Raw genomic sequence first — 51,949 nt, 5'->3', positions numbered from 1 at the left:
AAGTATGACGAGTATTTTTTGAGGAAAAAAAAATTAACCGCCATGAGCGACGATAACTCTTCGAGTAGCGATAACCCTGGTCCTAAGAAAGGGTTCTTTGCACTGTTAAATCACCTATTCCATGGTGAACCTAAAAATCGTGATGATTTGGTCGAATTAATCCGCGACTCTGAACAGAACGATTTGATCGATCCTGACACCCGCGAAATGCTTGAAGGGGTAATGGATATTGCGGATCAGCGTGTGCGCGACATTATGATCCCGCGTTCCCAAATTGTTACCTTAAAACGTAACCAAACGCTTGATGAGTGCCTTGATGTCATTATTGACTCGGCTCACTCACGCTTCCCTGTTATTAGTGAAGATAAAGACCATATCGAAGGGTTATTAATGGCAAAAGATTTACTGCCATTTATGCGTACTGACGCTGAGCCTTTTAGTATCGATAAGGTATTACGCCAAGCGGTTGTTGTCCCTGAAAGTAAGCGAGTAGACAGACTACTCAAAGAATTCCGCTCTCAACGCTACCATATGGCTATCGTTATCGATGAGTTTGGTGGTGTTTCTGGTCTAGTGACTATTGAAGATATTTTAGAGCTCATCGTGGGCGAAATTGAAGACGAATACGACGACCAAGACGATGTTGATATTCGTCAACTTAGCCGCCATTCTTATTCTGTGCGCGCCCTTACGCAGATTGAAGATTTCAATGAAGCCTTTGGGACTCATTTTAGTGACGAAGAGGTTGATACGGTCGGTGGCCTCGTTATGCAAGCCTTCGGTCATCTACCTTCTCGTGGTGAAACCATCACAATTGACAACTATCAATTTAAAGTTGCGATGGCAGATAGTCGCCGGATCCTTCTGCTTCACGTGAAAATTCCAGACGACGCGCCAGTTCCAACTTTGGAAGAAGAACAGACTTAATGAACTCAACGTCTATTTATCAAAGTCAGCGGTTGCGGTTACTGCTGGCTTTAATTTTCGGAGCCAGTGGAACGCTGGCTTTTTCGCCTTTTGACATCTGGCCTGCCGCACTTCTTTCTATCCTTTTTCTCCAATTACTGACCTTGCAGCGCACAGCCAAGCAATCTTTTGCTATCGGTTTCGCTTGGGGATTTGGCTTATTCGGTAGTGGCGTTAACTGGGTTTACGTCAGTATCGCGGATTTTGGGGGGATGCCAGGGCCTGTTAACGTCTTTATTGTCATTCTTTTGGCAGCATACCTTTCCCTTTATACAGGGCTTTTTGGGGCATTGATGGCTAAATTTGCCCCACATGCCAATATTTGGCGTTTAGTATTTCTTGCTCCTGCCCTGTGGCAAGTCACTGAGTTTTTACGTGGTTGGGTTCTCACTGGTTTCCCATGGCTGCAATTTGGCTACAGCCAAATTGATGGCCCCATGAAATCGCTCGCTCCAATATTCGGCGTCGAAATGATCACATTGCTATTATTTAGCATTAGTGGTTTGTTAGCGCTCGCTATCCTACGTCGTAGCTTTATTGCATTAGCCACAGCGGTAGTTTTACTGTTTGCCCCATTAGTTGCCAAAAATATTCAGTGGTTTACCCCGCTTGAAGACAACAAAATGCAGGTGGCATTAGTTCAAGGTAATATCCCGCAATCAATGAAATGGGAAGCCAGTTTTTTACAGAAAACCAAAGATACCTATATGGAGTTATCTCGTCCTTATATTGGTAAAGCATCGCTAATTATCTGGCCTGAATCTGCCGTACCTTCTGTTGAACTGGATAACCAAGCATGGCTAAAATCCCTCGACCGGCTGTTAGCGGCTTCGAACACTCAATTAATCACAGGGATCGTTGATGCAAGGCCAATGGATGGGGAATATGAGTTCTTTAATACGATTATTGTATTAGGGGATAAAAACCCGTATCTCTACCCATCAAAAAACCGTTATAACAAACATCATTTAGTGCCATTTGGGGAGTTTGTTCCATTAGAAGATATCCTGCGCCCTATTGCACCGTTTTTTAACTTACCGATGTCTGGATTCAGCCGTGGTGATTACCAACAAGCCCAACTCGCTGTAGGGAATATTCACCTCACTGCCGCTATTTGTTATGAAATTATCTTAGGTACACAGGTCAGAGATAATTTTAAACCTGATAGCGACTACTTACTTACTGTTTCAAATGATGCGTGGTTTGGCCAATCTATCGGCCCATGGCAGCATTTCCAAATGGCACGTATGCGTTCGTTAGAATTGGGACGCCCATTATTACGTTCCACTAATAACGGGATAACTGCGGTGATCCGTGCGGATGGTTCAATACAAGATATGCTACCACAATTTAAAACAGCGACTCTTGCCACTGAAGTCACACCGACAACAGGGCTAACCCCTTACGCACGTTGGAGTAATCATCCAATGTGGGGAATCGCCATTATGTTTGGTATTCTTGGTTTTGCTATGAATAGACGTCAAAAGTAACGATGTTGACCCCACCTCGGTACCTGTAAATGAGGTGGGGAATTAGCTAAGCAACCAATAACCCCTGTGTGTCCGCAATCTTCACCGTCACAATACAGCCTGAATTAAATTGTAAGAAATCATCTTCAATGCCATCAGAAAAAATAACGCCGTTATCGGGCATTAATGACTCAACAGCTAACGGGCGACTCGGCTCAATCGTGCCAAATACCCATCTGATTCCTGTTGTTTTACTTAAAAATGGCTCCCTAACACTAAACTGTAATTTACTTTCCCCCCAACCAAATCCTTTTGCCAACGGGTGAGTACTTACTCCCATAATGGCCTGTGCTCCCGCTAAAATAGATTGAAACCACCCCGTTGACCCAAGTCCTGTGGATATAATTATTCCAGAAGATGATTGAAACTCTTGTTCCCCATTCCAGTTCAATAAATAGCGTGCCGAAGTGTGGCTTTTCGGGCCAATGAATAAATCGTTTACCGCTAATAGTGATTGCCCATCATTGGTTGTAGCTTGTGCAAAAGTCACTATTTTTTGCTCTATTTTTCCTTTTAAGGTATTTATCACGACTTCCTGCAATTGGCCTATTTCAAAAGGAAGTAGTTGGCCATCCCACCTTTCAGGATCAGGGTTAATAGCAATAACGGGTTGTCCATTTAAGTATTTCAAGGTATTCGCCACTAAACCATCTTGGCCAATGACAACAACAATATCCTGTTTAGAAAATTGGTAACTAGGCAATAATTTTCGTTCCAATAATTGAAATCTACCCAATGATTTCAATACCGATTCGGCTTGCACTAATTGGCGGTGATATAAATCATGCTCATTTAAATAATCGCTCACTTCAACATGGTTGTGCTCCAAGTAAAATTTGGCTTGAGGCCAGGTGTTAAAGCGTTCAATCAATTCCTGTAAACGCGTTTTACGCATGACTAATACAAATCGCACGTCATTATTCCTTTGCATTATTTACCTCCTTTTTTCATTAACTGGCTAAATAAATCAGGCGATATATTGAGCTCACCAATTTTTCCAGCATTTTGTGCCAATGATTCGAATGCCATTGCCATCAGCTGCTCAGGTCCCATTTTAGCCAACGCTAACGCTTTTAAGTTTTCAACGGGTAATTGACTGTAAGCTTTCATTTTAGATTCAATGGAATAAGCATCTGCATCAGACTGTATACGCTGGTTTTCAACACTAAGCGCAACCAGCTCATTGCGTTTTGCCTCTGCACTTACTTGTGCAATTAACTCTTCTTGCTCTATTTCGGCTCGCTCTCGCAATATTTTTCGCTCATTATCAAGACGAGCCTCTTCAATTTGTTGTTCTTTGGCCTGAACAGATAAATCTGTTTCTAATTCAGCTTCTTTAATTGTTCGTTCTTGTTCTACAGAAAACTTACGTCTTGCATAAATGGCATCATCAGCCTCTTTCAGTATAGATTCTCTCGCTTGTGCTTCTAACGCTTTGAGCGTTTCAGGTAATGGTGCGATGGCAGAAATAGAAACATCCAAAATTTCAATTCCCAGTGACTCAATAACCGCCTGCTCTGCTAATTGCTGGTTCACCAAAATCACTAATGATTGGCTAATCAATAATGCATCTCGCAATGAAGTAGTTTGTATTTTGGCTTGAATCACTGTTTGAGCTGCTCGCACAACTCGGTCACTTAATTTAAGGGGATCTTCAGAAGAATAGCTTTTCCCATCCTTAGATAAATTAAAATTTAAGACGTCCGCGGTTTTTTCCGGCTGCTTTACCTGAAAAGAAATTTGCCCCTGGATACGTAAACTTTGGAAATCAGACGTTTGTAAATTAAAAATAAATGGGGCTTCTTGGGCATTTAATGGAAGTGCCGCAATGGATGTTTTATCGGAGTTATACCAAAAACTGAGCCCCTTACCTTGCTTACGCACTTTCCCATTCACCGATTGAATAACAAAAGTTGATGAGTCTGCTTTGAAATATTTAAAGTTAATCATAGTGGATTCCTCGTTATTGTCTTTATGACCTTAATTAATTATTGTCTTATAGACATAAACAAGTCAAGTATTAAATGTCTTAATGACAATAACTATTTTTACCTGTATGATTTAACCCTAAACTTCATCTTTAGCGTTGATTGGTAACAATATGAATGAAAAAGAGTTTCTTGCTAGTTATGACAGAAAAGATTATTTATCGCCTTTACTCACTGTCGACGCCGTTTTATTTACTTACCATGAAAACACGTTGAAAGTATTACTGGTTGAGCGAGCAAGTTTCCCTGAAAAAGGGAAATGGGGCTTACCGGGAGGATTTATTGATGAGCAAAATGATCAAACCTTAGAAGAGACTGTTTTACGTAAACTAAAAGAAAAAACAGGAGTTATTCCTCCTTATGTTGAGCAACTTTGTACGGAAGGAAACCACCAACGAGACCCTCGCGGCTGGTCTGTCACTGTTTGCTACACAGCTCTAATTGCTTACCAAGCCTGCGAAGCCCATATTGATACCGTGGATTCTGTAAAATGGGTTTCTATTGATGAAATTGAACAACTGACTCTTGCATTCGACCACCTCAAACTTTATCAACAAGCGAGAGAGCGCCTAAAGCAAAAATCACTCTATTCGATAGTTCCAGGTTTTGCATTACCTGACGTTTTTACCTTAGCAGAGCTACAACATGTCCATGAAGTTTTGATTGGTAAGCCTTTACAAAATAAATCGTTTAGGCGCCGACTCGAACAAGCTGATTTGTTAATTGATACCGGAGAAAAACGCCACGAGCGTGGCCGACCCGCTAATTTGTATCGTTTAAAACCACAATCAGCGGACTACCGTTTTATTCGTAATTTAGAATTCTAATCATTGATATGCCTGATAAACAAATATTATCAGGCATTCCAATGAATGCTATTGGCAAATTGCAGGGGTAACAATATAGGTAAAAATGAGTTTGTTAGACTTATGATAATTATGCGTAATGCCTTCGGGAAACATTTCATGCAAAATATCCATACCTGCATTTTTACCGCAATAGTTGCGATTTAAAATCTCACGCATATTTTGCTGCCAGCTATCACCTTCCAATATATTGTCAGGGATCCCTTTGATAGTGTATTGGTAAAATAACATGCCATTTTTAGCAGTCACTTCCGTCAATAGTGTTACGTCATCAATCAGCATAGGCAATGATTCCGCCATGTCAGATAGAAAAATGCCCCGTAACATCGTTGGGTCATCATCTCCTTTTGCATTAAACGCATTGATTTTATCTTCTGTTGAATTAGCTTTTATTTCATCATAACGCTGTTCTATTTTTGAATTTTCTATTGTTCCTGATGGTTCTTTAGTTGTCGTTTTTTCTTCCACATCAGGGGAGCATCCCGTGATTAATACCGCGCCTAAAAATAATCCAACCACTTTTTTAAACATAGCCATCCCATTCACCTATTTTATTATTTATATAGCCGAATGAGTTTACCATAATGATAAATTAAACTTATAGGCAGAAAAGTCCCCTTTTTTAGGTCAAAGGGGATGGTGGAAAGTTAAAAGGATGCCAACCACATACGCATTTTTAGACCATAAGAGCTAGTCCAACCCGATGTAAAGCTAACTAATTCACCGTTATCAATTACCATAAATGTGGGAGTTGCGCTGACCCCAACCGCATTGGAAAGCTGACCGCTGGTATCGTTAATCACAGGAAACGTTAATTCCTTGTTTTCCATTCCCTTGATTAAGCGAGATGTTTCACCTGAACGTATCGCGATCGAAATAATTGGCATACCTGATTGGCTTAACTCTGATACCGTTGGCGAAGTCAAATTACATACCCCACACCAAGTTGCCCAAAAATACACTAGAATCGGTTTTTCTTTACTTAACTCAGCTAATGAAACGCTCTCACCATTCACTAGAGTGTGCTGCTCCAATAATACGGGCGCAAGGGTTTGTGGTTTGCGCCATAAATCCATCACCGTAAAGGCAATAAATAAAATAATTGCCAAAACAATAATTTCTTTAGACCACTTTTTTATTTTATTCATATAGTTACTTACCTATTTGTTATCAAATAGTACAAATCAAAGATGTAAGAAACCAAAACATCCACTTAAAATGAATGCTTTAGCATTTAATTAAATATTTGTTTTCCTATCCTCTAATTCTAGAGTTTGGATTGTTTAATCTTTATCCTCTCATTCTAGAGTTTGGATTATTTAATCTTTATCCTCTAAATAATTCGCGTTGTGGCTAGGCGGCAAACGAGACTATCGTGGGGTGCATACACAAGTATGTGACCCACGTAGTCGAGAGCAGCCAACAACGCTGCAGCGCGAAGTATGACGAGGCACAATCTATCCTCTAAATAATTCGTGTTGAGGCTAGGCGGCGAGTGAAACTAAGCCCTAGGAGCATACATAAGTATGTGACTAGGGTTAGTAAGCGAAGCCAACAACGCCACAGCACGAAGTATGACGAGGATTATTTGAGCTTAGCGAGCTGCTCCTTCACTACCGCCTCAAACTGCTGTGCATCAATAGCACCTGGGATCATTTCATCACCCACCAATGTTGCTGGGGTACCATTCACACCCAATTTTTCTGCCAATATCATATTGGTACGAATACCATCGCGGCTCTTATCACTCGCTTTTAGCTTATCGTTGCCAGTGGCTTTGAGAGCATCTTTGATATTTGCATCTGATAGCATGCCCTGTTTTTGCATAAATTTATGGTGTAAAGCTTCAAATGCTTTCGGGTCTTCTTGCCACAGTGTCATGGTTAACTGAGCTGAATCCATTGAAGTCTGGCCTTTAAATGGTAAGTATTTAATTACCACAGCCACATCATCAGGGTATTTTTTCACAAGATCCATCAGTTGTGGGTCGAAACGCTTACAGAATGGGCAGTTAAAATCAGTAAAGTTAACCAAAACTAACTTGGCATCTTTTTTACCGATACGCGGGCTGGTTGGGTCATTGAATAAAGCATCGTGCTCCGCTTTTAACGTTTCTTTCATTTGGGCTTGTTGTTTTTCCCCTTGTTTGGCTTGCAGGGCAACGATAGCTTCTTCGAGAATTTCTGGGTTTTCAACCAAAGTATCACGCACTAATTTACGCACTTGTGCTTCTTGGTCTGCACTCAAAGGTGCCGCCTGTGCTACTGATCCAATCATTAGTGACGAAAATAAAACAGCTAAAATTGTTTTTTTCATTTTGTGGCTCCTTTGGCCTGATTCATAACGGATATTAGCGATTCACGATCAAGTATCGTTGAAAGTACTTCGCCTTCGGCCAAGTTAGGGCCATAGATTTGATTAAATGGAACAGCGACCTGCCCACGTTTTTGTAAAAATGCCGTAATTTCAGGTGAAGGCTTCGTCCAATCACCACGTAAAGCAACAACATCAGGTTCACTAAGCAGCTGTTGAATATCATCTCTTAGCAATACATTGTATTTATTTGCCTTACAGGTTACGCACCATTCCGCGGTAACATCAATAAATACGCGTTTATTATCCGCTAGCGCATCAGCAATTGCCTGTTCAGTTAGCGGTTGCCAATTCACCGTATCTTTAACGAGAGAGCGGCTACCAGAGTGCTGTTCTTGCGTCATCCAAACAAATCCACCAGCAAAAACAGCGAATAATATAAATGGCAAGATAGCTGCTCTTACACCACGTTTTATCGCGATAAAGACCACTAATAACACTAAGAAAATGACAGCAATCGAGGTCGAAGTAGAGACACCAAAATGCGGAATTAATAAACTAATTAGCCATAAGCTGGAAACTAGCATCATGACTCCAAGTATTGCACGCAATTTGAGCATCCACATACCCGGTTTTGGTAACAACCTCGCAATAACAGGAAAAGCGGCAATTAATAGCCAAGGCAAACTCATTCCGACACCTAATGCCGTGAAGATCAACCACAACTCTTCCATTGGCGCTGCCAGTGCAAAGGCCACGGCTGTGCCCAAAAATGGTGCAGAACAAGGCGTTGCCAACAATGTCGCGAATACCCCTTGCCAGAAATGACTACTATTGCCATGACCACCTGCGGTCGCCAAGCGTGTATTAGCCTTACTGCCAAGGTTGATTTCGAATAAACCAAATAAATTTGCAGTAAATAACGCCGTTACCACCACCATAAAGCCGATAAACCACGGGTTTTGGAACTGAATACCCCAGCCAACGGCTTGCTGACCGACCCGCAGTAAGGTCATCAGTAAGGCGAGTAACCAGAAGGAAACCAAAATCCCTGAAGAAGACAGTAAAAATTGACGACGAATGGTTTTCTGCTCACCTTGCGGAACCATTAAGACTGAGCCCAGTTTCATGGCGAGTACAGGAAGAACGCATGGCATTAGATTAAGGATCAAGCCACCTAAAAGTGCAAATAACACTACTTGCCATAAAGAAGCACCGCTCACTTTTGACGCTATTGTGCCAGTAAATGTGCTAACTTGATGGCTAATTTGCTGGGAAATGTCACCATCAGAAACCACAAAAGAAATGGTTTTTCCGGTTAAATCAGGAGACTCGCCCCCCCAATCATCACCAACATCTATTGTTGCTGTTAAATGTTCTCCTGATGTTTCTATTACAGGTACGCCTAACGCCGCCCCTTCAACCACATCAGTGAAGATGTTCGGTTGTTCCCACGAGTTCCCTGTGTTTTTTTGTAATTCAATGATTAGCTTATCATTAGCAAAACCAACTTTGGTTTGCTCAACTAAACCACTTGATGGTGGAACCGCACCTTTGGCTTGGTTAAACGCCCAAGTAAAGTCAGCAGGAACAGGTTCTGTTAAATCGAGCTCAAATGGGTAATCGGTTAAAATACAAACATTACTACATGTTGATAATGTTAACGTTCCTGCCAGTTTGTCCAACTTCTCATTACTTGTTACTGTTATGGGGAAAACCACATCGCCCATATAACCTTGAGTTGAAACACCCGCGACATCAAAGCGCCCTGGTGTTGGCCATTGCCAATCCGTTGATTCAACAGGTGACGACCATACGATTTCAGGCGCTACTCCGCCTTCGCCTGGCGAGCGCCAATAGGTTTTCCACCCCTCATCAAGTTTCACATCAAGCAAAACCTCAATTTTGCCATTTTCCTGTGCTGAACTTAATAACCTGACCTGCGCATGCCGTGGAGTGTTGTCATTCATCCACCCCGTATTCGCAGGTTGCAACCACCCCGTATCTGCAGCGTATAAACTGCTCGAAAATAGTGCAAAAAATATAAAAAATGAATTAATTAAAAAACGCATTGTTTCCTCCAGAATAAATTACACAAACGAATCCCTATTCGTTGTGTGTTAATTCCGAAGATTACAAAATTGTAAGTGTCTTCTGACTCTTGGAGGGGCATGCTTCTCTTCATTATTTGCTCTAGATATAAATAGATTAGTACAAAATAAAGTTAGCGCAGCCAAAGTAAGGAGCATAAAGAAGAATGGTTCAAGCACAGCAGGTAACAAAGTCATTAATGACTTGGCGCTCAGTTCACAACTAGAAAGATGTGTACTACTGCCATCACCTTGTTTTACTTGTGATTGTTCGATATAGGAAAGGTTAGCTCCAGTATTAATTTGCACTTGAGCTAAGACGTCGGGCACAAAAAAATTGGCGAGCAGACGCTCTCCGACGGCGCGTTGATTCATACAAATCAATACCATCAGACAGGCGAATATCACTAATCCTTTACCTAATTTTAAATGCCTGTTCATGCGCACCTTGGTATAACTTCCTGAAATAATACTAATTATGCGACTTTGATAACCATAACGATAAAAACCAGTCTTTGATTAATACCGTTACACCGTCTATAAGTTAAATAGAGGTTACATCTTACACAGCAAAATATTCCGTACAAGTGTCATCAGCTAACTTTACAAATATTATTCTCTTCCCAATGAACAAAAATGCAGTTCCATCAAAACTAGGCACGTAAATTGCTTTATCCAATATATGACATGAAATGAAGATAGATTGCACCTTAACAGTGCGTGACTATCAGTTTAGGACAATATTAAGTGGCAAATCACCATGTTAGTGCGGTAATTCAAAAATTACCCAAATAATATGCGAGACAGCTCCCGAAATTGAAACAATTTGTTTTCATTAATTAACAAATTTAATTACTTTTTAACAACAATAAAACATATAGCGGATAATCGCGGCATTGTCTAAATCTGCGAAATATTTGCAAACACAACACTACAAAGCCACAGTAATTCAGGCGTTATCTCGTGATGACCCCTTAAAATTACAACGGGTTTACACCGATGTTCTAAAGGAGTTGTAATTATGCGTATAAGTAAACTTGTATTATCGATGATGATTTTAGGTGCAACCTGCGCAGTCCAAGCAGAAGAATTAAACGGCACTCTGAAAAAAATCAAAGACAACGGTGTAATAGTTGTTGGTCATCGTGAATCATCCGTACCGTTCTCTTACTATGATAATAGCCAGAAAGTGGTTGGTTACTCGCAGGATTATTCAAATGCCATTGTTGATGCAGTGAAGAAAAAATTAAACATGCCTGATCTGCAAGTCAAACTCATTCCCATTACATCACAAAACCGTATTCCACTCCTGCAAAATGGCACATTTGATTTTGAATGTGGTTCAACAACCAATAACGTAGAAAGACAAAAACAAGCGGCTTTCTCTAACACTATCTTTGTGGTCGGGACACGCTTACTCACCAAAGGTGATTCCGGTGTAAAAGACTTTGCTGACTTAGCTGGTAAAAATGTTGTCGTGACCTCAGGTACGACTTCTGAAATTCTGTTGAATCAGTTGAATGATGAAAAAAATATGAAAATGCGCATTATCAGCGCGAAAGACCATGGTGACTCATTCCGTACCTTGGAGTCAGGCCGTGCTGTCGCCTTTATGATGGATGATGCATTGTTAGCGGGTGAGCGAGCAAAAGCGAAAAAACCGGATATCTGGGAAATCGTTGGCAAACCGCAAACTGAAGAAGCTTATGGCTGTATGTTGCGTAAAGATGATCCTCAATTTAAAGCGCTTATCGACGAAACCATTGCGAATGCACAGACCTCGGGGGTCGCAGAGAAATCCTTTGACCGCTGGTTCAATCAGCCTATTCCACCAAAAAATCTGAACCTGAAATTTACTTTGTCCGATGAAATGAAAGCCTTATTTAAAGAACCAAATGACAAAGCATTAAACTAATAAAAAGACAAACAGGGTATTACTGAAGTAAGAATTGCAAGGCGGTCGTTCCCCGCCTTGCATCCTCTCTTACGACAGTATTCGGGAATTACATTGCCCACAGGAAGTCAATATCATGTCTATTAACTGGAATTGGGGGATTTTCCTTCAGGAAGCCCCATTTGGGAATACCACCTACTTAGGGTGGTTAATATCTGGCCTCGAAGTCACCGTAACACTTTCTATTTGCGCTTGGATTATTGCATTTCTAGTCGGTTCATTCTTCGGTATTTTACGTACAGTACCTAACCGTTTTTTAGCTTTTTTAGGTACCGCATACGTAGAATTATTCCGTAACGTGCCGCTTATTGTACAATTTTTTACTTGGTATTTAGTTATTCCAGAACTTCTCCCGCGTTCAATCGGGGATTGGTTTAAAATGGATTTAGCCCCTAACTATCAATTCTTTATTTCCTCAATGCTTTGCCTTGGGTTATTCACCGCAGCGCGGATGACTGAGCAAGTGCGCGCAGCCATTCAGTCACTACCTAGAGGGCAAAAAAGTGCCGCACTCGCAATGGGGCTGACTTTGCCACAAACCTATCGCTATGTTCTATTACCCAATGCCTATCGGGTTATTTTGCCACCAATGACGTCAGAAATGTTGAACTTGGTTAAAAACTCAGCCATTGCGTCAACCATTGGCTTAGTCGATATGGCAGCACAAGCCGGAAAGCTATTGGACTATTCTGCTCACGCATGGGAATCCTTTACCGCAATTACGTTAGCTTATGTCGGTATTAACGTCATTATCATGATTCTGATGACGTTATTAGAGCGCAAAGTTCGCTTACCTGGCACTCTTGGAGGGCGGTAAAATGATGTATGAATTTGACTGGAGCTCAATTGCTCCGAGTATGCCCTTTTTAATCGATGGCTTTATTGTCACAGCAAAAATCACACTAACCGCGATAGTGGTCGGAATTTTGTGGGGTACCGTCCTTGCCGTGATGCGGTTATCCACATTCAAACCAATTAGCTGGTTTGCGGCCTTGTATGTGAATACATTCCGTTCTATTCCGTTGGTTATGGTTTTACTGTGGTTTTACTTAATCGTACCTAGCTTATTACAAAATGTTCTAGGCTTATCACCAAAAAATGATATTCGTTTAATTTCTGCAATGATAGCCTTCTCTCTTTTTGAAGCGGCCTATTACTCTGAGATTATTCGTGCTGGTATTCAAAGTATTTCACGAGGACAAGCCTCTGCGGCGTTAGCTTTGGGAATGACAAATATGCAAACTATGCGGCTCGTGGTGTTACCGCAAGCCTTTAAAGCCATGGTGCCATTGTTGTTAACTCAAGGGATTGTGCTGTTCCAAGACTCATCCCTCGTGTATGTGCTCAGTTTGACAGACTTTTTCCGTACCGCCACCAATATTGGTGAGCGTGATGGGACACAAGTAGAGATGGTACTGTTTGCGGGTCTGGTGTACTTTATTGTCAGTTTTGGCGCTTCTATGTTAGTGAATTATCTTAAGAAAAGGACTGTTTCATGATAACCCTGAAAAATGTATCCAAATGGTATGGCCAATTTCAGGTGCTTACAGACTGCACAACTGAAGTTAAAAAAGGTGAGGTTGTGGTTGTGTGCGGGCCATCTGGTTCTGGTAAATCCACATTAATAAAAACAGTGAATGGTTTAGAGCCGATTCAACAGGGTGAGATTTTTGTGAATGACATTCAAGTTAATAACAAAAAAACTGACCTTGCAAAACTTCGCTCTAAAGTTGGGATGGTATTCCAACACTTCGAGCTATTTCCTCATTTGTCGATTATTGAAAATTTGACATTAGCGCAAGTTAAGGTATTAAACCGCGATAAAAAAGAAGCGGAAGCAAAAGGTTTGAAATTATTGGAACGCGTAGGTTTATCCAGCCATGCCAATAAATTTCCAGCTCAGCTTTCAGGTGGGCAACAACAGCGTGTCGCTATCGCTCGAGCACTGTGTATGGATCCTATCGCTATGCTATTTGATGAACCTACTTCAGCGTTAGACCCAGAAATGATCAACGAAGTGCTTGATGTTATGGTTGAATTAGCCAATGAAGGCATGACCATGATGGTGGTTACCCATGAAATGGGATTCGCCAAAAAAGTGGCTAATCGTGTTATTTTTATGGATGAAGGCAAGATAGTTGAAGACAGTAAAAAAGAAGATTTTTTTGCTAACCCACAATCCGACCGTGCAAAAGATTTTCTCGCAAAAATCCTCCATTAATATTCAAGAGGGAGCTCATTAGCTCCCTCGTCTTATCACTGCGCTATTAGCAAATAAATCAACAACAACAACCTGAATTCGAAATAGATCAATAAACCACTACCATTTAACAAACTTTTTAGTTAAGTTGTTTGGTTATCAGCGTAAAATATCCTGATCCGTTCCCCGAAAAGCAATATCCAGCCTCCCTCGTAGGTTCAGCTAATCAACTATTGTTGTTTTCGGTGTAGATCCGCTATGCTATGCGATCTCAATTAAGAAAGACATTCACGCTACAGATGTAGCATTTATTCACCATAGGATTATCGGTGCCATGCAAGAACAATATCGTCCAGAAGATATAGAGCCTAAAGTACAGCGTCACTGGGATGAAAAAGCAACTTTCAAAGTGACTGAAGACAACAGCAAAGAAAAATACTACTGCCTGTCCATGCTACCTTACCCTTCTGGTCGACTACACATGGGCCACGTACGTAACTACACCATGGGTGACGTTATCTCTCGTTACCAACGTTTGTTGGGGAAAAACGTTCTCCAACCAATTGGTTGGGATGCGTTTGGTCTGCCTGCTGAAGGTGCTGCGGTTAAAAATAATACTGCTCCTGCGCCTTGGACTTATGCCAATATCGATTACATGAAAAACCAGCTGAAAATGCTCGGTTTCGGTTACGATTGGGATCGCGAAGTCACGACTTGTACCCCTGAATATTACCGTTGGGAACAATGGTTCTTCACTAAATTGTATGAAAAAGGTTTAGTGTACAAAAAAACCTCTGCGGTTAACTGGTGCCCACATGACTTAACTGTTTTGGCGAATGAACAAGTGGTTGATGGCTGCTGCTGGCGTTGTGACACCCCTGTTGAGCGCAAAGAAATCCCACAGTGGTTTATTAAAATTACCGACTACGCAGAAGAGCTGCTCAACGACCTTGACAAATTAGATGACTGGCCAGAGCAAGTCAAAACCATGCAGCGCAACTGGATCGGCCGTTCCGAAGGGACTGAGATCACGTTCAATGTTGCAGACCGTGATGAGACCTTAACAGTCTATACCACTCGCCCTGATACTTTTATGGGGGCAACTTATGTGGCTGTTGCAGCAGGTCACCCTCTGGCTAAAGAAGCCGCGACAAATAACCCTGAATTAGCCCAATTTATTGATGAGTGCCGTAATACCAAAACTGCGGAAGCAGATATGGCAACCATGGATAAAAAAGGTATGGCAACCGGTTTATTCGTTATTCATCCATTAACCCAAGAAAAGTTGCCAATTTGGGTCGCTAACTTTGTCTTAATGGAATACGGTACTGGTGCTGTTATGGCCGTTCCTGCCCATGACCAACGTGACTGGGAATTCGCTCACAAATATAACTTACCCATCAAAGCAGTTATTGCCGATGCTGATGGCAATGAGCCTGATTTATCCCAAGAAGCGATGACCGAAAAAAATGCACTGATTAACTCAGGTGAATTCAGTGGATTAGACCACCAAGCTGGCTTCAATGCCATTTCAGATAAACTTGTCGCACTAGGTGCAGGTCAACGTAAAGTAAACTACCGCTTACGTGACTGGGGTGTTTCACGTCAACGTTACTGGGGGGCACCAATCCCAATGGCAACATTGGAAGATGGTACTGTCGTTCCTGTTCCTGAAGACCAGTTACCTGTCATTTTGCCAGAAGATGTCGTGATGAACGGCATTACCAGCCCAATTAAAGCTGACCCTGAGTGGGCAAAAATGACCATTAACGGTCAACCTGCATTACGTGAAACCGATACCTTCGATACCTTTATGGAATCTTCTTGGTACTATGCACGTTATACCTGCCCGCAATATGACGACGGCATGTTAGACCCCGAGGCAGCAAACTACTGGTTACCGGTTGACCAATATATTGGTGGTATCGAACATGCCATCATGCACTTAATGTATTTCCGCTTCTTCCATAAGTTGATGCGTGATGCAGGGTTAGTCAACTCAGATGAACCAGCAAAACGCTTACTGTGCCAAGGCATGGTGCTTGCTGATGCATTCTATTATACGGGCAGCGATGGTCAGCGTGTTTGGGTTTCTCCAGCAGACGCCATTGTTGAACGTGACGACAAAAACCGTATTATTAAAGCCGTAGATAATGAAGGCCATGAACTGGTGTATACCGGTATGAGCAAAATGTCTAAGTCGAAAAACAACGGTATTGACCCACAATTAATGGTCGAAAAATACGGTGCGGATACCGTTCGCCTATTTATGATGTTTGCTGCACCACCAGAGTTAACCCTTGAGTGGCAAGAATCCAGCGTTGAAGGTGCTAACCGCTTCGTTCGTCGCGTTTGGCGTTTAGTACACGAGCACTCACAAAAAGGTGCAACTTCACCTTTAGATATCAGCACATTAACACCTGAACAAAAAGACTTACGTCGTGATCTGCACAAAACAATCGCGAAAGTCTCTGATGATTTCAGCCGTCGTTATGCATTCAACACTGCTATTGCTGCTATCATGGAATTCATGAACAAATTAGTTCGTGCACCACAAGAAACGGAACAAGACCGTGCATTAGTCCAAGAGTCTCTTGAGGCTATCACGCTGATGTTATCACCAATCATTCCACACGCTTGCTTTGAAATGTGGAAAGCGCTCGGTCACCAAACAGACATCGATTTCGCACAATGGCCTGTTGCTGATGAAAAAGCCATGATTGACGATACCAAACTGGTTGTCGTTCAAGTTAATGGTAAGGTTCGTGGTCGTATCACCGTTCCGGCTGATGCAAACCAAGAATTTGTCCTAGATATGGCAAAAAATGAACCGAGCGTAGCGAAATACCTTGAAGGTGTTGGCATCCGCAAAGTAATCTATGTCCCAGGCAAATTGCTAAACCTTGTTGTAGGTTAATATTAGGTTGTTGGCTGATAAGGAGGCCAGGTGCGTTATCTGATAACTTTATTTTTGAGCCTGGCGGTGCTAGTCACCGCAGGTTGCGGTTTTCGTCTTCAAGGAACAACTCAAATTCCTGAGGAACTGAGAACTTTGCAGCTAAGTTCAAGTGATCCATATAGCTACCTTACAAGGGCGCTTAGGGAACAACTGCGGCTCAATAATGTGACCATTCTCGAAACTGGAAGAGCCGGTGTTCCCATTTTGAAAGTTCTGAGTTCTAATGAGAACACTGAAACTGTGTCCGTTTATCAAGATGGTAAAGCGGCAGAGAAACAATTAACACTGGTAATGAATGTGCAAGTGTTAATGCCTGATGGTGCTATCTATCCTTTACAAAGCCGTGTTGAACGCACTTTCTTCGACAACCCTTTAGAAGCACTGGCGAAAGATGCTGAAAAAGAAATTGTAAGGCAAGAAATGCAAGAACAAGCTGCACGCAATATCGTGCGTAAATTATTGCTTGTTCATTCAGCAGAACTTGAAAAAGCAAAAAACCAAGCGGCTGATACGAATACTCAACCATAATGACACGTATCTACCCTGAACAGCTGGCCTCTTCGTTACAAGAGTCTCTAAGAGGCCGCTATTTAATTTGGGGCAATGAGCCCCTTCTTCTTCAAGAAAGCCAAGATGCCATCCGCAAAGCGGCACAAGAGCAAGGCTTTGAAGAGCATTTTTCGTTTTCTCTAGAGCAAAATACTGATTGGGATGAGATTTTTAGCCTCTGCCAAGCTCTCAGCCTATTTGCTAGCCGTCAAACTCTCACGCTGTTGTTGCCTGAAAATGGCCCTAATGCCGCCATGGCTGAAAAGCTGAACCAACTGGCGCAATTACTGCATTCAGATCTCCTTCTTGTGTTACGTGGTCATAAGCTCACTAAAGCACAAGAAAACAGTGCTTGGTTTAAAGCAATTAGCCAAGATGCTATTTATATCAGCTGCCTAACGCCTGAATATCAGCGGTTACCACAATGGGTTTCTAAACGCGCCTACAGTATGCGGCTTTCGTTAGAAACCGAAGCTAACCAGCTACTTTGTTACTGTTATGAAGGGAATTTACTTGGTTTGGCGCAAGCACTTGAGCGGCTGTCTCTTCTTTATCCAGATGGTAAACTCACCTATCCTCGGGTTGAGAGTGCCGTTAATGACTCTGCGCATTTTACTCCCTACCATTGGGTTGATGCCCTATTGGCGGGTAAATCCCGCCGTTCATGGCATATTTTAGAGCAATTGCAGCAAGAAGATATTGAGCCTGTTATTTTATTGCGATCAATCCAACGCGATCTAATGTTGCTTATTACATTAAAACGCCAGTCTGCAACAACCGCGTTAAAGACATTATTTGATCAACACAAAGTGTGGCAAAACCGCCGAGGTGTGCTCACGGAAGCCTTACAACGTTTAACATTGCATCAATTACAATCTGCATTAATGTTATTAACGCAAGCAGAAATCAATATTAAACAAGATTTTAGCCATTCTCCATGGCCTGACCTGCAGTCACTGTCTATGCTATTATGTGGTAAAGCATTTGCAGAGAATTTTATTCATGAGTAACTCATTTTCAAAACAGCATAACTTGCTCGCATTATTCGGTGGGACGTTCGACCCCATTCACTTTGGCCATTTACGTCCAGTGCAAGCACTTGCTCAACAAGTTGGGCTCGAAAAAGTTATCTTGTTACCTAACCACGTTCCCCCCCATCGCCCACAACCAGAAGCGACGCCATCACAACGTTTAGAAATGGTGAAACTCGCAATTCAAAATGCGCCTTTATTTGCTATCGATACACGTGAATTAGAGAAAAATAGCCCTTCTTACACGATAGAAACACTGGTTGAATTACGCCAAGAAATTGGGCCAGAAAAACCTCTGGCGTTTATTATTGGTCAAGATTCCTTATTGTCGATTAATAAATGGCACGGCTGGGAGCGGATACTTGATAACTGCCATTTATTGGTTTGTTCCCGACCGGGATATGCCACACAGTTTACCGATCCTAAAATGCAAAACTGGCTGTTAGAACATCAAACAACAGACCCTATTGCCTTAAGCCAAGTGGCGAATGGGTATATTTTTATTGGAGATACTCCACTGGTAAATATCTCAGCAACAGAGATCCGCGAAAAATTAAATTCAGGCGACTCTTGTCACGATTTAATTCCAGATGCAGTTCTGCAATATATTCATCAACATCACCTTTACCAGCAATAAGGGAGCTCCCTTATTGAACAACTATTCGGATATGGCTCAAAAATGACTTGCTCTATTAAATAGTTGTCTGGGTATTGAATAAGCAATTGTTTCATCATCTCTAACGGCCTGTTTAACGGTAAATTCCCCGCTAAATAGTCGTTAATCAGCCATAATAAGCGTTTTTTCTCATCCTTCGTGGCTTTGTGTTTGAAATAACCTTGCATATGGCTCAGCGCATTAACTTCCGTGTTTCTTGCTGGCACTGTCGCCAATATTTCCATTAAACAAGCTTTATATTGATTAAAAAAACACACAAGGTCGGTACTGCTTTTAATACTCGCCACTAAACGCCCTGTATACTGATAGCCAACAGGGGAATACGCCATAATGAGATATTTGTGGCAGCTATGAAATTGAATAATGTTGTGATGTGTTAATTCGTTGTATAAGCCATCTAACCTTTGTAACGTATACAATTTCGTCAAAAAGCAGTCCCAGAACGTTGTATCTTGTAGTTTATCACTGGTTAATATTGGAATGTTAGCAGGGAATAGCCCCTGTAATTCAGGGAGTTGCTGGCCAAAGCAAATAATACCATTAACTTTGTTTTGCCTGTCCTCATGGGAAAAATCCGTCATAAATTCAACCATGGAACTCACTTGTCGATGAATATTAACAGGAAGATGATTAATCCCTTCAAATATAAAAACTTTTGGCTTAATTATTTGCATAATACCTATCTCATCCTAAAATGTTTTTCAGGAGTACAGTTTCTAGAGTTATTTTGTAAAGTTAACACAAACTTCTTGCTCAAATGTACGGATATCCCTATAAATTTCACTCCACAATGAATAAAAAATAATTTAGCCGATTTTTCTTAAAATCTAGGGTAAAATAACAAGGCTGTTAATGTGTTTGATTCGTTATCAGCCATTATTTTATCTACAAACTACAAACAGTGTTTAACGTGATATTCTGTTTATTTGAATAAAAGGTGAACCTTTTGCAAGGAACTGAACTCCAACAATTTATTATCGATCAGCTTGATGATGCTAAAGCAGAAGATATCATTACTATCGATGTTCAAGGGAAATCAAGTATTACCGATCAGATGATCATCTGTACAGGGACATCAAGCCGCCATTTGATGTCAGTCGCTGACAGATTAATCGAAGCTTGCCGAAAAAATGGTTTAATACCATTGGGTGTTGAAGGGCAAGGCATTTCTGATTGGATTGTCGTCGACCTTGGCGATGCCATTGTTCATATTATGCAAGAAGAAAGTCGTCGTATGTATGAATTAGAAAAGCTTTGGAGCTGAGTTTGAAATTACAGCTCATCGCCGTTGGAACAAAAATGCCGGACTGGGTCCAGACCGGCTTTATGGATTACCTCCACCGTTTTCCTAAAGATATGCCATTTGAATTAACGGAAATTCCAGCAGGAAAACGCGGGAAAAATGCAGATATAAAGCGCATTCTAGAAAAAGAAGGCGAATTAATGCTCGCAGCTGTAGGTAAAGGAAATCGCATCGTCACTTTGGATATTCCAGGGGATCGTTGGGATACCCCAAAACTTGCCGTACAGCTCGATAAATGGAAACAAGATGGCCGTAATGTTAGTTTATTAATCGGTGGTCCCGAGGGTCTTTCACCCGCTTGCAAAGCAGCCGCGGAGCAAAGCTGGTCGCTTTCACCACTTACGCTGCCCCATCCACTGGTTCGTGTCCTTGTTGCTGAAAGTCTTTATCGCGCATGGAGTATTACGACTAACCACCCTTATCACAGGGAATAGTCAGGTTTAAATATGTTCAAAATGGCAATGGGATGAAAACACAACGCACCCCTTTTCGCGACCATACCGCTGAATCAGTTTTGTTTATCCGCCGAGCGCTTATCGCCTTCGGTGTGATTGTCATTTTAACGTCTATTCTTGTGACGAATTTGTATCACTTACAAATTGTCCGTCATGAAGATTACCAAACGCGGTCAAACGATAACAGAATCAAATTGGTGCCTATTGCACCAAGCCGTGGGATTATTTATGACCGTCGAGGAACCCAACTCGCACTTAATAGCACGTTTTACCAGTTAGAAATCGTGCCCGAAAAAGTCAGTAATCTACAAGAAACCTTAGATAATCTTCGTAGTGTGGTCGATTTAACTGACGAAGACATCACTAATTTTGAAAAAGAGCGTAAGCGCTCACGTCGGTTTACCTCTATTGCACTAAAAACACAGCTTAACGAAGTCCAAGTCGCTCGTTTTGCTGTTAACCAGTACCGTTTTCCTGGTTTAGAGGTCAAAAGCTACCAACGTCGTTCTTACCCATACGGTTCTGCACTAACCCATGTGATTGGCTATGTGGCAAAAATTAATGACAAAGATGTTGAACGTCTTGATAAAGAAGGTTTATTACCCAATTATGCCGCTAGCCACGATATCGGTAAATTAGGTATTGAACGTTATTATGAAGACATCTTACACGGCAAAACAGGTTATGAAGAAGTTGAAGTGAATAGCCGTGGTCGTGTTATTCGCCAACTTCATGAACAACCACCGCAAGCTGGTCGGGATATCTACCTTACCATTGATCTCGAATTACAGATTTATATCGAAAAACTGTTAACCACTAGCCGTGCTGCCGTTGTGGTCACTGACCCACGTAATGGCGAAATTTTGGCTCTGGTGTCTAATCCAAGTTATGACTCTAACTTGTTTGTTAACGGTATCTCAAATAAAGATTATCAAGCGTTATTAAATAACCCTGATAGGCCGTTGATTAACCGGACAACTCAAGGGCTTTACCCCCCTGCATCAACAGTAAAACCCTTTATTTCTGTCGCCGCATTGAGTGAAAAAGTAATCACGCCAAATACGACTATTTTTGATCCTGGTTGGTGGCAATTACCGGGTTCAGAAAAACGCTACCGCGACTGGAAGCGTTGGGGACACGGTAAACTTAACGTATCGAAATCCATTATTGAATCTGCGGATACCTTCTTCTACCAAGTCGCTTATGATATGGGAATTGATCGTATTTCTGAATGGATGAGCCGTTTTGGTTTTGGCGATTATACGGGTATTGACCTGGCTGAAGAGCGCTCTGGCATCATGCCAACCCGTGAATGGAAACAAAAACGCTATAAAAAACCTTGGTATCAAGGTGATACGATCCCTGTTGGGATAGGACAAGGCTATTGGACAGCAACTCCAATTCAAATGTCAAAAGCATTGATGACATTAATAAATGATGGTCAAGTTAAGACCCCTCATTTACTCTACGGCACAAAGTTGGGTAATGCCATGGTGCCTTATGAAGACAAAGAAACCAAACAAATCGGCGATATTAACTCAGGTTTTTGGGAACTAGCTAAGCATGGAATGTACGGTGTAGCCAATGCACCAAATGGTACTGGCCGCCGCAGTTTCATTGGCACACCATATAAAGCAGCTGCGAAATCCGGTACCGCACAAGTCTTCAGCTATGAAACCTATAACGCCAGTAAGCTGGCAGAGCACTTGCGCGACCACAAGTTAATGATTGCTTATGCTCCGTATGATAAACCCACTATTGCCGTTGCGATTATTTTAGAAAATGGGGGCGTAGGCCCAGCAGTCGGTGATATTGTGCGGCAAATATTTGACCACGTTCTTCTTGGTGATAACCGAACCGAAGTCGCAGTGTCAGCAACCAATGCAGGAGAAGATCGCTGATGCGCAATTCTATGAATAACAAAGAGCTATAAAGAATATGACAGACGATAAGAAAAAAATTTCGTTATCCACACGTCTGCATATAGATGTGCCTATGCTGCTAATTATTATCGCGTTGCTTGCATACAGCGCATTTATTATGTGGAGTGCCAGCGGCCAAGATCCTGAAATGATGGAGCGTAAATTAGGGCAGATAGCGACAGGCTTCGTCGTCATGATAGTGATGGCGCAGATCCCCCCTAGAATGTATGAAAATTGGGCACCTCACCTGTTTATCTTCTGCGTTATTTTACTGGTTTTTGTTGATGTCTTTGGGCAGATAAGTAAAGGGGCTCAGCGTTGGCTAGACTTAGGGTTCATTCGGTTCCAACCCTCTGAAATTGCAAAAATTGCCGTCCCTTTAATGGTCGCTCGTTTTATGAACCGAGACCTATGCCCTCCTTCATTCAAAAATACCGTAATTGCACTAGTATTGATTTTTGTACCCACATTATTGGTGGCGGCGCAACCAGACCTTGGTACTTCAATTTTAGTTGCAGCTTCAGGCTTGTTCGTTTTGTTCCTTGCAGGAATGAGTTGGCGGCTTATTACTGTTGCAGCGATTGCGCTCGCGGCCTTCATTCCCCTGCTGTGGTTCTTTTTAATGCATGGCTACCAAAGAGCCCGTGTCATGATGTTATTAGACCCAGAAACTGACCCATTAGGGGCTGGTTACCATATTATCCAGTCAAAAATTGCAATTGGTTCTGGTGGGTTAATGGGGAAAGGTTGGCTACATGGCACGCAATCACAGCTTGAATTTTTGCCAGAAAGACATACCGACTTTATTTTTGCTGTGTTAGCAGAGGAACTTGGCTTAGTTGGGGTGCTCATTTTACTTGGCCTATACCTTTTACTGATTATTCGCGGGCTTTATATTGCTGCTAGCGCACAAAACACCTTTGGTCGAGTTATGGTTGGCGGCTTGATCTTAATCCTTTTTGTCTATGTATTTGTGAATATCGGTATGGTCAGTGGTATATTACCTGTGGTTGGTGTCCCCCTCCCTTTAGTGAGTTATGGGGGCTCCGCATTGATTGTTTTAATGGCTGGATTCGGTATTATCATGTCGATACATACACACCGAAAATTCCTTTCTAAAAGTTTATAAAATGAGGCTTAGTATGCGTTTACAATGGATAATGCTTGGCGTCACAGCCGCGCTACTCAGTGGCTGTGTGACAGATGAAGTTAAACAACCAGCCCAAGTGCCAACCAATGTACCCACTCAAGATGTATTAGGTGCAGAGCCTCATTATGAGCCGTATCATCCAACCGCAAATAATGATTACTCACGTAATGGTCAACAATACCAAATCGTACGTGACCCATCACAATTTAGCCAAGTGGGTTATGCATCCATTTATGGTGCTGAGTCTGCAGGTAATATGACTGCGATTGGGGAACGCGTTAACCCAGTGGAATTAACAGCGGCTCACCCGACTTTGCCAATCCCAAGTTATGTACGTATCACCAATATGATGAATGGCCGCATGATGGTTGTTCGTGTTAATGACCGCGGGCCTTATGTTCCAGGTAAAAGTATTGCTGTTTCAAGAGCTACCGCTGACCGCCTGAATTTAATGCCTACGACAAAAATTAAAATTGATGCCATTCAAGTTGCCCAAGATGGCTCCTTATCAGGGACAGGAACAGTAGGTTCTAACTTTGTGAAACAGAGCTATGCTTTACCGGGACGCCCACAATTAGGTTCTGGCCCAATGGGCACCCCTGTGATGGAAAACTTGCCAACTCCGGAAAATACATTGCCAGTTCAGCAGCCCAAAGAACCGATGCAGCCTACTATGCCAGACATGAACCTGCAAACACCAACACCGCCACCTGCAGCCGTTGTAGCTGAAGAACCGGTTCCAGAGCGTGGTTTTCTTGTTCAAGCTGGTGCCATTAGTAGCCAAGCCAACGCGCAAAATATGCTGAATGAGTTGAAAACACAATTTAATGTTCCAGGCCGTCTACAACCCTATAATGGTATTTACCGAGTACAGCTAGGGCCATTTAGTACAAGGCAACAAGCTGTTGAGGTTCAAGGCCGTTTACAGTCTGAAAAAAACCAATCGTCAATGGTCGTTGCACCATAGAGCTATGTAACTTTAGGTTGCTCAATCATATTTTGGGCAACCTAAATACAGGCAATATTCAACTGACAAAAAAATCATTGGTACAGCGCAAAAGTCACTTTTTTCTTATCCCGTTCTTTTGCTAAACTGCGCCTCCTTGTGTTAACCGAATTTCGGATGTAATGGTAAAACCATGAATAATGTCGCTCCATCACGCATCGTGCGTCATACTGTGCTGGGTTCCGCACTCCTTCTTATGACTGCTAACATTGCGAACGCTAATGAAACCTTCCCAAATACATCAATTCCTGCAGCGCCCGCTATTGATGCAGAAGCTTATATCTTAATTGATTATAATTCAGGCAAAGTTCTCGCTGAAAGTAATGCTGACCAACGCCGTGATCCGGCGAGTTTGACAAAAATGATGACCAGCTATGTTATCGGTCAGGCAATTAAGTCAGGCAAAATTGGTGAAAATGATATTGTCACGGTTGGAAATGATGCGTGGGCTACTGGTAACCCAGTATTTAAAGGCTCATCATTGATGTTCTTAAAACCAGGCGATCGTGTTAGCGTTTCTCAGTTAACTCGTGGCATTAACTTGCAATCAGGTAATGATGCCTGTGTTGCAATGGCCGACTATATTGCGGGTGACCAAGCCAACTTTGTTCAGCTAATGAATGGTTACGTGAACAAATTAGGGCTGAAAAATACCCATTTTCAAACTGTTCATGGGTTAGATGCTGAGGGCCAATATAGTTCAGCACGTGATATGGCTCTTATTGGGCAAGCGCTAGTACGTGATGTGCCTGAAGAATACGCAATTTATAAAGAGAAAGAGTTTACCTTTAACAACATCCGTCAAACAAACCGCAATGGGCTGTTGTGGGATAAGAGCTTAACTGTTGATGGCATCAAAACAGGCCATACTAATGCCGCGGGCTATAACCTTGTCGCATCAGCAACTGAAGGTGACATGCGCCTGATCTCCGTTGTTATGGGGGGGAAAAGTAGCAAAGGCCGTGATGCCGAAAGTAAAAAATTACTCACTTACGGTTTCCGCTTTTATGAAACCGTTAAACCATTACAAGCCAATGTGGATTTTGCCAGTGTGCCAGTCTGGTTTGGTGATGAAAATGAAGTAAAATTAGGTGTGACCGAAGATTTATACCTCACTATCCCACGAGGCCGCTTAAAAGATTTAAAAGCCAGCTATGAATTAACGACAACTGAACTAGAAGCACCATTAACCAAAGGCCAACAAGTAGGGACAATTAGCTTCCAACTTGATGGTAAAATCATCGAACAGCACCCTTTAGCAGTGTTAAAAGATGTTGAAGAAGGTGGTTTTTTCAGTCGGTTAATTGACTACATAAAATTACTCTTTCATCGCTGGTTTGGTTAAGACTTGAAACTAAAATAAGTCGTCCCCATATAGTAAATATCGAAATAGATAAGTACCGAAATGTTTGTTGGATGAATACATCTCATTGGCTGGTTTAATACCAGCCAATCTTTTTCAGCCAGCAGCCCAATTTAAAAATTAGGAGTGCCCATGAAAACGAAATTAGGTGAACTGCTTGAGTTCCCATGCCCATTAACCTACAAAGTGATGGGCTTGGCACAGCCTGAACTGGTTGATCAAGTGATTGAAGTGGTACAGCGTCATGCGCCAGGTGACTATAGCCCAGACGTAAAACCAAGTAGCAAAGGCAATTATCACTCAGTTTCTATTACTATCAATGCAACTCATATTGAACAAGTTGAAACCTTGTATACTGAGTTAGGTGCATTAGAGTTAGTGAAAGTTGTACTTTAAACAACAAGTTATCAAAGGCCGAATAGTCTACTGTTATTCGGCCTTTTTCATTTTTATGCCCTACGTTAAAATGCAATATATTCACTCCTAAATAACATTTGTTTCCAATCTAAATCACATTTTATGCAAGCATCCAGTCGTATGTTAACTTGAAGTATGGCAAACATAGGCGTTATACTGCCCGCAACGATAAAGACAACGTGGACACCTAAATTTTGTCAGATAGATGTATAACCATACGCCAACTTGGCCTTGCTCCTTATCAAACTGTTTCTGATGCTATGCACCAATTCACAGAACACCGTACGCCAGAAACCCATGATGAAATTTGGCTAGTTGAACATCCTCGCGTATTTACCCAAGGCCAAGCCGGAAAAGCGGAGCACGTTCTTGCCCCTGGTGATATCCCTGTTATCCAAAGTGATAGAGGCGGCCAAGTTACCTATCATGGGCCAGGGCAACAAGTGATGTATGTTATGCTCGATCTAAAACGCAATAAAATTGGTGTTCGTGAGCTAGTTACCGCATTAGAAAATACCGTCGTAAATACCCTTGCCCATTTTAATATTGCAGCGTATCCTCGCCCTGATGCTCCCGGTGTCTATGTTAATGGCGACAAAATTTGCTCCCTCGGATTACGCATAAGGAAAGGCTGTTCTTTTCATGGGCTCGCATTGAATATTGATATGGATCTTGAACCCTTTAATCGTATTAATCCTTGTGGTTACAGTGAATTAAAGATGACTCAAATGAGTAATCTTGCTCCCAAAGTATCAGTTTCCGATGTTCAGCCTGTGCTAATTCGCCAATTCTGTGACACACTAGGATTTCATATTGTTCAATAATAATGCTATAATTTTTTAACATTTTTAAAAAATATTTTAATGAATGGATAACAGTCTCCATTCGGTTTTATTTAGAATTATCACTTATCCATCAGCATAAAAGATAACTGGAACCGTCATATTATGAGTAAACCAATTCAGATAGAACGCGGAATTAAATATCGTGACGCCGACAAAATGGCGCTGATCCCTGTCAAAAACGTTGTGACTGAACGAGAAGAAATTCTACGTAAACCTGACTGGATGAAAATTAGGCTTCCTGCTGATTCCACTCGTATTCAAGGCATTAAAGCAGCCATGCGCAAAAATGGCTTACACTCTGTATGTGAAGAGGCATCATGCCCTAACCTTTCTGAGTGTTTTAACCATGGTACCGCGACCTTTATGATTTTGGGGGCTATTTGTACCCGCCGCTGCCCATTCTGTGATGTTGCCCATGGTCGCCCAAATGCACCAGATGCCAACGAACCCGAAAAATTAGCGCAAACTATTAAAGATATGGCACTACGCTATGTCGTCATTACGTCTGTTGACCGTGATGACCTACGTGATGGCGGAGCACAGCATTTTGCTGATTGCATTAGTGCTATTCGTGAAAAAAGCCCATCAATTAAAATTGAAACGCTGGTTCCTGACTTCCGCGGCCGTATGGATCGCGCATTAGAGATTTTAACCGCAACACCACCTGATGTGTTTAACCATAATCTTGAAAATGTGCCACGTGTTTACCGCCAAGTTCGCCCTGGCGCTAACTATGAATGGTCTTTAAAATTACTCGAAAAATTTAAAGAAGCACATCCAAATATCCCAACTAAATCGGGGTTAATGGTCGGTCTTGGTGAAACCAATGAAGAAATTATCGAGGTTATGCGCGACTTACGTCGTCATGGTGTAACGATGCTTACACTAGGCCAATACTTACAACCAAGTCGCCATCACTTACCCGTCAAACGCTATGTCAGCCCTGCTGAGTTCGATGAAATGAAAGAAGAAGCCATGGCAATGGGCTTCACTCACGCAGCCTGTGGACCATTCGTTCGCTCTTCTTATCATGCCGATTTACAAGCTAAAGGCGAAGAAGTTAAATAATCTCAACTGTTTAATTTATAGACAATTTATTGATAAAAAGGTCTGGTTTATATCAGGCCTTTTTTATTTTTATAAATAAAAAAACTCGCCCTAGATAGCTAGGGCGAGTTTTCAGCTGTTCGTTTTAATCTTAATTATAAAAATTACAGAGGAATAACGTTAGCAGCAGATGGGCCTTTAGCACCTTCAGTAATTTCAAATTCCACTTTTTGGCCTTCAGCTAAGGTTTTGAAACCATCGCCCATAATCGCAGAAAAGTGAACAAATACATCTTTGCTACCATCTTCTGGAGTGATAAAACCAAAACCTTTAGATTCGTTGAACCACTTAACGTTACCTTTAACTTTAGACATCAAATATTACCTTTAAAATAAAATAGACACACCATCTGTATCAAGCTCAGTACATCAGATTTCTCAGTTACTTGTCTACAACCTAGATCACGAAAATGGACTAAAAAGATAAAAAAATATTATTTATCGATAGAATAGGTTCTGATTTCGACAATAATTCTTATCAATAGTAATTATTACAACTAATAGTATTACCTATAACTAATTATTCAGTGTTTACTTCTCATGCAAAAGTAACCAATCTTTAATATCTAAGCCTCCTGTATACCCCACTAATTTTCCATCATGCCCAAGTACGCGATGACAAGGAACAATTAATGAGATTGGATTACGTGAGTTTGCCATACCGACCGCACGACAATAATTTACGGAGCCTAACTTTAACGCCAAATCTTTATAGCTCCATCGCTCCCCGTAAGGGATCCCACAAAGATGTTTCCACACTTTTTTCTGAAATTCTGTTCCTTGTGGATTTAATGCAACCGTAAAAACGGTTCTTTTATGATTAAAGTATTCCTTTAATTCTTTCACACAAAGCTTGGAGTGCTCATTCTTCGTTTCTTTTTCTGTTTTTTCATCCACAAAATAGAGGCTCGTTATTCCGTCATCATCAGCCGTAATATGTATCCACGGTTTAGGAAATTTATCCGGTGTTGCTAAATATTGATGGTACATAGTATCTCCTCAAAAGGACTCAATTACCTGATTGTATATACAGTTATAGAGTAAATTATTTCCACTTTGCAATGATCTTTTTTCTTAGAGAGTCTATCTGAATCATCCAATACCATACTTTTTTATTTTCAATGTTAATAACCACCTAGCTAATAATTAGAATAATTATCATTCAATATTTTCTATTCACTACATATTGTGTGGTTGATAAGTTAAAAATCTATATATAGTATTTGTATGTCACGCACCTTATTTTTACTGCTATTAAACATTCAAAAGGTAAATAACATGGCTGAGATTACCATTTATAGTAAACCTAACTGCGTTCAGTGTAATGCAACTTATCAAGCCTTAGATCGCAAATCTATTTCCTACCAAATCATTGACCTTACTGAAGACAGCCAAGCTCTTGAATTAGTCAGAAAATTAGGCTACCAGCAAGTTCCCGTTGTTATTGCGGGAGACAAACATTGGGCAGGTTTTCGACCAGACATGATTAGCTTATTAGCCGCTTAGGTGGTGTTATGAAAACGGAATCACTCATCTATTTTTCAAGTCGCTCAGGAAATTGCCATCGCTTTATTGAAAAGCTAGGTGTCCCAGCAACGCGGTTGCCTATTGGAAGCCACGAAAATAGTCTAATTGCGACAAAACCTTATGTTTTATTACTGCCGACCTACGGTGGTGGTGGTAGCAAAGGTGCTGTCCCAAAAGAGGTGATCCAATTTCTTAATATTGAAGTCAACCGCACACTTATCCGCGGTGTTATTGCTGCGGGTAATACCAATTTTGGTGATGCCTATGCGATAGCTGGAAATATCATTGCGCAAAAATGCCATGTCCCCTACCTATATCGTTTTGAACTTCTTGGTACTGATAAAGATGTTCAGTCCGTTCAACAAGGCCTAAAAACGTTTTGGCAACGTACAAACAACTAGAGTTATTCCAAATGGATAAAATGCAAAATATATCAGATGTGGATTATCATGCGCTCAATGCGATGTTGAATTTATATGATAATGAAGGCCGTATTCAATTTGATAAAGACAAAGAAGCGGCTCACCACTATTTTCGACAGCATGTGAACCAAAACACCGTATTTTTCCATGATTTAAAAGAAAAATTAGACTTTTTAGTACAAGAAAATTATTACGAAAACAGTGTATTAGAACAATATGACTTTGAATTTATCAAAGCACTATTTAAACAGGCATACGCTCATAAATTCCGTTTTCAAACGTTTCTCGGTGCCTTTAAATATTACACGAGCTATACGCTGAAAACTTTTGATGGCAAACGCTATCTCGAACGCTATGAAGATCGCGTTTGTATGGTTGCTTTAACGCTTGCGCAAGGGAGTGAATCTCTTGCTAAATTGTATGTCGATGAAATTATTACAGGTCGTTTCCAACCTGCAACTCCCACCTTCCTTAACTGCGGTAAAAAACAACGCGGTGAGCTAATCTCTTGTTTTCTTTTAAGAATCGAAGACAACATGGAATCTATTGGCCGCTCTGTGAATTCGGCTTTGCAGCTATCCAAACGAGGTGGCGGAGTCGCCTTTCTAATGACCAATTTGCGGGAACAAGGCGCCCCAATAAAACTGATTGAAAACCAGTCTTCTGGTGTTGTTCCTGTCATGAAAATGTTAGAAGATGCATTTTCTTATGCCAACCAATTAGGTGCAAGGCAAGGCGCCGGTGCCGTCTATTTGCATGCTCATCACCCTGATATTATGCGTTTTCTTGATACTAAGCGTGAAAATGCAGATGAAAAAATACGGATTAAAACACTTTCTTTAGGGGTCGTTATCCCCGATATTACTTTCCAGCTAGCGAAAGATAACCAGGACATGTATTTGTTCTCTCCTTATGATATTGAGCGCATCTATGGGGTTCCTATGTCTGAAATTAGCGTTACAGACAAATACCATGAGATGGTCAATAACAAAGCGATAAAAAAATACAAAATTAATGCTCGGGAATTTTTCCAAACTTTAGCTGAGATCCAGTTTGAATCTGGATATCCGTATATTTTATTTGAAGATACTGCCAACCGAGCTAACCCTATCGCAGGGCGCATAAATATGAGCAATCTTTGCTCAGAAATACTGCAAGTTAATCGCCCTAGCGTTTATGAAGACGATTTGAGCTATCAACAAATTGGTAAAGATATTAGCTGTAATTTAGGCTCCATGAATATTGCTAAAACAATGGATTCACCGGATTTCGCCCAATCAATAGCTGCAGCTGTTAGAGCATTGAGCGCAGTTTCCGATATGAGCGATATTCGCTCTGTCCCTTCCATTGCTGAAGGTAACCGACAATCGCATGCGATTGGGTTAGGTCAAATGAATTTACATGGCTACTTGGCAAGGGAGCATATTTATTACGGCTCAGAAGAAGCGCTCGATTTCACCAATATCTATTTTTATGCGGTCACCTATTACGCATTAAAAACTTCAAACCAATTAGCCATCGAAAGAAAAACTGCATTTGTTGGTTTTGAACATTCAACCTATGCCTCTGGTGATTATTTTGATAAATATATCAACAATATTTGGCTACCAAAAACACAAACCGTTCAGGAATTATTCCGACGTTCGGGTATCGAAATTCCAACTCGTGAAGATTGGCAAGCTTTAAAGCAGTCTGTCATTACCTATGGGATTTATAACCAAAACTTGCAAGCAATACCTCCTACTGGGTCCATTTCTTATATCAATAATTCAACATCAAGCATTCACCCGATTGTTTCACGAATTGAAATTCGTAAAGAAGGTAAAATTGGTCGTGTCTACTACCCTGCTCCTTTCATGACGAATGAAAACTTAGAATATTACCAAGATGCTTACCAAATCGGCCCTGAAAAAATTATTGATACTTATGCCATGGCAACTCAGCACGTTGACCAAGGTTTATCTTTGACTCTATTTTTTAAAGATGATGCCACCACACGAGATATTAACCGAGCGCAAATATATGCCTGGCGAAAAGGAATCAAGACATTGTATTACATCCGATTACGCCAAACTGCCCTCGAAGGAACTGAAGTCGAAGGCTGCGTATCTTGCACTTTGTAATAGGAAAATATTATGACCACCAGCGCATCTAACACACCAGTAAAAGCCATTAACTGGAACCGTATTCAGGATGATAAAGACTTAGAAGTATGGAACCGATTAACAAGCAATTTTTGGCTTCCAGAAAAAGTGCCATTATCTAATGATATTCCGTCTTGGAATACCCTAACTGCTGCAGAAAAACAGTTGACGATACGTGTATTTACTGGTCTTACCCTGCTAGATACGATTCAAAATACGGTCGGTGCACCTTGCTTAATGCCAGATGCTCAAACCCCCCATGAAGAAGCGGTTTTGTCGAATATTAGCTTTATGGAAGCAGTACATGCCCGCTCTTATAGTTCAATATTTTCAACACTCTGCTCAACGGTTGATGTCGATGATGCATACCGCTGGAGTGAAGAAAACAATGCATTACAAAATAAAGCTAAGATCATCCTATCTTATTATTGTGATTCACATCCTTTAAAGAAAAAAATAGCAAGTGTCTTTTTAGAATCATTTCTATTTTATTCAGGTTTTTATTTACCAATGTATTGGTCAAGTAGAGGCAAATTAACCAATACCGCAGATCTTATACGCTTAATTATTCGTGATGAGGCCATACATGGCTATTATATTGGCTATAAATTTCAAAAATCATTAGCACAATATGATGAGAATACTCAGAAAGAAATTAAGGATTTTTCTTTTTCATTATTATTCGATTTATATGAAAATGAAGTAAAATATACACAAGAGCTTTATGACACAGTTGGTTGGTCAGAAGATGTCAAAAAATTCCTTCATTATAATGCGAATAAAGCATTAATGAATTTAGGTTATGAAGCCTTATTTCCTGATACGGTCACCGATGTCAGTGCTGCGATATTATCTGCTTTATCTCCTGATGCAAATGAAAATCATGATTTCTTTTCGGGCTCTGGTTCATCTTATATTATTGGTAAAGCAGTCAGTACCGAAGATGATGACTGGGACTTTTAACCAAAGCTTTAATTTAGCTTATTGATAAACATCATTCACAACAAAAACCATACCATGATGAATTATAATGATTTTATTCATCATGGTATTTTTTGGTTCAAAAAATAGACTGATTTATTCGTTTTTTATATGTATATCTGTTTAATTACTCATTTTTAATGAGTTAATCTGGCCATTAATTTCAATTCAATCAAGTTTCACTTCATTTTTCATTAATTTGATTAATCAATAGGCTATTAAATTCAATTTTTTCATCCATCAGTTCAACATCTATCCACCTAAAAATTAAATAAAATCAGTAGTCCCCATATTAATAAAAGCAAAGTGTATTATTTTTGAATAAATTCAACCTCACCAGTAAGTTAACTTTGATATGGAAATCATAAAAATTATCATCCTATAGCTCAATGACACTTTTATTTATATTAATAAAATCATTTTTCACCTCTAACTTTTTTGATTAATTATACTTAACCTAGGGTTGCCAGCTGATTTTATTATGCTAGGGTTTATTGCTTGCAAATTTTACTAATAACTCAAACGGAGGAATTTGAATTTAATCCATAATTAGCTAATCAATTAAACTAAATACAGGAATCTATGCCCTAATAATTTTCAAAGGATAATCATAGTTAGGAAACATAGTGTTAACTATCACTATAGAATTCATCACTCTCAATACAGGTAATTCATTTTCCTTATTGATTGAAAATTGGGTAAATAATATATGGCAATAAAATTACAAGTTAAAAACTTATATAAAATATTTGGGGACAATCCTGATCAAGCATTTAAGCTATTAGAATCAGGTATGAATAAAGATGATATCTTTGAAAAAACAGGCCTAACCGTAGGTGTTCAAGATGTTAATCTGACGATTGAAGAAGGCGAAATCTTTGTTGTCATGGGACTTTCTGGTTCAGGAAAATCTACCTTGGTGCGCCTCCTCAATCGCCTGATAGAACCTACTAGCGGGCAAGTCATGATAGATGGAGAGGATATTTCCAATATCTCTGACAAAGCATTGCGCGAAGTTAGGCGAACAAAAATTAGTATGGTGTTTCAATCCTTTGCATTGATGCCACATATGAACGTCATTGATAACACCGCTTTTGGTATGGAACTTTCTGGTATTCCAAAAGAAGAGCGCCATAAGAAAGCCATGAATGCACTTGAGCAAGTTAATCTTGAAAAATGGGCGAATTCATACCCAGATGAGCTCTCGGGTGGGATGCGTCAGCGTATCGGGTTAGCCAGAGCGCTAGCCAATGACCCTGATATTTTATTAATGGACGAAGCGTTCTCAGCCCTTGACCCATTAATTCGTACTGAAATGCAAGATGAACTGCTATCCTTACAAGGAGATAAACAACGCACTATTGTCTTTATTTCTCATGATCTTGATGAAGCCATGAGAATTGGTGACCGCATTGCCATTATGCAAGGAGGCGTTGTCGTTCAAGTTGGTACGCCTGATGAAATTCTCAATAATCCAGCGAATGATTATGTTAAGACCTTTTTCCGCGGTGTGGATATCAGCCAAGTATTCAGCGCTAAGGACATCGCGCGTAGGCGGCCAAATGCCCTATTACACATCGCACCGGGTTTTGGTCCCCGTTCCGCGCTAAAAGTCCTTAATGATGAAGATCGCTATCACGGTTATTTAATTTCCCGAGGACATACCTTTGCCGGAGTAGTTTCTGTTGAATCCTTAGAAAAAGCGCTTCACGAAAAAGCAGGTATAGAAGCCGCAATTTTAACTGATATCGAACCAATTCAAGGTGATACATCCTTAAATGAAGTTATTTCTACAGTAGCACAAGCCCCTTGCGCCGTTCCGGTTATTAACGAAAAAAACCGGTATTTAGGCGTGATTTCAAAAGGAATGCTGTTACAAGCGCTGGATAAGGAGACACCAAATGAGTAAGCAAAATCAAGAAACAACGACGAACCAGCAAGATCCATGGGCTGATACTGAAGTCACTGAGACACCAACACAAGGTACTGAAAATACACCAGCTGATGACCCATGGGCAGCGACAAGCTCTAGCGAGACAAATACCTCTGCGGATGATCCTTGGGGCAATGCATCAGACACAACAACACCTGCTGATACCAGTTCGAGTGATTGGCTTGATGCCGCACCGACTGATAGCATCGTGCCCGATCAGTTTAATATTATGGACCCCTTCCAACACACACTGATCCCCCTTGATTCATGGGTTACGCATGCTATCGATTGGGTTGTTCTCAACTTTCGTCCTGTATTCCAAGGAATACGCGCCCCCATTGATTTCATTCTGAGCGGGTTTGAACAATTTCTTACATCACTACCAGCTCCTGTTGCCATTATTATTTTCGCATTACTCACTTGGCAATTAGCCGGACGCGCAATGGGTGTGGCCACATTTATTTCGATGATAGCCATCGGGGCGATTGGTGCTTGGTCAGAAGCGATGGTGACACTATCTCTAGTGCTCACATCTTTACTGTTTTGTATTGTGATAGGACTACCACTGGGTATTTGGTTGGCACGTAGTGATAGAGCCGCTAAGATTATTCGCCCATTACTTGATGCGATGCAAACCACACCTGCATTCGTCTATTTAGTCCCGATTGTTATGTTATTTGGTATCGGTAATGTACCCGGTGTCGTCGTCACCATTATATTTGCTTTACCGCCAATCATTCGTTTGACCATTTTAGGGATCAAACAAGTCCCAGCTGACTTAATTGAAGCCGCTGAATCATTCGGTGCAAGTCCTCGCCAAATGCTGTTTAAAGTGCAATTGCCATTAGCAATGCCAACCATTATGGCCGGGGTGAACCAAACCTTGATGTTAGCACTGTCGATGGTCGTTATCGCCTCAATGATTGCCGTCGGAGGCTTAGGCCAGATGGTCTTACGGGGTATTGGCCGCCTTGATATGGGTCTCGCGTCTGTCGGAGGGGTCGGTATTGTTATTCTGGCTATCATCTTAGACCGTTTTACCCAATCTTTAGGACAAGATACTCGCGGCAAAACATCATGTCGTTGGTATCAAAAAGGCCCTATTGGGCTAGTCATGCGCCCATTTTGTAAAAAAAACCATTAATCAGAACATCCTCCATTCACCTAAGTGCCACTCACGTGGCACCTAACTTGGCTCTTAACTTTAAAGCCAAGCTCGCTGCGAAAAAACAGAGGGAACAATATAATGAAACATAAAATCATTCTTGCATCTGCACTAACAGCCATGTTTACCGTCCCATTTGCAGGTGCTAACGACCTGCCAGGTAAAGGGGTAAAAATTAACCCTGTGCAAAGTACGATCAGTGAGGAGACATTCCAAACACTGATTGTTGCGAAAGCCCTTGAAGAACTCGGCTATGATGTCCAACCGATCAAAGAAGTCGACTATAATGTCGCTTACGCATCAATTGCGAACGGTGATGCGACATACTTAGCCACCAGCTGGGTTCCTTTACATAATGCGCAATATGACGCCGCTGGTGGTGATAATGTGTTCTATCGTCAAGGTAATTATGTTGTCAATGCGGCTCAAGGCTACCTCATCGACAAAAAAACCGCTGAAAAATACAAGATTACCAATGTTGAACAACTCAAAGACCCTAAAATTGCCAAACTCTTTGATTCAAATGGTAATGGTAAAGCGGATTTAACGGGATGTAACCCAGGTTGGGGCTGTGAAGCAGCCATCAATAACCATTTAAAAGCCTATGACTTAGAAAAAACGGTTGACCATAACCAAGGGAACTACGCGGCAATGATGGCAGATACCATTACCCGATATAAAGAAGGTAAGCCTATTTTATATTATACGTGGACGCCTTATTGGATAAGTGATGTCCTTAAGCCGGGCCGTGATGTAGTTTGGTTAGAAGTGCCATTCTCATCAATGCCAAACGGTGAAAAAACAGACACCACATTACCTAACGGAAAAAACTATGGTTTCCCACCAAATACCATGCATATCGTCGCCAATAAAAAATGGGCTGCAGATAACCCTGCTGCAGCAAAATTATTTGAAGTAATGAAACTACCTATTGCCGATATTAATGCGCAAAACTTAAGAATGCATAATGGTGAAGCATCTCAATCGGATATTCAGCGCCACACAAATGCTTGGATCAAAGCCCATCAATCCACTTTTGATGGCTGGGTAAAAGAAGCACAAGAAGCCGCTAAGTAAGTATAAACAGCTCGATTAAGTCACTTTAGCCACCCTAGCCGGTGGCTTTTTTACATCAATGACAAAAAGAAGTAAACCAAGGTAATAAATTTTGTTTATAGTAGACGCCTAGCTAATAATAGGTAATCCTCATGAAACAGACCCAAACTGCAGAGCTAACAACGGGCCTCACTATTTTAATGGCCATTGCCACAGGTCTTGTCGTTGCCAGTAATTACTATGCTCAACCGCTTTTAGACACCATTGCGGGGCAGTTTAATTTAACCACTAATATGGCTGGGTTTATTGTCACCGCAGCCCAACTGGGTTATGCGGCAGGTTTACTTTTTTTAGTCCCATTGGGAGATTTGTTTGAACGCAAGCGTTTAATTTTAACGATGACCTTTCTTTCGGCATTAGGGCTATTAATTACAGCGCTTTCAAATAATATTTGGCAAATCCTTTTAGGTACCGCCCTTACTGGACTATTTTCAGTTGTTGCACAAGTCCTGATCCCACTAGCAGCATCTATTGCTAAGCCTCATAAACGTGGTAAAGCGGTAGGAATGATTATGAGTGGGTTATTGCTGGGCATTTTACTTGCAAGAACGGTTTCAGGTGCTGTTGCTATGGTCGGTGGCTGGAGAGCGATCTATTGGGTGGCCTTTGCATTATTGATGCTGTTAATGATTGTTCTAGCCATTAAACTCCCCCGTTACCATCAAAAAGCTAACTTAAACTACTTCCAGCTCATTGGTTCTATTGGCCGGTTATTTTTCGGCACTCCAGTGCTTGCGGTACGCGCTTCTCTCGGTGCATTATCATTTGCCAATTTTGGTTTACTGTGGACCGCAATGGCTTTCTTATTAGCCAGTCCGCCATTCAATTATTCCGAAGGGACTATAGGTTTATTTGGCTTAGTCGGTGCCGCAGGTGCCATTATGGCCTCCCAAGCAGGGCATCTTGTCGATAAAGGCAAAGGAAAGCTCATTACAACTATTGGGTTGGTGTTATTACTATTATCCTGGATACCCATCGGTTTAGCGAAATATTCCCTGGTCGCATTTATCATTGGTATTTTGGTGCTAGACCTTGCAGTACAAGCCGTCCATGTCACCAGTCAGAGTACGTTATATCGAATATTACCTGAAGCTCGTAACCGCCTAACGGCAGGCTATATGACCAGCTATTTCATTGGGGGCGCACTAGGATCTCTACTTTCAGGCTATGCCTATGAACACGCGGGTTGGGAGGGAGTTGCGATTGCAGGTGCAATCTTAACCACTCTAAGTTTAATTATTTGGGCTATCGGTATTCGCTATGATCCCATCATCACCACAACTGATGACTAAACATAACTGATATCTGTATCAATACATTTTATGATGAAAATTTTCGAGATCACATAAACATATAAAATCTCATAATACATTAAACTTATGTGACTCAATTTTACCCATCAAATCTGTTGAATATTGAATAAATAAACAGTTCATCATAAGGCCAATAATTATCAACCGTAATAGTAAACAAAGTAAATATTAGGGAATGACACAGTTAAACAAATACAATGACTCTATGAAAAGGTAGTATAACTGTTAATAAATCAAATTATTGCTATATCAGATAATGTTTAAATTATACAAAAATAAGTAATTACACCTATCCATTAAAAATATCTATCTAAGTTGTAATTATTGGGTAACAAAAAAAATGGTATTGAGTTAATGTCGTGTGATTATATATTGTTTTGTATGATTGAAATTAACCTTTAATTAAGCATTGGCTTGGTTGTTTTATAACCAAAAATGACACTATCAGTGTAAAAAGGTCAGCCTGCTATACAAAAATAGGTAAATTACATTCATAAAATTTATGAATCATGTATCATTATCAAAATAAAATCGGCGATATTAATTAAGTATAATTGCTAATTCTATCTTTTAATATACCATTTAGGTGGTTGATGACAGTTGTAATCTTACCAACTGAAACTAATAAGGTATCCCAATAATGGAAAGTTCATTTACACCAACTGAAGAGCTACTCAATGCTCGTGTAGAACAACAAGATTCACATGAAAGTCCTATTCCGTATCAAGAAATCCTACTAACACGCCTATGCATGCATGTTCATGGGAAGTTACTTGAAACACGAAATAATATGTTAAGGTCTCAAGGTATTAATGAAACCCTGTTTATGGCACTTATGATCCTTGATACAAAAGACTCCCGCAGTATTCAGCCATCTGAACTCAGTGCGGCTCTTGGTTCCTCACGAACCAATGCAACACGAATTGCAGATGAACTGGAAAAAAATGGTTGGATTGAGCGCAAAGAAAGTCACAACGATAGACGTTGCCTTCATCTACACCTCACAGAAAAAGGGACGGAGTTTTTAAATGGCCTATTACCACCTCAACACAGCGCATTAATTGATATTTGGTCTGTTTTAGATGCTGATGAGAAACAACAGCTTAACACGCTGATGCGTAAATTACTGACAAAACTGGATACTATAAAAGATTGACCATAACATTTGTAAGGTTAATGTATTTGAGCCATTCTTAAGCTCAAAGGTGAAAAAAAACTTTTCAGCCCATAATATTTCATTATCCTTTCACCCTTATGCTTTACGATATCCCATCAAACAGCAAAATCATTTGTAGTCTCAGTTTCCAGTGGTTATTACCTAACTACTGGAAACAACCGTGATCCTTATCCAGAGAAGTGGAGAAATACGAGTATGAGTTCCCCTGAGGAAATGCAACAAACGCAAACTCCCCAACGAAATAAAAAAAGGCAACGTAAAAGTGCGCTTATCTTGTTGACTCTATTATTTATTATTATAGGCGTTGGCTGGGGGGCCTACTGGTATCTCGTTCTTCGTCACTATGAATCAACGGATAATGCTTATGTCGCGGGAAACCAAGTACAAATACAATCCCAAGTTTCCGGCAGCGTGATGACTGTCAATGTGGACAACACAGATTTCGTGACAAGTGGAACTGTTTTGGTTGAACTGGACCCACGTGATGCTGAATTAGCTCTCGATAAAGCAAAAACAGAATTAGCCAACAGTGTGCGTCAAACCCGCCAGCACATGGTTAACAGCCGCCAGCTACAAGCCAATATTGAGGTCAAACGTTCTGAATTAAACCGGTTGCAAAATGATTTAAAACGTCGAGAAGTTTTAGGTAGTAGCCATGTCATTGGTAAAGAAGAACTACAACACGCAAGAGAAGCTGTCGTCAGTGCTAAAGCGGCATTAGACATGGCAATAGAACAATATAATGCTAATCAAGCCATAGTGTTAAATAGCTCAATTGAAAAACAACCCGCAGTAGAGCAAGCAGCAACACAAGTTCGAAACGCTTGGCTCACCTTGCAACGGACGAAAATCGTCAGCCCTGTTGATGGCTATGTTTCACGCCGCAGTGTACAAGTGGGTTCACAAATCACCCCTTCAACCCCATTAATGGCCATCGTTCCTTCCAATGGTATGTGGATTGATGCGAACTTTAAAGAAACACAACTTGCGGATATGCGTATCGGCCAACCTGCGAAGGTCATTACTGATTTTTACGGTAAAGATATCGTATTTAACGGTACTGTTGTGGGACTTGATATGGGAACAGGTAGCGCGTTCTCTTTATTACCTGCACAAAATGCCAGTGGTAACTGGATCAAAGTAGTCCAACGCCTACCCGTACGTATAGCCTTAGATGAAAACCAACTTGAAGAACACCCATTACGTATCGGTTTATCCACCGAAGTTACGGTTGATACATTAGATAAAAATGGCAAAGTGCTTTCTAAAGGGATGCGTGATACCCCTGCTTACCATACTGCTGCATTAGCTGTAGATATGTCTCCTGCGGACAAAATAGTTACTGAGATAATTAATAATAACCTAGGAAATAAATAGTGGGGGTGCAATCGTGACGACAGCACCTTTAACGGGATCAAAACTCGCATGGATGACAATTGCTCTTTCATTGGCAACATTTATGCAAGTTCTTGATTCCACCATTGCTAACGTAGCTATTCCAACCATTGCGGGAAACTTGGGGGCATCCAACTCGCAAGGAACTTGGGTAATAACCTCTTTCGGCGTTGCCAATGCGATCTCCATCCCCATCACTGGTTGGCTAGCCCGTAGGATAGGTGAAGTCAGGCTATTTTTATGGTCTACAGGCTTATTCGCTTTAACTTCATGGCTGTGCGGTATTTCTGGCAGCTTAGAGATGCTGATCTTATTCCGAGTTTTACAAGGTTTAGTCGCAGGACCACTCATTCCTTTATCTCAAAGCCTACTGCTTAACAATTATCCTCCAGCCAAACGCAATATGGCCCTCGCCCTTTGGTCAATGACTATCGTTATTGCTCCGATTTGCGGACCGATTCTTGGTGGTTATATTAGTGATAACTACCATTGGGGCTGGATATTTTTTATCAATGTACCATTTAGTATTGCGATCATTTTTGCCATCATGCGCACCTTAAAAGGCCGTGAAACTAAAATATCTATTCAGCGCATTGATACTATTGGTTTAGTGCTATTGGTTGTTGGTATTGGTGCTTTACAGATTATGCTTGACCAAGGCAAAGAGCTGGATTGGTTTAACTCGACTGAAATTATCGTCCTGACCGTTATTGCCGTTGTAGCTATTGCCTTTTTAATTGTATGGGAACTCACCGATGACCATCCTGTCATCGACTTATCCCTATTTAAAGAACGCAATTTTACGATTGGCTGTTTGTCCTTAAGCCTTGCTTACATGCTCTATTTTGGAACGATTGTACTACTGCCGCAATTGCTACAAGAAGTTTATGGCTATACCGCAACATGGGCTGGGTTAGCCTCTGCACCTGTAGGATTATTACCGCTATTGATTACACCAATTATAGGGCGTTTTGGTAACCGAATTGATATGCGTTATTTAGTTACATTCAGCTTTATTATCTATGCTGTTTGCTACTATTGGCGTGCTTATACTTTCGAACCTGGGATGAGTTTTGCCGAAGCTGCTTGGCCGCAATTTGTGCAAGGTTTAGCCATCGCTTGTTTCTTTATGCCTTTGACAACCATTACATTATCTGGCCTGCCGCCAGAAAAAATGGCCTCTGCATCGAGTTTATCTAACTTTACTCGTACCCTAGCTGGAGCCATTGGGACATCAATCACCACAACAATGTGGACCCAAAGAGAGTCAATGCATCATGAAAACCTCGCTGAATTTGTTAACCCATATAACCCAAATGCCCAACAGATGTACAGTGAACTGGCGAAAATAGGCATGAATGAGCAGCAAAGTGCAGCCTATCTTGCTAAAACGATTACTGACCAAGGACTGATTATGTCAGCAAATGAGATATTCTGGCTCTCAGCTGGAATTTTTATCCTACTGATGGTCATTGTCTGGTTCGCTAAGCCACCATTTGGGGCAGGTTCAAAAGACGGTGGTGGTGCTCATTAATTAGCCCAACCCAGTGAATAACTTGGTGATAGATATAAAAAAGCCATACATAGCGGGAATACATCCTTTTATGTATGGTCTTATTTTTCTGATAAAGCGTAGGTGGTTATTTAACTTGGTTTTGTTGCCACCACTGGGCTAACATAATTCCTGTTGCAACAGAGACATTCAAGCTTTCCACTTTACCTGTTCCACCGATATAGAGACTCATATCGCCTTGATCCCACGTACTATCACTTAAACCATCACTCTCTTGGCCTAAAACTAAGACCATTTTGGCCGGTAACTTCGCTTTTGCGAGATCTTGACTGCCTTTATGGCTAGAAGTCGTCACAATGGTATAACCCGCTTTGCGGAATTTATCCAAAGTATCTGTTAATCCATCTGCATCAATCGCTTTAATGTGTTCAGCACCACCTTCTGCAGTGCGAATTGCCGCCCCAGACTCTAGCATGCCTGCATCCTGCAAAATCACACCTTTGATACCGAAATGCGCACAGCTACGCATAATTCCGCCCAGATTATGTGGATTTCCCACATCTTCCAGTGCTAATACGCAGTCATTACCTGCCGCTTGCTGCAAGTAAGCATCAGCACTCATTCCACCGCGTTTTTTAATGATAAAACAGACACCACCATGATGTTCAGTTCCGGATGCTTTCGATAACTCTTCGTCATCAACAACGTGGTAAGCTTTGCGATTTGCCGCCATCCATTTTAACGCATCACGAAAACGCGGTGTGACAGATTGCAAGAACCATGCGCGAACAATCGCATCAGGGCGGTTTTTAAACATGGCTTGGCAGGCATTCTCACCATAGATACGAGTTTCTTCTTGGCGCTGCTTACGCAATTGTTCAGGGTCAATCTGGCTCTTACCAACAATTCCGCCATGGTCATTCGTTAACTCTTCGCTATCTGGCTTAGAAACAGTGCGCCATGGCGAACGCTCGCGAGGTGCTTCATTACGGTTATCAGAGCGACGACCTTCACGCCCACCTTCAGGGCGGCTTGAGCGACCACCACGATCTTGACGGGCACCATCTCGTCTATCACCACCACGCTTGTCATTACCGCGCCTATCATCACGGCCACCGCCTCGGCGTTTATCATTACCTTTATTGTTGTCCTGCTCTTCACTGCGGACATACATCACTTTTACTTTGCCGTTTTTACCACTAAAATCATTCGAGTCGTTCATCACTATCCCCTACTAAGCTATGGCGCGAAGATTACATGATGTTGCATGGCTACGCTACCGATTCGCACTATTATCTCATCTAAAAGTTATTGAATATACTTCTATCGTATAGAAATCGTTTTGCGTACAATATGCGCCTTAATTTTAGGCCTAAAAAAAATAATTCAACATGACTTCGAATGCCGTTTATCACCTGCGTCAACAGCGCCTCGCATTATCGACTAAACCGTTTAGGGCACGAGGCTGCCGAGTAAAACGTTGCCAATATTGTTTGTTACCTAACCCACAATGCCTATGCCAAGACACCATATCATCACAAGCAAAAAGCCAATTTTGCTTGATTATGTTTGATGGTGAGGTATTTAAGCCAAGTAATACAGGAAAGTTGATTGCGGATGTTTTGCCCGACACTTTGGCCTTTCAATGGTCAAGAACAGAGCCTGATACGCAGCTATTGGCGGCACTGCAAGACACCACAAGGCAGCCTTACCTTATTTTTCCAGAAAGCTACGCTCAAAATGAACGCATCGTAGTCAATGAACCGACTTTGTCGGATAAACCCGCTTTATTTATTTTACTCGATGGGACCTGGCCTGAAGCACGAAAAATGTTTCGAAAAAGCCCTTATCTTAATGATATTCCAATGCTTTCAATTAATACCAAAGCAAGAACTGACTACTTACTCCGTACGCCATCAAGGGAAGAACAACATTGTACCGCCGAAGTTGCAGCTACCGTTTTAGAATTAGCGGGAGATTTAGACGCTTCACAACAACTCTTTAGCCACTTCAATCTTTTCCGTCGAAAATACCTTGAAGGGAAACCGCATCACCCTATTGCACAGAAGCTACTTACCGAATCCCACCTCTAACTATTTATTGGTACTGTTTTTCTCTTTCTTTTCGAGCCCAGTACCATTAAATGACAACTTTTAGATCGTCGTGCTGATAAAACGTGAACGTGCTTGTATAAATTAATTAAACTCACCAGATAAACTAGCGCAATCTCAAAGATAAGGCATAGTATTCATAAGTATCACTCAGCCACTTTTTATCTATTGAACGCTTATCTCGTTCAGCAAAGCAAAGGGTTATCAACCATGGGTTTAGTCAGTCAGTTAGAATCTTTATTCCGGCCAAAGTCTATCGTTGTCGTGGGAGCATCTGAAAACCCGAGCCGTGCAGGTTCGGTGATGATGAAAAACCTACTTACCAGCGGTTTTAAAGGTCCTATTTTACCTGTTAATCCAAACCGAAACTCTGTCCTCGGCGTACTTGCTTATCCTTCTATAGATAAATTACCGCTCAAACCTGATCTTGCCGTTATCTGTACCCATTACTCACGTAATATCTCCTGTTTACAGCAATTAGGGGAAGCTGGCTGTAAAGTAGTTATTATTTTGTCATCCCCTTCAATTCAGTTTAATGAATTAAAAAAAGTCGCCCAGCAATATCAAATTCGCCTATTAGGCCCGAATAGCCTAGGTTTTCTCGCCCCATGGCAAGGTTTGAATGCAAGTTTTTCTCCAATACCAATCTTAAAAGGAAAACTCGCTTTTATCTCTCAATCTGCTGCTGTATCGAATACCGTTCTGGATTGGGCAAGGCACCGAGACATCGGTTTTTCTTATTTTATTGCCCTTGGTGATAGCATCGATATAGATATTGACGATTTACTCGATTACTTAGCGCGTGACAGCAAAACCAGCGCTATTTTGTTGTACCTTGAGAGCATTAGTGATGCACGACGTTTCTTATCATCATCTCGCAGTGCCTCACGCAATAAACCTATATTAGTGATAAAAAGTGGTCGAACCCGCAAAGCACAAAAACTACTGGGCGATAAACCTAGCCTAGATGCCGCTTACGATGCTGCTATCCAGCGTGCAGGTCTTCTTCGCGTGCAAGATACTCACGAAATGTTTTCTGCGGTTGAGACATTAAGCTATATGACTCCATTACGCGGTGAGCGTCTTTCAATCATGAGTAATGGTTCTGCCCCAGCCGCGATGGCATTAGACGAACTTCTCTTACGTAATGGTAAACTTGCAACGTTAAGTGTTGAAACAGAAAATGAATTAAGTTCACTATTACCTCTTGATTTATCGACACAAAATCCGATTGACTTAGGAGATGATTCCACCGTTGAGCGCTATATCAATGTACTGAACAAAATGCTCGATAGCCATGACCATGACGCTTTGTTACTTATCCACACTCCCAGTGCGATAACTGAAAGTAAAACCATGGCAGAAAAAATTATTAAAACTATTAAGCAACACCCACGCGGAAAGTGGCTAACCATTTTAACCAACTGGTGTGGAGAATATTCCTCTCAAGAATCTCGTCGCCTATTTAGTGAAGCTGGGATCCCTACCTACCGCACTCCAGAAGGGGCAATCACGGCGTATATGCATATGGTGGAATATCGCCGTAACCAAAAACAATTAAAAGAAACGCCAGCCCTCCCAGTAGGTATCACCGCTAATACGCAACAGGCTCATGAATATATTCAGCAAGCATTGGAAAATAATAAGCTACACTTGGATACTCATGAAGTTCAGCCAATTTTAAAAGCCTACGGGTTAAATAGCTTACCCACCTGGATTGCACATTCGAGCAATGAAGCCATTGAAATCGCAGAGAAAATTGGTTACCCCGTTGCTTTAAAACTACGTTCTCCCGATATTGTACACAAGTCAGAAGTACAAGGGGTCATGCTCTATTTACGCAATGCTAAAGAGGTAGAAGATGCAGCTAAAGCGATTATGGAACGTGTTTCAACAAATTTCCCTAATGCACGAATTGAAGGGCTACTAGTACAAAGTATGGCTAATCGAGCAGGTGCTCAAGAGCTCAGGATCGCTGTTGAACTAGACCCTGTCTTTGGCCCTCTTATCATGTTAGGAGAAGGTGGTATTGAGTGGCAACAAGAGAGCCAAGCTGCTGTAGCTCTTCCTCCGCTAAATATGGCTTTAGCTCGCTACCTAGTTATTAATGCTATTAAAGGTTATAAAATAAAATCCCGAAGTGCTTTAGAACCATTAAACATCATAGGGTTATCTGCTTTATTAGTACGAGTTTCAAATTTAATTATTGATTGCCCAAATATTACAAGGTTAGATATTCATCCATTGCTCGCCTCAGGGGATGAATTTACTTTACTTGATGTCTCCATGGCATTAAGCCCAACAGATGATGCGACAACATCAAGGCTGGCAATTCGCCCTTATCCTAGTGAGCTAGAAGAAACAATTCATTTAAAAGAAGATCTTACCTGCTTACTACGACCGATCCTCCCTGAAGATGAACCTTTGCTAAAATCCTTTATAGAGCAAGTGACTAAAGAGGATCTTTATTATCGCTACTTTAGCGAGATCAGCGAATTTACCCACGATGATCTTGCCAATATGACACAGATTGATTATGACCGTGAAATGGCTTTCGTTGCGGTAAAAAACCCCAATACTACGCCTGAAATTATTGGCGTCACGCGAGCAATGGCTGATCCTGATAACCAAGAGGCTGAATTTGCAGTACTGGTTCGCTCTGATATGAAAGGGCAAACGCTCGGTTATCAACTTATGCAAAAGTTACTTAACTATACGCGAAGCCACGGCATTAAAAAGCTAACAGCCATAACTATGCCTGAAAACCGCAATATGATAAGCCTAGCTAAAAAACTTGGTTTTGAGATTGACGTTCAATTTGAAGATGGAGTCGTTAATCTGACACTTCACTTATAGAAATATCTAAGGACACGGCTTAACTTGTATAGTAATTAAACAAGTCGTCAATTTATACTAAATGGTTTAGCTAAATATGCTATCATCCATAGATCATTCGCTTAAAAATGTGCGCAAAGCGAGTTGCTATTAGACTAATAAGAGAAAATTTACACTGTGATGTTGTCAAAATTAAAACAAGCAAAACATCAACAATATTTGTTAAGTTTACCAAAACTCTCTCAAGAAATTGCTGATGTAAAAACGCTATATAAGACAGAAGATTTTCGTGATGAACTGCTTAAACAAATTTCTCAGGCTCAAAATACTATCTACATAACGGCTTTGTATTTAGAGAAAGACGATGCAGGTAAAGACGTACTTCATGCTTTATACGCTGCAAAACAAGCTAATACATCATTGGATATCAAAATTCTCGTAGACTGGCACCGTGCTCAGCGAGGTCGCATCGGGGTTGCAGCAAACGCCACTAATGCCGATTGGTATTATGATGTTGCAAAACATTACCCTGAAATTGAAATCCCTATCTACGGCATCCCTGTAAATACACGGGAAGCTCTGGGTGTTTTGCATCTAAAAGGCTTTTTATTTGATGATACTCTACTCTATAGCGGGGCAAGTATTAATGACGTCTATTTACAACGTCATAGTAAATACCGTTACGACCGCTATCACCTGATCAAAAATAGCCAACTTACCGCATCAATGAAAAAATTTATTGATGACGCATTACTACAAGCTGATGCCATTCATTTATTAAATACGCCAACTCGACCAAAAACAGCTGAGTTTAAGCATTTAATTAAACAATTTCGTTTGGGCTTACGGGGAGCGTCCTATCAATTTTCAGGGAATGCAACTAATGATGAGCTGTCCGTCACTCCCTTTGTTGGTCTCGGTAAGAAAAACGATTTAAACCGTGTTATCACGCATTTAATGGGTGCAACAAACAATAAACTAACAATCTGTACGCCTTATTTTAATTTGCCTGCGGTGTTAGTTAGGGTTATTAGTCGGTTACTGCGTGATGGCAAACAAGTAGAAATTATCATTGGTGACAAAACTGCCAACGACTTCTATATCCCACCTGAAGAGCCATTTAAAATTATTGGTGCATTGCCATACCTTTATGAGATCAACTTGCGCCGTTTTGTTAGTCGCTTGCAACGCTTTATTGATAACCAGCAGTTAACAGTAAGGCTCTGGAAAGACGCAGACAATACCTATCACCTAAAGGGGATGTGGGTTGATAATCACTGGCAATTGATCACGGGTAACAACTTAAACCCACGCGCTTGGGGGTTAGATCTTGAAAACGCAGTATTAATTCACGATCCAAAACAACAGCTGCAAGAGCAACGCAATCACGAGCTAGAGTGCATTCGAACTCATACTAAGGTTGTTAGCCATTTTCGCGAACTAGATAGCATCCAAACCTATCCTGTTAAAGTGAAAAAATTAATCCGACGACTACGTCGAATACGAGTCGACCGGTTAATTAGCCGCATCCTTTAGAATTTAAACAAAGCGTCACTTCGGTGGCGCTTTTACTTTGCTACTTTAATTTTTTAGGTATCTTACCAAAAATGTTTAAATCACTGATCATTAGCTTACTTATATTCATTTCAACAGGATGTACTGGTTTTCATTGGGCTAATGATAATTGGCAAGGTAAAGATAAAGCGCAGCATTTCGCATTTTCAGCCGCGATGGCTGCGGCTGGTAATGCTTATGCAGATAAACAAAACATACAACACCTCGATGCTGCCATATTTGGTATTCTATTTTCAGTTTCTCTTGGCGCAGCAAAAGAGCTTTATGACAGCAGGCCTAATGGTACTGGGTGGAGTTGGCATGATTTTGCCTATGATGTTGCAGGGTCAATAGCAGGTTATAGTTTATATCAGTCCTTAAAGTAACCCACGCACTTCTTTCTCATTTTTTACATTCCTCTCCTATTTTTAATATTTCGCTCACCATCGAAGTATCTATAAATTAAACCGTTATAGTTGAGCTTCTACATTAAGGAGAGTTTTATGATTGCCGTAATTTTTGAAGCCATCCCAATACCAGCGCAAAAAGAGCGTTATTTTGAATTGGCAGCCAAACTTAAATCTGAACTTATGCACATTGACGGGTTTATTGCTGTCGAACGCTTTCAATCTATTACAACAGAAGGAAAAATTCTCTCACTTTCATGGTGGGAAACAGAAGAAGCAGTAAAACAATGGAAAAACCATTTCATGCATATCGATGCACAAGTTGAAGGACAACAAACCATTTTTTCCCATTATCGAATTCGAGTTGCCCATACCTTAAAGGATTACTCATACAATAACGAGGATAGCTTTGATGTATGATATTCATGTGTTTATTGAAAACCAAGTAGGTGCTTTAGCACTATTGGCGACAACATTAGGGAAACATGGTATTGGCCTTGAAGGTGGTGGCGTTTTTTCTATCGAAGAAAAAAGTCATGCTCACTTTCTTGTTACCCAGCCAGAAAAAGCACGAGATGCCTTAACTACTGAGGGTTTACAGGTTGAAAGTATCATACAACCAGTGATCCGCAAATTAAAACAAGAACGTCCTGGCGAACTTGGAGAAATTGTTTCTCAACTCGCACTTCACCAAATTAATATCCTTGTTCAATACAGCGACCACAATAACAGGTTAATATTAATAACAGACAACAATATATTAGCCGCTGAAGTAACAAAGAAGTGGGAAAGCCAACCATGATACCAAGCAAAGATAGTATTCCCATTGAAGAAAAAGAGCCATTAGAACAATCTATCGCAAAAGTTGCCTCTGCGATTGCTGACCCTTCAAGGGTCAGTATTTTGTGTGCATTAATGGATGGCAGGGCTTGGACAGCAACAGAATTAAGCGTAGCTGCAAATATAGCCCCATCAACAACGAGTGCACACTTAACTAAACTTTTAAACAGCCACTTAATTAGTTGTCTATCTCAAGGAAGACACCGTTATTATAGGCTTGCAGGCACAGACATTGCCGAATTATTAGAAACATTAATGGGGGTATCCATGAAATTGGAGTACACCCCACCTATAACAACACCTATTCATCTGCGAAAGGCACGTACTTGCTATGATCACTTAGCCGGAGAAATTGCCGTTCAGATCTACGAATTTATGGATAAAAATGGCTGGTTTACAGCTAGAGAAAATAAATTATCAATGATTGGTGCCAATCAATTTAAAAAATTAGGTATCGACATTGATCCTAATACAAAACGAAAAATAGCATGTGCTTGTTTGGATTGGAGTGAAAGACGTATGCACCTAGGGGGACTAGCAGGAACCTTACTATTGAAATTTTTTGCAGAAAAAGAATGGATAGAGAAAACAAAAGGTTATCGAGAAATTACTTTTACTACCTACGGTAAGAAAGCTTTAAAGCGTATTTTTAATATTAATATAGCTTAACCCCCCAACAAAATAACGAACACCCCTAGAACGATTTGATAATATACTTACCAAGCTAATTACTAATTAAAAGCAGACGTAAAACTGTATTTCTCCAAACAATGCCCCAAGTCACCTACAATAGGTTATTATCCATAAAATCCAGTATGTTAGTAATAC

The 51,949-nt window shown here is 40.9% G+C and carries 49 protein-coding genes; 38 read left to right on the top strand and 11 right to left on the bottom strand.

Features of this window, described 5'->3' with window-relative positions:
• The first annotated feature begins 42 nt into the window (after positions 1–42).
• On the top strand, positions 43–927 hold the full coding sequence (gene corC / locus PR834_RS20030) for a CNNM family magnesium/cobalt transport protein CorC (RefSeq protein ID WP_036958175.1): 885 nt from the start codon (positions 43–45) through the stop codon (positions 925–927).
• Positions 927–2,456, top strand: coding sequence for an apolipoprotein N-acyltransferase (gene lnt / locus PR834_RS20025; protein WP_165880278.1), 1,530 nt, complete (start codon positions 927–929; stop codon positions 2,454–2,456). Before corC ends, lnt begins: the two co-directional genes overlap by 1 nt.
• A gap of 46 nt (positions 2,457–2,502) precedes the next feature.
• On the opposite strand, the gene PR834_RS20020 is transcribed toward lnt, so the two are convergent.
• Together PR834_RS20020 and PR834_RS20015 are read right to left on the bottom strand one after the other, a co-directional pair.
• Entirely contained in the window at positions 2,503–3,426 is a 924-nt protein-coding gene (locus PR834_RS20020) for a sugar kinase (RefSeq protein WP_272525642.1), read from the bottom strand.
• Positions 3,426–4,445 (bottom strand): SPFH domain-containing protein, encoded by a 1,020-nt coding sequence (locus PR834_RS20015; RefSeq protein WP_004257001.1) that lies wholly within the window; start codon positions 4,443–4,445, stop codon positions 3,426–3,428. The genes PR834_RS20020 and PR834_RS20015 overlap by 1 nt, the downstream gene beginning before the upstream one ends.
• A gap of 151 nt (positions 4,446–4,596) precedes the next feature.
• Here PR834_RS20015 and PR834_RS20010 point away from each other — a divergent pair, with 151 nt between their 5' ends.
• The gene (locus tag PR834_RS20010; RefSeq protein WP_004257005.1) at positions 4,597–5,310 is read left to right on the top strand and encodes an NUDIX hydrolase; all 714 of its coding nucleotides are present in this window, start codon (positions 4,597–4,599) and stop codon (positions 5,308–5,310) included.
• 48 nt (positions 5,311–5,358) lie between these two features.
• Here PR834_RS20010 and PR834_RS20005 read toward each other — a convergent pair whose 3' ends face one another.
• The 5 genes from PR834_RS20005 to PR834_RS19985 form a co-directional block, all read right to left on the bottom strand.
• Positions 5,359–5,886, bottom strand: a complete 528-nt coding sequence (locus PR834_RS20005; protein WP_096864955.1) for a protein K — start codon at positions 5,884–5,886, stop codon at positions 5,359–5,361.
• A 110-nt stretch (positions 5,887–5,996) separates the two neighbouring features.
• Complete coding sequence (locus PR834_RS20000) at positions 5,997–6,497, bottom strand: redoxin domain-containing protein (RefSeq protein WP_110591315.1); 501 nt, start codon at positions 6,495–6,497, stop codon at positions 5,997–5,999.
• A 436-nt stretch (positions 6,498–6,933) separates the two neighbouring features.
• Complete coding sequence (locus PR834_RS19995) at positions 6,934–7,665, bottom strand: DsbA family protein (RefSeq protein ID WP_110591314.1); 732 nt, start codon at positions 7,663–7,665, stop codon at positions 6,934–6,936.
• Positions 7,662–9,734: a protein-disulfide reductase DsbD family protein gene (locus PR834_RS19990; protein ID WP_272536878.1), complete on the bottom strand. Its 2,073-nt coding sequence runs from the start codon at positions 9,732–9,734 to the stop codon at positions 7,662–7,664. Before PR834_RS19990 ends, PR834_RS19995 begins: the two co-directional genes overlap by 4 nt.
• 48 nt (positions 9,735–9,782) lie before the next feature.
• Complete coding sequence (locus PR834_RS19985) at positions 9,783–10,193, bottom strand: metal resistance protein (protein ID WP_112307277.1); 411 nt, start codon at positions 10,191–10,193, stop codon at positions 9,783–9,785.
• Between the two features lie 580 nt (positions 10,194–10,773).
• Between PR834_RS19985 and PR834_RS19980 the strand changes: the two genes are divergently transcribed.
• The 8 genes from PR834_RS19980 to nadD all read left to right on the top strand — a co-directional run bounded on the left by PR834_RS19980 (position 10,774) and on the right by nadD (position 19,082).
• A complete protein-coding gene (locus PR834_RS19980; protein ID WP_004908948.1) occupies positions 10,774–11,667 on the top strand; it encodes an amino acid ABC transporter substrate-binding protein in 894 nt (297 codons plus the stop codon).
• A gap of 115 nt (positions 11,668–11,782) precedes the next feature.
• Positions 11,783–12,523, top strand: coding sequence for an amino acid ABC transporter permease (locus tag PR834_RS19975; RefSeq protein WP_094961800.1), 741 nt, complete (start codon positions 11,783–11,785; stop codon positions 12,521–12,523).
• Positions 12,524–12,527: 4 nt separating this feature from the next.
• Complete coding sequence (gltK, locus tag PR834_RS19970) at positions 12,528–13,205, top strand: glutamate/aspartate ABC transporter permease GltK (RefSeq protein ID WP_036958176.1); 678 nt, start codon at positions 12,528–12,530, stop codon at positions 13,203–13,205.
• Positions 13,202–13,927 carry an amino acid ABC transporter ATP-binding protein gene (locus tag PR834_RS19965; RefSeq protein ID WP_004257041.1) on the top strand — a complete coding sequence of 242 codons (726 nt, stop codon included), beginning with the start codon at positions 13,202–13,204 and terminating at the stop codon, positions 13,925–13,927. The genes gltK and PR834_RS19965 overlap by 4 nt, the downstream gene beginning before the upstream one ends.
• Positions 13,928–14,240: 313 nt before the next feature.
• Positions 14,241–16,823, top strand: a complete 2,583-nt coding sequence (leuS, locus tag PR834_RS19960) for a leucine--tRNA ligase (protein ID WP_004257043.1) — start codon at positions 14,241–14,243, stop codon at positions 16,821–16,823.
• Positions 16,824–16,853: 30 nt separating this feature from the next.
• Positions 16,854–17,393 (top strand): LPS assembly lipoprotein LptE, encoded by a 540-nt coding sequence (gene lptE, locus PR834_RS19955; RefSeq protein ID WP_036957952.1) that lies wholly within the window; start codon positions 16,854–16,856, stop codon positions 17,391–17,393.
• The gene (gene holA / locus PR834_RS19950) at positions 17,393–18,424 is read left to right on the top strand and encodes a DNA polymerase III subunit delta (RefSeq protein ID WP_004257053.1); all 1,032 of its coding nucleotides are present in this window, start codon (positions 17,393–17,395) and stop codon (positions 18,422–18,424) included. The genes lptE and holA overlap by 1 nt, the downstream gene beginning before the upstream one ends.
• Positions 18,417–19,082, top strand: coding sequence for a nicotinate-nucleotide adenylyltransferase (gene nadD / locus PR834_RS19945; protein WP_206277454.1), 666 nt, complete (start codon positions 18,417–18,419; stop codon positions 19,080–19,082). The genes holA and nadD overlap by 8 nt, the downstream gene beginning before the upstream one ends.
• Here the strand turns inward: nadD and PR834_RS19940 are convergent.
• On the bottom strand, positions 19,070–19,795 hold the full coding sequence (locus PR834_RS19940; RefSeq protein WP_110591309.1) for a YbgA family protein: 726 nt from the start codon (positions 19,793–19,795) through the stop codon (positions 19,070–19,072). The genes nadD and PR834_RS19940 overlap by 13 nt on opposite strands.
• A 263-nt stretch (positions 19,796–20,058) precedes the next feature.
• Here PR834_RS19940 and rsfS point away from each other — a divergent pair, with 263 nt between their 5' ends.
• The 9 genes from rsfS (at position 20,059) to lipA (ending at position 28,650) form a co-directional block, all read left to right on the top strand.
• Positions 20,059–20,385, top strand: a complete 327-nt coding sequence (gene rsfS / locus PR834_RS19935) for a ribosome silencing factor (protein WP_272536877.1) — start codon at positions 20,059–20,061, stop codon at positions 20,383–20,385.
• A gap of 2 nt (positions 20,386–20,387) precedes the next feature.
• Positions 20,388–20,858, top strand: a complete 471-nt coding sequence (gene rlmH, locus PR834_RS19930) for a 23S rRNA (pseudouridine(1915)-N(3))-methyltransferase RlmH (protein ID WP_036957956.1) — start codon at positions 20,388–20,390, stop codon at positions 20,856–20,858.
• Positions 20,859–20,890: 32 nt separating this feature from the next.
• Complete coding sequence (gene mrdA, locus PR834_RS19925) at positions 20,891–22,780, top strand: peptidoglycan DD-transpeptidase MrdA (RefSeq protein ID WP_004257068.1); 1,890 nt, start codon at positions 20,891–20,893, stop codon at positions 22,778–22,780.
• Positions 22,781–22,817: 37 nt separating this feature from the next.
• Complete coding sequence (gene mrdB / locus PR834_RS19920; protein ID WP_004257071.1) at positions 22,818–23,930, top strand: peptidoglycan glycosyltransferase MrdB; 1,113 nt, start codon at positions 22,818–22,820, stop codon at positions 23,928–23,930.
• 13 nt (positions 23,931–23,943) lie between these two features.
• Positions 23,944–24,918: an endolytic peptidoglycan transglycosylase RlpA gene (rlpA, locus tag PR834_RS19915; RefSeq protein WP_036957957.1), complete on the top strand. Its 975-nt coding sequence runs from the start codon at positions 23,944–23,946 to the stop codon at positions 24,916–24,918.
• Positions 24,919–25,090: 172 nt separating this feature from the next.
• Positions 25,091–26,302, top strand: coding sequence for a D-alanyl-D-alanine carboxypeptidase DacA (dacA, locus tag PR834_RS19910; RefSeq protein ID WP_004257076.1), 1,212 nt, complete (start codon positions 25,091–25,093; stop codon positions 26,300–26,302).
• A 150-nt stretch (positions 26,303–26,452) separates the two neighbouring features.
• Positions 26,453–26,716 carry a DUF493 family protein YbeD gene (gene ybeD / locus PR834_RS19905; RefSeq protein ID WP_004257083.1) on the top strand — a complete coding sequence of 88 codons (264 nt, stop codon included), beginning with the start codon at positions 26,453–26,455 and terminating at the stop codon, positions 26,714–26,716.
• Positions 26,717–26,946: 230 nt separating this feature from the next.
• Positions 26,947–27,561, top strand: coding sequence for a lipoyl(octanoyl) transferase LipB (gene lipB, locus PR834_RS19900; RefSeq protein WP_071585879.1), 615 nt, complete (start codon positions 26,947–26,949; stop codon positions 27,559–27,561).
• 123 nt (positions 27,562–27,684) lie between these two features.
• The gene (gene lipA, locus PR834_RS19895) at positions 27,685–28,650 is read left to right on the top strand and encodes a lipoyl synthase (protein WP_004257088.1); all 966 of its coding nucleotides are present in this window, start codon (positions 27,685–27,687) and stop codon (positions 28,648–28,650) included.
• A gap of 143 nt (positions 28,651–28,793) precedes the next feature.
• On the opposite strand, the gene cspE is transcribed toward lipA, so the two are convergent.
• The gene (gene cspE / locus PR834_RS19890) at positions 28,794–29,003 is read right to left on the bottom strand and encodes a transcription antiterminator/RNA stability regulator CspE (protein ID WP_004257099.1); all 210 of its coding nucleotides are present in this window, start codon (positions 29,001–29,003) and stop codon (positions 28,794–28,796) included.
• Positions 29,004–29,219: 216 nt separating this feature from the next.
• Positions 29,220–29,678, bottom strand: coding sequence for a methylated-DNA--[protein]-cysteine S-methyltransferase (locus tag PR834_RS19885; protein ID WP_004257101.1), 459 nt, complete (start codon positions 29,676–29,678; stop codon positions 29,220–29,222).
• 288 nt (positions 29,679–29,966) lie between these two features.
• Here PR834_RS19885 and nrdH point away from each other — a divergent pair, with 288 nt between their 5' ends.
• The 11 genes from nrdH (at position 29,967) to emrB (ending at position 43,395) form a co-directional block, all read left to right on the top strand.
• Positions 29,967–30,194 (top strand): glutaredoxin-like protein NrdH, encoded by a 228-nt coding sequence (nrdH, locus tag PR834_RS19880; RefSeq protein ID WP_036957963.1) that lies wholly within the window; start codon positions 29,967–29,969, stop codon positions 30,192–30,194.
• Positions 30,195–30,202: 8 nt separating this feature from the next.
• Positions 30,203–30,616, top strand: a complete 414-nt coding sequence (nrdI, locus tag PR834_RS19875) for a class Ib ribonucleoside-diphosphate reductase assembly flavoprotein NrdI (RefSeq protein WP_004257105.1) — start codon at positions 30,203–30,205, stop codon at positions 30,614–30,616.
• Positions 30,617–30,627: 11 nt separating this feature from the next.
• The gene (gene nrdE / locus PR834_RS19870) at positions 30,628–32,760 is read left to right on the top strand and encodes a class 1b ribonucleoside-diphosphate reductase subunit alpha (RefSeq protein WP_004257107.1); all 2,133 of its coding nucleotides are present in this window, start codon (positions 30,628–30,630) and stop codon (positions 32,758–32,760) included.
• Between the two features lie 12 nt (positions 32,761–32,772).
• Positions 32,773–33,744 carry a class 1b ribonucleoside-diphosphate reductase subunit beta gene (nrdF, locus tag PR834_RS19865; RefSeq protein ID WP_112307280.1) on the top strand — a complete coding sequence of 324 codons (972 nt, stop codon included), beginning with the start codon at positions 32,773–32,775 and terminating at the stop codon, positions 33,742–33,744.
• Positions 33,745–34,471: 727 nt separating this feature from the next.
• Entirely contained in the window at positions 34,472–35,671 is a 1,200-nt protein-coding gene (gene proV, locus PR834_RS19860; protein WP_004257111.1) for a glycine betaine/L-proline ABC transporter ATP-binding protein ProV, read from the top strand.
• Positions 35,664–36,839, top strand: coding sequence for a glycine betaine/L-proline ABC transporter permease ProW (gene proW, locus PR834_RS19855; RefSeq protein ID WP_004257114.1), 1,176 nt, complete (start codon positions 35,664–35,666; stop codon positions 36,837–36,839). Before proV ends, proW begins: the two co-directional genes overlap by 8 nt.
• Positions 36,840–36,941: 102 nt before the next feature.
• Complete coding sequence (gene proX / locus PR834_RS19850; protein WP_004257119.1) at positions 36,942–37,937, top strand: glycine betaine/L-proline ABC transporter substrate-binding protein ProX; 996 nt, start codon at positions 36,942–36,944, stop codon at positions 37,935–37,937.
• Positions 37,938–38,068: 131 nt separating this feature from the next.
• On the top strand, positions 38,069–39,268 hold the full coding sequence (locus PR834_RS19845) for an MFS transporter (RefSeq protein WP_004257121.1): 1,200 nt from the start codon (positions 38,069–38,071) through the stop codon (positions 39,266–39,268).
• Between the two features lie 661 nt (positions 39,269–39,929).
• Positions 39,930–40,445, top strand: a complete 516-nt coding sequence (mprA, locus tag PR834_RS19840) for a transcriptional repressor MprA (protein ID WP_004257124.1) — start codon at positions 39,930–39,932, stop codon at positions 40,443–40,445.
• Between the two features lie 216 nt (positions 40,446–40,661).
• Complete coding sequence (gene emrA / locus PR834_RS19835) at positions 40,662–41,843, top strand: multidrug efflux MFS transporter periplasmic adaptor subunit EmrA (protein ID WP_272525646.1); 1,182 nt, start codon at positions 40,662–40,664, stop codon at positions 41,841–41,843.
• 13 nt (positions 41,844–41,856) lie between these two features.
• Entirely contained in the window at positions 41,857–43,395 is a 1,539-nt protein-coding gene (gene emrB / locus PR834_RS19830) for a multidrug efflux MFS transporter permease subunit EmrB (protein ID WP_036957964.1), read from the top strand.
• A 106-nt stretch (positions 43,396–43,501) separates the two neighbouring features.
• Here the strand turns inward: emrB and PR834_RS19825 are convergent, their stop codons facing one another.
• Positions 43,502–44,596, bottom strand: coding sequence for a tRNA/rRNA methyltransferase (locus PR834_RS19825; RefSeq protein ID WP_004257138.1), 1,095 nt, complete (start codon positions 44,594–44,596; stop codon positions 43,502–43,504).
• Between the two features lie 169 nt (positions 44,597–44,765).
• Here PR834_RS19825 and PR834_RS19820 point away from each other — a divergent pair, with 169 nt between their 5' ends.
• The 7 genes from PR834_RS19820 to PR834_RS19790 all read left to right on the top strand — a co-directional run bounded on the left by PR834_RS19820 (position 44,766) and on the right by PR834_RS19790 (position 51,790).
• Positions 44,766–45,467: a tRNA-uridine aminocarboxypropyltransferase gene (locus tag PR834_RS19820; protein WP_164455904.1), complete on the top strand. Its 702-nt coding sequence runs from the start codon at positions 44,766–44,768 to the stop codon at positions 45,465–45,467.
• A gap of 228 nt (positions 45,468–45,695) precedes the next feature.
• Positions 45,696–48,341, top strand: a complete 2,646-nt coding sequence (locus tag PR834_RS19815; RefSeq protein WP_096864975.1) for a bifunctional acetate--CoA ligase family protein/GNAT family N-acetyltransferase — start codon at positions 45,696–45,698, stop codon at positions 48,339–48,341.
• 159 nt (positions 48,342–48,500) lie between these two features.
• Positions 48,501–49,856: a CDP-diacylglycerol--serine O-phosphatidyltransferase gene (gene pssA, locus PR834_RS19810; RefSeq protein ID WP_094961788.1), complete on the top strand. Its 1,356-nt coding sequence runs from the start codon at positions 48,501–48,503 to the stop codon at positions 49,854–49,856.
• A 71-nt stretch (positions 49,857–49,927) separates the two neighbouring features.
• Positions 49,928–50,260, top strand: a complete 333-nt coding sequence (locus PR834_RS19805; protein WP_272536876.1) for a YfiM family lipoprotein — start codon at positions 49,928–49,930, stop codon at positions 50,258–50,260.
• A gap of 117 nt (positions 50,261–50,377) precedes the next feature.
• Positions 50,378–50,701 carry an antibiotic biosynthesis monooxygenase family protein gene (locus PR834_RS19800; RefSeq protein ID WP_164565440.1) on the top strand — a complete coding sequence of 108 codons (324 nt, stop codon included), beginning with the start codon at positions 50,378–50,380 and terminating at the stop codon, positions 50,699–50,701.
• Entirely contained in the window at positions 50,694–51,083 is a 390-nt protein-coding gene (locus tag PR834_RS19795) for an amino acid-binding protein (protein WP_262961116.1), read from the top strand. The genes PR834_RS19800 and PR834_RS19795 overlap by 8 nt, the downstream gene beginning before the upstream one ends.
• Positions 51,080–51,790, top strand: a complete 711-nt coding sequence (locus PR834_RS19790; protein WP_112307282.1) for an ArsR/SmtB family transcription factor — start codon at positions 51,080–51,082, stop codon at positions 51,788–51,790. Before PR834_RS19795 ends, PR834_RS19790 begins: the two co-directional genes overlap by 4 nt.
• Positions 51,791–51,949 lie beyond the last annotated feature (159 nt).

The sequence above is a fragment of the Providencia sp. PROV182 genome, from assembly GCF_028480325.1.
GTDB classification, from domain to species: domain Bacteria; phylum Pseudomonadota; class Gammaproteobacteria; order Enterobacterales; family Enterobacteriaceae; genus Providencia; species Providencia hangzhouensis.
The sequence above is the reverse complement of the archived record's forward strand: the minus strand, read 5'-3'. Positions and strand labels throughout refer to the sequence as shown.

Excerpts from the sequence above, each read along its gene's own strand:
- nadD (WP_206277454.1), top strand. The coding sequence starts at position 18,417 with ATGAGTAACTCATTTTCAAAACAGCATAACTTGCTCGCATTATTCGGT.
- PR834_RS20010 (WP_004257005.1), top strand. The coding sequence starts at position 4,597 with ATGAATGAAAAAGAGTTTCTTGCTAGTTATGACAGAAAAGATTATTTA.
- holA (WP_004257053.1), top strand. The coding sequence starts at position 17,393 with ATGACACGTATCTACCCTGAACAGCTGGCCTCTTCGTTACAAGAGTCT.
- dacA (WP_004257076.1), top strand. The coding sequence starts at position 25,091 with ATGAATAATGTCGCTCCATCACGCATCGTGCGTCATACTGTGCTGGGT.
- cspE (WP_004257099.1), bottom strand. The coding sequence starts at position 29,003 with ATGTCTAAAGTTAAAGGTAACGTTAAGTGGTTCAACGAATCTAAAGGT.
- PR834_RS19990 (WP_272536878.1), bottom strand. The coding sequence starts at position 9,734 with ATGCGTTTTTTAATTAATTCATTTTTTATATTTTTTGCACTATTTTCG.
- PR834_RS19995 (WP_110591314.1), bottom strand. The coding sequence starts at position 7,665 with ATGAAAAAAACAATTTTAGCTGTTTTATTTTCGTCACTAATGATTGGA.
- PR834_RS19790 (WP_112307282.1), top strand. The coding sequence starts at position 51,080 with ATGATACCAAGCAAAGATAGTATTCCCATTGAAGAAAAAGAGCCATTA.
- proW (WP_004257114.1), top strand. The coding sequence starts at position 35,664 with ATGAGTAAGCAAAATCAAGAAACAACGACGAACCAGCAAGATCCATGG.
- PR834_RS20005 (WP_096864955.1), bottom strand. The coding sequence starts at position 5,886 with ATGGCTATGTTTAAAAAAGTGGTTGGATTATTTTTAGGCGCGGTATTA.
- mprA (WP_004257124.1), top strand. The coding sequence starts at position 39,930 with ATGGAAAGTTCATTTACACCAACTGAAGAGCTACTCAATGCTCGTGTA.
- PR834_RS19795 (WP_262961116.1), top strand. The coding sequence starts at position 50,694 with ATGTATGATATTCATGTGTTTATTGAAAACCAAGTAGGTGCTTTAGCA.
- PR834_RS19800 (WP_164565440.1), top strand. The coding sequence starts at position 50,378 with ATGATTGCCGTAATTTTTGAAGCCATCCCAATACCAGCGCAAAAAGAG.
- nrdE (WP_004257107.1), top strand. The coding sequence starts at position 30,628 with ATGGATAAAATGCAAAATATATCAGATGTGGATTATCATGCGCTCAAT.
- lnt (WP_165880278.1), top strand. The coding sequence starts at position 927 with ATGAACTCAACGTCTATTTATCAAAGTCAGCGGTTGCGGTTACTGCTG.
- PR834_RS19825 (WP_004257138.1), bottom strand. The coding sequence starts at position 44,596 with ATGAACGACTCGAATGATTTTAGTGGTAAAAACGGCAAAGTAAAAGTG.
- PR834_RS19805 (WP_272536876.1), top strand. The coding sequence starts at position 49,928 with ATGTTTAAATCACTGATCATTAGCTTACTTATATTCATTTCAACAGGA.
- ybeD (WP_004257083.1), top strand. The coding sequence starts at position 26,453 with ATGAAAACGAAATTAGGTGAACTGCTTGAGTTCCCATGCCCATTAACC.
- PR834_RS20000 (WP_110591315.1), bottom strand. The coding sequence starts at position 6,497 with ATGAATAAAATAAAAAAGTGGTCTAAAGAAATTATTGTTTTGGCAATT.
- PR834_RS19885 (WP_004257101.1), bottom strand. The coding sequence starts at position 29,678 with ATGTACCATCAATATTTAGCAACACCGGATAAATTTCCTAAACCGTGG.
- proV (WP_004257111.1), top strand. The coding sequence starts at position 34,472 with ATGGCAATAAAATTACAAGTTAAAAACTTATATAAAATATTTGGGGAC.
- emrA (WP_272525646.1), top strand. The coding sequence starts at position 40,662 with ATGAGTTCCCCTGAGGAAATGCAACAAACGCAAACTCCCCAACGAAAT.
- PR834_RS19845 (WP_004257121.1), top strand. The coding sequence starts at position 38,069 with ATGAAACAGACCCAAACTGCAGAGCTAACAACGGGCCTCACTATTTTA.
- proX (WP_004257119.1), top strand. The coding sequence starts at position 36,942 with ATGAAACATAAAATCATTCTTGCATCTGCACTAACAGCCATGTTTACC.
- rlpA (WP_036957957.1), top strand. The coding sequence starts at position 23,944 with ATGCGTTTACAATGGATAATGCTTGGCGTCACAGCCGCGCTACTCAGT.
- nrdI (WP_004257105.1), top strand. The coding sequence starts at position 30,203 with ATGAAAACGGAATCACTCATCTATTTTTCAAGTCGCTCAGGAAATTGC.
- mrdB (WP_004257071.1), top strand. The coding sequence starts at position 22,818 with ATGACAGACGATAAGAAAAAAATTTCGTTATCCACACGTCTGCATATA.
- mrdA (WP_004257068.1), top strand. The coding sequence starts at position 20,891 with ATGAAAACACAACGCACCCCTTTTCGCGACCATACCGCTGAATCAGTT.
- PR834_RS20020 (WP_272525642.1), bottom strand. The coding sequence starts at position 3,426 with ATGCAAAGGAATAATGACGTGCGATTTGTATTAGTCATGCGTAAAACG.
- pssA (WP_094961788.1), top strand. The coding sequence starts at position 48,501 with ATGTTGTCAAAATTAAAACAAGCAAAACATCAACAATATTTGTTAAGT.
- PR834_RS19980 (WP_004908948.1), top strand. The coding sequence starts at position 10,774 with ATGCGTATAAGTAAACTTGTATTATCGATGATGATTTTAGGTGCAACC.
- nrdF (WP_112307280.1), top strand. The coding sequence starts at position 32,773 with ATGACCACCAGCGCATCTAACACACCAGTAAAAGCCATTAACTGGAAC.
- nrdH (WP_036957963.1), top strand. The coding sequence starts at position 29,967 with ATGGCTGAGATTACCATTTATAGTAAACCTAACTGCGTTCAGTGTAAT.
- leuS (WP_004257043.1), top strand. The coding sequence starts at position 14,241 with ATGCAAGAACAATATCGTCCAGAAGATATAGAGCCTAAAGTACAGCGT.
- PR834_RS19815 (WP_096864975.1), top strand. The coding sequence starts at position 45,696 with ATGGGTTTAGTCAGTCAGTTAGAATCTTTATTCCGGCCAAAGTCTATC.
- PR834_RS19940 (WP_110591309.1), bottom strand. The coding sequence starts at position 19,795 with ATGCAAATAATTAAGCCAAAAGTTTTTATATTTGAAGGGATTAATCAT.
- PR834_RS19975 (WP_094961800.1), top strand. The coding sequence starts at position 11,783 with ATGTCTATTAACTGGAATTGGGGGATTTTCCTTCAGGAAGCCCCATTT.
- PR834_RS20015 (WP_004257001.1), bottom strand. The coding sequence starts at position 4,445 with ATGATTAACTTTAAATATTTCAAAGCAGACTCATCAACTTTTGTTATT.
- PR834_RS19985 (WP_112307277.1), bottom strand. The coding sequence starts at position 10,193 with ATGAACAGGCATTTAAAATTAGGTAAAGGATTAGTGATATTCGCCTGT.
- corC (WP_036958175.1), top strand. The coding sequence starts at position 43 with ATGAGCGACGATAACTCTTCGAGTAGCGATAACCCTGGTCCTAAGAAA.
- PR834_RS19965 (WP_004257041.1), top strand. The coding sequence starts at position 13,202 with ATGATAACCCTGAAAAATGTATCCAAATGGTATGGCCAATTTCAGGTG.
- gltK (WP_036958176.1), top strand. The coding sequence starts at position 12,528 with ATGTATGAATTTGACTGGAGCTCAATTGCTCCGAGTATGCCCTTTTTA.
- PR834_RS19820 (WP_164455904.1), top strand. The coding sequence starts at position 44,766 with ATGACTTCGAATGCCGTTTATCACCTGCGTCAACAGCGCCTCGCATTA.
- lipA (WP_004257088.1), top strand. The coding sequence starts at position 27,685 with ATGAGTAAACCAATTCAGATAGAACGCGGAATTAAATATCGTGACGCC.